We start from the raw sequence: 57671 nt of genomic DNA on the forward strand, positions 1-57671 counted from the left end.
ATCAGAAAATATTGTCACAACAGATTTCTTCAGGCATCGGTTTCTCTCATTTTCGCATGAGGATTACAAGGAAGAACCCTCAATGATCTTCTTCATGGTATGCGCAGACGCGATGAAATCTTCTCTTTCCTTATCTTTCAGAGGTACTTCAATCACTTTCTTCACGCCTTCCTTCCCCACAATACTCGGAATGCCGATGTATAAATCACTGAGACCATATTCTCCATCCAATAAAGACGATACCGTAAGAATCGCTTTCTCATCCCCCGTGATGGCCTCACATATTCTCCGCACTGCGAGGGCTACCGCGTAATTTGTATATCCCTTGGTGTTGATCATTTCATAGGCTGCATTTTTCACGGAAAGTGGTATATATTCCATGAAGGAGAGATCCCCTTTTCCTTTCTCCGTGATGCTTACATATTCCTTCAGATTGACTCCTGCGATGTTGGTCAGTGACCAGGCTGCGATTTCAGAGTCACCATGTTCTCCGATGATATAGCCATGGATACTTCTTGCATCCACATCAAGATACTCTGCCAGAAGGGTCCTGAATCTACTCGTGTCCAGTACAGTACCTGATCCGATCACGCGTTCTCTTGGGAATCCGGATAATTTATATGCGACATAAGACAGAATATCCACCGGATTGGATACCACAAGAAGAATGGAATCCGGACTGTACTTCACAATCTCGGGTATGATCTGCCTGTAAATACCGATGTTCTTATTGACTAGATCCAGCCTTGTTTCACCGGGCTTCTGGGCAGCGCCGGCGGTGATGATGACAATGTCAGACCCTTGCGTGTCTTCATAGTCTCCTGACATGACTTTCACCGGTTTTACAAAAGCGGCTCCATGGGAAAGATCCATTGCTTCTCCAATGGCCTTGTCTTTATTCACATCTACCAGTACCAGGTCTTCGCAAAGGCCACCCAGCATTAATGCATAGGTGGTCGTTGACCCTACAAAACCGGCTCCGATGATGGATATCTTAACATTCTTCAGTTTCATTTTCATTCCTCCATTTTCAAGAATTCGATTTATTATAACTGAACTTTATGAACTGGAATTGAAATATCAGCCACCTGGAATTCACAAATCTCCTTTGACCAATTCGTCAGGGTTTCGGGACAGCGCCACTCGGAATTTATTTTTATGCCCTCCCTATTCATGAAACTGTTTTCATGGAAGCACCTCAGTAAACGTTTTACATTCAACCTTCTTCATCCGGAAATCCTTGTCTGAAATGACCTTTAGAACCATTGCCTCTGCGTGCTAAACCGTTGATATATGAGGATTTATACAGTTTTATGAATAAAGATTTTTCCTTGCAAATCATGGAAATTCCACTGCATATGATATATAATGAATTGAAATTACATGGAGGTGCATAAATGAAAATAGAACTTATTGGTTTTCCCATGTTTTATGGTTGCGACAGACCTGGCGTGGAACATGGACCAGATAAACTGAGAGAGAATGGTTTAGTGGAAATACTGAAAAAGTATAATGAAGAAGTGAATGACAATGGAAATATAGATGTGATAAGCGTGGATACAGATCGCAAATATGCCAGCCACGAAACAATGAAATATCTTGAAGAGGTTGTGGATGGTAATCTGAAACTGGCTCAGGCAGTGGAGAAAGCGCTGAAGACAGGGAATCTTCCCTTCGTGGTTGGCGGAGACCATTCTCTAGGGCTTGGATCCATGGCTGGCGTAAAAGCTGCATCTGAAGAGGATTACGCAGTCATCTGGATCGATGCACATGCCGATCTTAATGTGGCCGAATCCTCTCCATCAGGAAACATTCATGGAATGCCACTGGGTGCTTCCACAGGACTTGGTGACGAGTCACTTACCTCTCTGTATGTGGATGACAGAAAAGTGAAACCTGAAAATATCTACATCATCGGTTTAAGAAGTGTGGATGAAGGTGAAGAGATCATCATCAGAGAAAATGGAATCAACATCTGGAGAATGACGGATATTCGAGAGAGAGGCATGGATGCTGTAATCCGTGAACTTCTGGAAATGATTGAAAAAAGCGGAATCCGGAAAATCCACCTTTCCTACGACATCGATTCCCTGGATGATCGTCTGGTTCCTGGAACCGGTACGCCTGTGGAAAACGGACTGGAATTCGACGAAAGCAAAGACCTGGTAAAAGCGATTATTTCCACCGGAAAAGTCGGAAGCATAGATTTTGTTGAGTTCAATCCCGTAATCGACAAGAATGATATTACCCTGAATTCTTCCCTCACCATGCTGGAGACCTTCTCCGAAGCACTGGGTACCGTTAAATAGCGCAAAAATGAAGAAGCTCTTCCTGGACCTGTCCGTTGTAAGACATGCAGTCCAAGAAGAGCTTCTATTTATTTCGTCCGTTCCTTCTTCGCTTCCTATACTTATACGATGCGCCGGATCCATTTATGAGAGCGATAACGTGGATAGCAGATGATCAGCTTCACGATTTCCTCCGCAAAACTGCACAGGAGCACATATTCCACCGGAAGCCTGAAATAGAGCGCCGCAATGGAAACCATAGGCACGCCTACAAACCACAGGCTTGCCGTCTCCGCAAACAGAGAGTATCTGGTGTCTCCGCCTCCTCTGAACAGTCCCACCACGAATAAGACATTCAGAAAGCGTATCGGCACCATGATGGTGATCAGGCTGAGCAGATTACTCGTGGTTTCCCTTGTGGATTCTTCCAGCTTATAAAGGGAAAGAATCGGATTTCTCGCAATGAGAATCAGCACGGATGTACCTAGTCCGATGAAGAAAGTGAGCCTTATGATTTTACGGGCATAGATTTTCAAAGTCTCTATGTCCCCTTTCCCGATGAGATTTCCCGTGATGATGGCAGCCGCGTTGCAGATCCCGAAGGAGAACACGTAGAAGAGCTGCGTGATGGTGTTCTGAATCTGGATCGCCGCGAAAGCTGAAACACCAAGTTTCGCATAGGAATAGTTGTACACCAGGATGCCAAGAGACCAGAAGGTCTCGTTAAGAAGTACTGGTGCAGCCACTATGAGATATTTTGATATGTTCGGCTTCCTGAAGGACAGAAGTTCTTTCAGACTGGCATTCAATATATTCTTCTTGACGAAAACGATATAGAAGAGGATACCGAATTCAATGATTCTGGCGATTAGTGTCGCCAGGGCTGCTCCTCGAACCTCAAGTCTTGGAAACCCGAAGGCCCCGTTGATCAGGCAGTAATTCAGAAAAGTATTAGTGCCAAGCCCTATGATGCTTGAAATCATAGGAACGAAAGCCTGCGTGGTGGATCTCAGCGCGAAAATCATGGTAAAGGACAGATTACTCAGAAGATAACTGAACCCCACAATCCGCAGGTAGTTCACTGATTCACTGAGCACTTTCGGATCCTGTGAATAAAGTGACATGATCTTCTCCGGAATCACCAGAGCGATAAACGTGAAAAACAGTGCGATGATACCACCGATGACCATGGTCATCCCAAGATACTTCTTCAGGTTCTTATAGTCCTCACTGCCATGGTACTGCGAGAAGAAGATGGCTCCACCACTGTTCAGACCGAAGGACATCAGCGTAAACAGAAAGAACAGCTGGTTGGCCTGACCTACCGCAGCGATGGATTCTTCTCCCAGATTTCCGATCATCAGATTGTCCACCATATTCAGAGAGGAGGACAGGAAATTCTGTACGATGATGGGCAATGCAATGGTAAACAGAACTTTATAGAATTTTTGATTGTCTAACGATATTTTTGTATTCATTTGCATAATTTTAGTACCTCACGATTAATAAGTATACAGGATTAATTATGATTCGAAAATATGTATTCTCATAAAATGTATTGAAAGCTGATGTTTTCTCATCTATAATCAAGTTAGGTTATGATTTATATAACACTTATAAAAAATAGGAGGGAATATTATGAAGAGTTACGTTTGTTTAGTATGCGGATATGTTTACGATCCAGCTGTTGGGGACGAAGACAATGGAATCGCTCCAGGAACGAGCTTCGAAGATCTACCTGAAGATTGGGTATGTCCACTTTGCGGAGTTGGCAAGGACCAGTTTGAGGTTGAGGAGTAAAATCCCTAATAAAGCACCAGGCATAATGCCTGGTGCTTTTTCATGTCTCTATATAAATGCTGATGTGACCTTTCTTCTATCGTAACAATCAGCAGAACCTTATTATCCGATGCGTCTGATATACGTTTCTTCTTTTCCTTCTTCCTGTGTGACATAGAAATCTCTGCCTAGTTCCTGGAGCAGAAGTTCTGTGAGCTCCGCATTTCGCTCCCTGTCCATGGCTTCCACACCATCGAGTTTATACTTCATGTTCATGGCTTCATACTTGTTTTCACCCATGGTGTGATAAGGAAGAAGCTCCACCTTATCCACATTCCTGAGGCCTCTGATCTTTTTCGCCAGATTCCTGATGTGCTCTTCACTGTCCGTGATTCCAGGAACCACCACATGTCTGATCCACATTCTGGTTCCCGCTTTCTGGACCGCTTCCAGGAATCTCTTTGATTTATCCTCTTTCTGACCTGTCACAAACAGATACTGTTTAGGATCCTCATGCTTGATATCAAAGAGCACCAGGTCTGTATAACTCAGAATCTCATCATATTCTCCGAATCCGTAACCGGCCGTATCCAGTGCTGTATGGATTCCGGATTCCTTGCACAGCTTCAGATTTTCCAGAAGAAATTCCGGCTGCAGAAGAGGTTCTCCTCCGGAGAACGTGACTCCACCGCCTGATTTTTCAAAATAGGGTCTGTATCTTCTGATCTTCTTCACAAGGTCCTCTGCTTCTACTTGGTCTCCATCACCCATAAGCCAGGTATCAGGATTGTGGCAGTAGAGACATCTCAGTTTGCATCCCTGCAGAAACACTACAGTTCTTATTCCAGGTCCATCTACCAGTCCCATGCTTTCTATTGAATGTACTCTACCTTTCAAAGCCCTCACTCCTTGTTTTGATCTTTATGTATAGTCAGGTTCCAGTTCTTACATAGCCTCGTGGAAGGTTCTGGATATGACTTCCATCTGCTGTTCTCTTGACAGTCTGTTGAAGTTCACCGCATATCCTGAAACTCTGATGGTCAGAGTAGGATATTTTTCTGGATGCTCCATAGCATCTTCCAGCTTGGATCTGTTGAATACATTCACATTCAGGTGATGCGCATCCTGTGAGAAGTATCCGTCTAGAACGGAAGCCAGGTTACTGATTCTTTCTTCACCGGTTTTTCCCAGTGCATCCGGCACGATGGAGAATGTATTGGATACGCCATCTTCACAGGTATCGCAGTATGGAATCTTCGCAACACTGTTCAGAGAAGCCAGTGCACCTTCCATATCTCTTCCATGCATAGGATTGGCTCCTGGTGCAAATGGTTCTCCCGCTTTACGTCCGTCTGGTGTGGATCCGGTCTTCTTACCGTATACCACATTGGATGTGATGGTCAATACAGAGAGTGTGTGCTTCGCATCTCTATAGGTCTCATGCTTCTTGAGCTCTTCTGAGAATTTCTCGACAAGTTTCACTGCAATATGGTCTACACGATCATCATCGTTTCCGTACTTAGGAAAATCTCCTTCGATTTCGAAATCAGAAGTGATTCCTCTATCGTCTCTTTTTGCTCTGACCTTCGCAAACTTGATTGCGGAAAGGGAATCTGAAGCTACTGACAGTCCTGCTACACCAAAGGCCATGAGTCTGCCGACCTGAGTGTCATGAAGAGCCATCTGTCCTGCTTCGTAGGCATACTTGTCATGCATGTAGTGGATGATGTTCATGGTGTTCACATAAAGCTCAGCCACATATTCCAGTACTTTCGTGTAATTTGTCAGTACGGTTTCATAGCTCAGTACTTCATCAGTAATAGGCTCAATTCCATCAATGACCTTCTTTCCGGTCTTTTCATCTACACCACCGTTGATGGCATAAAGAAGAGATTTGGCCAGATTGCATCTGGCTCCGAAGAACTGCATCTGCTTTCCTAGCGTCATAGCGGATACGCAGCACGCAATGGCATAGTCGTCTCCGTAGATCGGTCTCATGAGGTCATCATTCTCATACTGGATGGAGTCTGTCTGAATGGACATATCCGCACAGAACTTCTTGAAGTTCTCTGGCAGCTCCTGTGACCAAAGAACAGTCATATTCGGTTCTGGTGCTGTTCCAAGATTGATCAGTGTATGCATGAATCTGAAAGATGATTTGGTGACCAGCGCTTTCCCGTCCAGTCCCACACCTCCGATGGCTTCTGTTACCCATGTCGGGTCTCCAGCAAACAGATCATCATATTCAGGAGTTCTTAAGTGTCTTACAAGTCTCAGCTTTATGACAAACTGGTCAATCAGTTCCTGAGCATGCGCTTCATCAAGAATGCCTGCTTTAAGGTCTCTCTCTATATAACAGTCAATGAATGTACTGGTTCTACCTAGTGACATGGCAGCTCCGTTGTTTTCCTTGACCGCTGCAAGATATCCGAAGTAGACGAACTGCACGGCTTCATGTGCATTCCTGGCAGGCTTTGAAATATCGAATCCGTAGCTCGCAGCCATCTTCTTCATTTCGCCAAGCGCAATAATCTGTTCGTTGACTTCTTCTCTCTGTCTGATCAGATCATCCAGCATAGGACCTGTGAGATTCTCGAGATCCTTCTTCTTTTCTTCGATGAGTCTGTCTATACCATAGAGCGCAATTCTTCTGTAATCACCTATGATTCTTCCTCTTCCGTAGGCATCAGGTAATCCAGTGATGAGCCCTGTGCTTCTTGCCGCTCTCATTTCCTTGTTGTATGCGTGGAATACACCTTCATTATGCGTCTTTCTGTATTTAGGGAATTCCTTCAATATGGAATCCGATGCGGTGAAGTCATATGCCTCCAGTGACTGCTGAACCATTCTGAATCCGCCATAGGGATTGATGATTCTTTTGAGAGGAGCATCCGTCTGCAGCCCTACAATGGATTCATGATCCTTATCAATGTATCCTGGTTTGAAATTATTGATTCCCGCAATGTTCTCTTCATCTACACCAAGAACACCCTTTTTAATTTCTTCCACAATCAGATCGCTGGACTTTTTCCAGACCTTCAGCGTATTCTCTGTAGGACCAGCGAGGAAGGAATCATCCCCTTCATATAAAGTATAGTTTTTCTGAATAAAGTCTCTTACATCTATCTCGTTCTGCCAGTTTCCCTGAACAAATCCCTGCCATTCTGTATGCATTTGAATTCCTCCTAATATTTTTATAACAGTTTTGCTTATTTATCGCAATCTGTTTTATCTTACAAATGCATTATACAATAACTTTCCCCTTTTGTTAATACCTAATCAATAATATTTTTTATTGGTAATTTTTATATTCCAGAGATTCTGTTTGATTTTTGTACTGTTCTATGAAATCAGCTTGAATTTAACCATTAATTCAAGTTATTTAGTACAGATATACTACAAATCAAACTTTATAGATTGATTTGTACTGTTAATTATCACAGTTTTCTTTTATAATTATTTTATTATATTACAGTAAATTTTACGATTTTTTAAGAGAACGCAAAAAGATCAGATGTTATCCCGCTCTATGGAGCGAAGAACACCCGACCATTCAGAAAGCGTTTTCAATTAATAAAATTATAACAATGTTTGTTTTTTCTAGTACAGAATGGTATTTTTTGCTGTTCAATGTCCTAACTAAAGAAACAGTTCGCATTATCAGCACCTTCATTTCTGTTCAGAAAACTCATAAAAAAACCTCCCTGAACGGGAGGCTCCATGATCGTATCATTGCTGCTCTGTTTCGATTGACATAACCTGGTCCCTGGACATCCAGCATTCCTTGGCAACTCTTTTCTTCTTTGGTCCAGCGTCCTTCTCTTTCCTCAGCGCTGTCCGAAGAATATTTTCTCCCAGCGATACCAGTCTTCTCATTACTGGACTGTCAATCTCTTTTATGGTAAACCCTGCACGTCTAGCCAGCCTATGCAGCAGCGTCACCGCCAGGACCGCTTTATACTCCTCACCCTCATCTTTTTTCATGTGCTCACCAATGAGCCTCAGCTCTTCATTCAGCATGATGAAAAGATTGCCGTAGCTGGTGTCAAGTTTCGCCAGATTCGTGTTGATGATGTGGATCTCATAATATGAGTCCCCTTCCCTGATCACCGTACCATCTTTGATTCGTACAGGCTTTCCTTTGTATTTTTTTGGCACCATGTACAGGAACTCCAGTGTGCTTCCTGGCACTTTTTTCCACCCCTGAAGATTCACAATGTTTTTGTCATAGGTCGCTATGATTCTACTGAATATTTTCATATCTCCTCCTCAAGCTGATGCTATGGTATGATCATCATCCACAAGTTTCACGAAATGATAGCCTTTTTCCTTCAATACAGGAAGAGCTTTCCCCAGCGCATTGATGGTTCGCTGCGGTGCATTTTTCGCCCCTCTTCCATCATGCAGAAGAATAATGTCTCCAGGTTTCACTTTCTGTGTCAGTATGTTTTCAATGTGCGTTTCATCCACATACCTGCTCCAGTCCGATGCATGTATGGACCATAAGACCGGTTCGAAATCATACTGATGGATGAACTTGGATGAAGCGATATTTACAAGTCCCCAAGGTGGTCGGTAGAGATGCACTTTTATCCCCATACTCTGCAATACGTTGACGGAACTGAAAAAATCATCTTTCATCGCTTTGTATGTTCGAAAAGGTGCACCGATATGTTTATTGGCATGTAGTCCGATGCTATGGCCTTCATCCACAATCCTTCTTATGATCTCCGGATTTTCTTTCGCTTTCTCACCAAGAACAAAAAAGGTCGCCTTCACATTATTCTTTTTCAGCAGATCCAGAACCTGCGGTGTATATCTGGGATCGGGACCGTCATCAAACGTGAACGCGATCCGCATATCTCCCGCTTTGACATTTCTTCTTACGCTCTTCGCGAAAAACCGGAAATAGATATTCGGCAGGATGGAATATATTATAAACAGATAAAATAGAATCGTATCCATATCTTCCCCTTCTTATGATTAATAATTTTCATATCCATATTCTGATACCATTATAAGCCTAAACAGAAACTTATCCTGAATTATTCTGAAGAAAAGCTAAAAAAATTAAGCAGCCGAAGGCTGCTCAACTGCACTTACGTGCCGAAAGTTACTTGACCTAGTATTTGACCCCACACTCGCCTGCTGGAGCTTTCGCTACCCGGACTTAACCTCTCACTACTAACCCTCTCATTTCTGGCAGGACTTACCTCTAAGCTGCACCATGATTGTCAGCGCTTTGACTGACTTACGTGGATCCTTTCGCCTGCAACTGGCCTGGACTTTCAAGGTTACCCTTGAGCAACTACAAACATAACTTTCATTTATCAATTATAACGATGTTGTTTTGATTTATCAAGTTAAAGCTGAAAATTTCTTGCCTTCGAAACCATCTGATTCCTATGGAATTCTCGAAAAAGTGATGTACTTTCCTTCCATCCCCTCTTTCTTCATAAGTTCAAGACAGGCAGTCACAGTACTTCCTGTGGTATACACATCATCCACCACCAGCCCCTTCTTTCCCTTCAGGCTTCGGACATTCATCGAAATCAGAGAAATCTTCTTCGCATTTTCACAGCGTTCTTCTCGTTCAAGGACTTTCTGCTCTTTATCCGGCGGATGAAAAAGAGCAGCCACTGGAGTATGAAGCTTTTTCCCTATCCTTTTCGCCAGATAGGCACCATGGTCAAACCCAAGCCTTTTCACCGAAGACTTTGAGGATGGAGCATAGGTAATAAAGTCATAGATCTCCTTTTCAGAGGATATCTGCTCCACAAATCGGGATACCATTATATCCCCTGCAGAAAACAGCATCTTCTTCTTAAAGCTGGAAACCAGAATTTTTACAGCTTCCTGATGCCGATAAAGCGAAATCCCCATTTCGGAATCAGAGAGTTTTCCTTCCTCAAGAAAATGGAAGGAGGATCCGCAGGGTATGCAGAGCCCCTCACTGAACACCTTACAGACGGGACACTTCAGCTTCGGATAAAAGAAATCCGCTATCCTATTCAAATCCTTCATCCCATAAAACCTTATTGAAGTGTCTTGCCAGATCTCTGGTCTTTTCAATATCTCTTGTCACATTCTGACAGAGCATAAGCACTTCACCATTAAGTTCATCATAGTAGCCACTCCTCAAACACAGAAAGATAAGTTCTCTGTAGGAATATCGATTGGCATCCGCACCATGTATGATGATTTCAAAATTCGTTTCCATATCCACATAATCATCCAGATTATCCGTAATGAATATGTGAGATTTCGTATGATCTCTGCAGAGCTCTTTCATGGTCTTTGTTCCGATCTCATCCACATCATAGATGCAGCTTTCAAGACTCTCATCTATTTTCGTAAGAAAACGGGCTACTTTCTTTTTCACTTTCTTATTGGTTGTGATGAAGAGAACTTTCTTCTTTTCGAACACAAACCAGAGCAGGTACTCATAAACCGACGTGGGGACAAACTCCTCCAGATTCAATCTGGTCTCCAGAACCCTTGGCTCCGATACGAAACCGCTTTTCCCCTCCATAGGGATTTCAATGATATCCATTCCCATGAACACCGATTCGAATGAATAAGCAACGACTTTTCTGCATCGCGGGAAAATGAAACCGATGAGATGCTGCATCTCCGGCTTTTTATGTATCGGAAATGAATTCACATCATCGTAAATCACAAGATCGTACTCTTCTCTCACTCTGAGCGCCTGAAGATAATCGCAGATCACCAGTGATTCCTTCTCGTTGATTTCCATGTCCTGATGTACGGAAATGGACTCGAACCCCAGATACCTCATGGCTCGCACTATCAGAACCTTTTCCTTGTCTTCCCCTGTTATGTATAGAACCCTGCCATTTTCTTTAAGAACTTTTTCAACCAGATCCTTTACCGGTTCTATCCCCATATAAGGCACAGTCTTCATATTGATCGCTTTCTCCTGAGATGCTTCATACCAGTTCAAAAGCTGCATTCTTTTTTCCGTTTTCATAAATACCCCCGAATATTCTCCTGTTTATGTTTCTTCCGTGCTGACATTGTCCAGTACACTTAATATTCTATACTTCAAGGATGTATGTCTTTCATAGGTTTTGGTATTTCTGATCATATAGCCAAGTGCTTTCTTTGAGCCTACAAGCACCAGAAGTTCTCTCGCTCTTGTCACACCTGTATAAATGAGATTTCTGCTCATGAGCAGAGGCGGACCCATGAATACAGGTATGATGACCACCTTGAATTCACTCCCCTGGCTTTTGTGAATGGTTACGGCATATGCCAGTTCCAGCTCATCCAGATCCTGAGATTCAAACTCTACGATTTTATCCTCATCAAACAGAACCGAAACTGTGTTGTCTTCCGTATTGATCCCGGTGACATAGCCGATATCTCCATTGAAAATCCCCTGGCCTTCAGGCGGCTCTCCAAATGTTCTATTCACTTTTTTCCATTTGATCATATAATTGTTCTTCGTCTGCATGACTTTATCTCCGATCTGAAAATCGGTGAAATCATAACTCCTGTTGTTCGGATTCAGAGATTTCTGAAGCACCCGGTTCAGATTATGAACTCCCAGCTCTCCTTTTCTCATAGGTGTCAGAACCTGGAAATCCTTGACGCGATCCCACTTCCTGTTGAAATTAGGCAGTCTTTTTGTGATCAGTTCCACCAGGGTATCCAGGGATTCTTCCGGTCTTGTGCCGCTAATGAAGAAAAAATCACTGTCCTTGGCATTTAACTGCGGCATTTCCCCCGTGTTGATTCTGTGCGCATTGGTCGTAATGTAGGACTCTTTTCCCTGCCTGTAGATGAACTGAAGTTTAACCACCTTAAAAGCAGTGCTTTCAATAAGATCTTCCAGAACTCTTCCACTTCCAACTGATGGCAGCTGGTCCACATCTCCTACAAGAATCAGCCTCGTCTTGGGCTTAATGGCTTTCAGAAGATTATTCATGAGCATCACATCAATCATGGATGCTTCATCAATGATGACGACATCGCAGCTTAATGTATGATCTTCATCAAACAGCACCTCTTCGTCTTCAGTGGAAACACCAAGCTCGATCAGCCTGTGAATGGTTTTGGATTCACGCCCTGTCGCTTCAGACATTCTCTTAGCGGCTCTTCCTGTCGGCGCTGCCATGAGCACCTTTTTCCCAGCCCGATCAAAAATTTCAAGAATACATTTGATTATGGTGGTTTTACCTGTACCAGGGCCACCCGTTATGATTTCAATCCCATTATGTACAGCACCAGCAATAGCTTCAATCTGTTTTTCATGGAATGAAATGTGATTACTCTTCTCGAAATCCCGGATGTACTCCTCCACTGGCAGCTTCAGGTTATCCACTTCATCCAGCGCAAGGCTAAGGATTCTTTTTGTCACGGAAACTTCCGCATAAAGGTAAGGGAGGGCAAAAACACCTTCCACCTCATCCACCTTTTCCAGCACCAGTTTGTTCGTCATGACTGAATGCATGAGATTTTCTTCTATCAGTGCTTCAGGCACTTCCAGTACACTCTTCCCTCTTTCGATGAGTTCATGTCTGGGAATGAATGTACTACCTTGTGCGCAGTACTCATTCACAATATGACTGATCCCGCTTTGAATCCTAAAGGGTGAATCGATCTCGATGCCGAGATTTCTGGCAATGCCATCCGCCGTCTTGAAGCCGATGCTTGGCACCTCTTCTGATAAAACATAGGGATTCTGCCTGACTTTCGCAATGGCTTCATTCCCGAAAACGCGGTAGATCTTCAGTGCCTGCTTGGGTGTCACCCCATAGCTTTGTAGAAACACCATAATGTTTTTCACTTCTCTGCCTTTGATGTAGGAATCATAAATCAGTTTGATTTTCTTTTCTCCGATTCCATCCAGCTCCATAAGTCTTCTCGTGTCATTCTCAATAATATTGAAAATTTCGCTCCCGAATTTATCCACCAGTTTCTTTGCAGTTATGGGGCCAATTCCGGATATGGAACCCGATGCAAGATATTTTTCAATCCCTTTAAGAGAATTAGGCATGACCTCCTCATAAGTCTCACATTTGAACTGCTTTCCAAAGGTTGCATGGAGCACCCACTCCCCTTTCAGTATATAAGTCTGACCTACTGATATAAAGGGAAAGGTACCCAATGCGATGTGGATATCCTTGTCGTCTTCTATTCTGAAAATGCAGAACGCATTCTCTTCATTCTGAAATATGATGTCCCTTACAACACCTTCTAAACTCTCCATAACTACTCCCTTTACCGATTTCTATACTTTTCATAGTTATATCATAATCTAAAAGGTCTCCGGTTTCCACATTTCCTTACATGGATTATTATGGACTGATACTGGAAGATTATTCATCTGCTCGGAGAATTTTTCCAGGAAATTTCACCAGAACGCTTCTCCTGGTAATCTCAGGTTGTTATTTTCATGTATAATATAGTCATAAGACAAACTCAGAAAATGAATGAAATAAGAGGTGTAGACATGATATTCAAAGATTTTAAAGTGATTTTCACAGACAGGATAGAGCAGATGTCCGTCCAGATCAGCGATGGGAAAATCACAAGCTTCAACCCGGACTTTTCTGATGACGAGGTCATCGAAGGAGAAGGCAGATACCTTTCACCGGGATTCATCGATATCCATATTCACGGTGCCGGCAATCATGATACCATGGAAGGGACTTTCGAAGCTCTCGAAACCATATCGAAAACCATTGCTGAACATGGAACAACAACATTTCTGCCTACTACAATGACTGTAGATACAAAGGAAATAAGAAAGGCAGTGGAAGCCGCCAAGGTGGCACAGAATCAGGTAAGCGGCGCTTCCATCGGAGGCGTGCATCTGGAAGGACCTTTCATCAATGAAGGCGCCATTGGCGCCCAGAACCCGAAATACGTACAGAAACCGACTCTGGAAGCATTCAAGGAGATGGTGGGAAACAATCTGGATCTGATCAAAAACATCACCATGGCACCTGAGGTGGAAGGCGCACTGGAGCTGATTCCCTATCTTAGAGAAAATGGCGTCAACGTCTCCATGGGACATACGGTGGCAACCTATGAGCAGGCCATGGAAGGTATAAGAGCTGGTGTCAACCACTCCACACATCTGTTCAACGCCATGACTCCCTTCACCCATCGAAATCCTGGTGTTGTAGGTGCAATCTTCGATACTGACATCACAACGGAGACTATTTCCGATGGTATTCATGTAAGCTACCCTTCCCTGAGAACCGCCTATAAAATCAAAACTTCCGAAAAAGTCCTTCTCATCACCGACGCCATGATGGCATGCGGAATGCCCGATGGCACCTATTCCCTGGGAGGGCAGGCTGTCATTTCCAAGGAAGGTGCAGCAAGACTTACCTCCGGAGCACTGGCAGGTTCCATCCTCACCATGGACAAAGCAGTGAAGAATGTATTTGACCATACAGACCTTCCACTCCATGAAGTCATCAAAATGGCCTCCTACAACGGGGCAGTCTTCATAGGTGCAGAAAAGAATACCGGAAAGATCGCGCTGAATTACGATGCGGATCTTCTTATCCTGTCTGATGCCCTAGATGTGGAACACGTCTTCATAAAAGGAAAACAGTTCAGATAAAGCATATCCCGTTTCTTCATACCCATGAAGTGGCGGGATTTTTTCTTCCTTACACCCGCTGTGATGATGATTTCTGAATGTTTTAACAATTTATGAAGATTTGCCGAATTATTGTCTTTGCAATGATTTTGATACTACTATAAAGATATAGCACTATACAATATAAGTAAGAAATCCCTATTTTACATCAAGGAGGTGAACAGAAAACATCATCTACGGTGTTTTCTTTACCATGAAAGTCATAGAACGAATCAAGGGACAATTCGCAGGACTAGGAGACAGCTTTCTTAGATATCCCGTCACTGCACTGCTTTCCATTGCACTGATGGTCATTCTGATCATCCAGAACGAAAGAAACATAAACGGCATTTATGAGACCGAAATGCTTAGAAGACTGGCCATGACCGCCGCCATCGGTATGCTTGCCAGCATATCCCTGAAACATCTTCAGGAGAGATTCTGGCCGGACAAACCCGCTCTGATTCTGGTAGCCGCGCCCTCAGCACTGCTCATGGGGCTCTACTACTTCTTTTTCACAGAAGAAATGAACCAGATCAGCGGTATCCGTTTCATCGGCTTCCTGCTTACGCTCATCATAGCCCTTTTCTATACACTGAAACTAAAGGAGAACAGGAACTACGAACCTTACGTCATCCGAATCTTCAACGGATTCTTCATCACTGTCCTCTATTCCGGTGTGCTTTATTTCGGAATATCCGCCATCATATTCACCATTAACGCTTTATTTGATGCAGACATCGACGGGAAATGGTTCTTCTATTTCTTCCTGATGGTGACTTTCATCTTCGGCGCACTGATGTTTCTCTCCAAACTGCCCGAAAAGGAGGAATCCTTCGAAAGCTACCCTTATTCCAAAGCGCTTAAGATTCTCCTACTATATATCGTCATTCCGCTGATTACCATCTATACCGGAATTCTCTATGTGTATTTCATTAAGATTCTCGTGACACAGGAATGGCCTAGAGGTCTGGTATCGAACCTTGTATTATGGTACTCCGTGGTGTCAGCAGCTGTGATCTTCTTCATCACCCCGATTCTTGAAGAAAACAGACTGGCCGAAATTTTCAGAACCTGGTTCCCGAGAATTCTTCTTCCAATACTTGCTATGATGTTCGTATCCATCGGAAAAAGAATCGCACAGTATGGCGTGACTGAGAACCGATACTTCGTGGTACTGTTGGGCATCTGGGTACTGCTTATCATGGTCTACTTCATCGTGAAAAAGAAACTCACCAACATCTTCATTCCCGTAACCTTATCGATCTTCGCTCTGGTTTCCATACTGGGACCGCTGTCAGCATTCAGTGTATCCAGTTTCAGTCAGAATCAGAGATTCACCGCGCTTCTGGAAAAGAACGACATGCTGCAGTCCGGCAGCATACAGCCGGGAACCAATGTGTCTGAAGAAGACCGGAAGAACATCTCCAGCATCGTGAGCTATTTTGACTCAAGAGATCCCAGCAAGATCAAATATCTTGGTGATGATTATGAGTATAATGATTTCGAAAGCGTTTTCGGGTTCGAGAGACAGGATTACTACAGATATCCGGAAATGGAATACATCTACTTAAGTTCCGATATGGATCGGACCGGTATCGACATTAAAGGATATGATTATCTATTCACAGTGAATTACAATACCAGAACAGCAGAAACCGACGGAATCACCCTCGAGCTGGATAACGTGACAGATCTCATTGTCCGATTGAACGGGGAACCGATCATGACTGAAGACCTGTCAGAAGACATCGAAAGAATCGTCAGAGAAAACGAAGATCAGATGCAAAAAGCTCAGATCGCCTACGAAGACTCCATCATCCTAAAGGAAAATGACAGGGTTTCCGTCAAGCTCATCCTGAGAGAACTCTCTGCAAGAAAAACAGATAGTGATACGCTTGATTTCGACTACATCAACTTCAATATCCTGCTCCAGATGAAAAACTGATTCAGTCTGATGATTATTCATGAAGAAAGCCTCAGCCATCTCGATTTACTCGAGTGACTGAGGCTTTCTATTCTATTTCGTGGTATTATGCTGTCTTTCCGTCTGACTTTCAGCGTTAAGCCAGTTCAGGCAAAAGACTTCTGATTTCATCCACTTTATTGAGCTTCTCCCATGTCAGATCCAGGTCATCTCTTCCGAAGTGACCATAAGCTGCAATCTTTCTATAGATCGGCTTCTGGAGATCCAGATCCCGGATGATTGCACCTGGTCTAAGGTCGAATATCCTGCTAATGACTTCTATAATGCGCTCATGAGATACTTTTTCCGTTCCAAATGTGAATACCTCAATGGAAATCGGCTTTGCAACACCTATGGCATAACTCAGCTGTACTTCCAGCTTGTCGGCAACTCCTGCTGCCACAAGGTTCTTCGCCACCCATCTCGCTGCATAAGCTGCAGAACGGTCAACCTTTGTTGGATCTTTTCCTGAGAAAGCTCCGCCTCCATGTCTTCCATAACCGCCATAGGTATCCACAATGATCTTTCTTCCGGTAAGTCCGGAATCTCCTTGTGGTCCTCCTACAATAAACTGCCCAGTTGGATTCACGTAGATCTTGGTGTTCTCATCCATGAGTTCTTCAGGCACAACTGCCATGATCACATGTTCAATGATGTCTCTTCTGATTTCTTCCTGGGTCACTACAGAACTGTGCTGCGTAGAGAGAACAACCGCCTCAACCCTTACAGGTTTGTCATTCTCATCATACTCTATGGTCACCTGGGTTTTCCCATCCGGTCTGAGATAGGTGAGTGTCTCATTCTTTCTTACTTCCGCAAGCCTTCTGGCCAGTTTCTGAGCAAGATTGATGGGCATAGGCATATAATCTTCCGTTTCGTTGGTGGCGAAACCGAACATCATCCCCTGATCTCCTGCTCCAGTCTGAAGCATGGCATCATGGTCCCCCTCACGTGTCTCCAGAGATGCGTTGACTCCCTGAGCGATATCTGGTGACTGTTCGTCAATGGAAGTAAGCACAGCGCATGTTTCAGCATCAAAACCGTACTTGGCACGGACATATCCGATTTCAGTGACAGTTTTTCTCACTACCTTCGGAATATCCACGTAGCAGTCTGTTGTGATTTCCCCCATAACCATGACCATACCAGTGGTCACGGCAGTTTCGCAGGCGACTCTGGCTTTCGGATCCTGTTCAAGGATACTGTCCAGGATGGCATCTGAAATCTGATCGCATATTTTATCCGGATGCCCTTCTGTTACAGATTCTGAAGTAAATAGTCTTTTCATTTTTTTCCTCCCTTTTTTCAGACAAATAAAAAACCTCTTCACAATAAGAAGAGGTGTCGTAAGTTCTACATCTCTCTTATCTTGCAGCGTATTCGCTGCAGGAATTGGCACCACGTATTTCTACAGGTTGCCGGGTTTCATAGGGCCCTTTCCCTCCACCTCTCTTGATAAGAGTATTCAATTTTTTTCATAAAAAAAGACAGCAATTGAAACAATTGTGTCTTTTGTGGTGGAGGAGAGTGGATTCGAACCACTGAAGCAACTTGCAACAGATTTACAGTCTGCCCCCTTTGGCCACTTGGGTACTCCTCCCTATCAGTGTACAACTGCCTATTTATAGTACAACAGTCTTAGGGTTTTGTCAATAACATTTGCTCATATTTTTCAAGGATAATGGTGGAGGAGAGTGGATTCGAACCACTGAAGCAACTTGCAACAGATTTACAGTCTGCCCCCTTTGGCCACTTGGGTACTCCTCCGAAAATGTGGAGCTGGTGAACGGAATCGAACCATCAACCTGCTGATTACAAATCAGCTGCTCTACCATTGAGCCACACCAGCAAATGAACTGACAAAGACTAGTATATAGCCTAGACGATGATATTTCAAGGGTTTTTCTTAAAATAAATCCCGTTTTTTTATTTGATATTTTTTGTCATATTGAAGAGGGGAGATCTCTTTCCACACCCACTTCATAAAACTCTTGAGTCTCTTGACACTTCAAATCCGTCTGATGATTTCAGCTTTTTCACCGCATCTGTTTTCCAATTCTGTTGTCCTTAAAATTTCCATTCAGTTCCTGAAAAAAACACCCGCCATGAACTGAAATAATCTGTTCATGGCGGGTATAGAATCATTTCCCAATAGACTGACTGAAATACCTGTTACTTGGTGCCAAAGAGTCTGTCTCCTGCGTCTCCCAGTCCTGGAACGATATATCCGTGTTCGTTCAGCTTTTCATCAATTGCCGCGATGAAGATATCAACATCAGGATGCTTCTCCGATAAAGCTTTGATTCCTTCAGGAGCCGCCACAAGACCTACGAACTTAATGCTCTTCGCTCCTCTTTTCTTCAGCATATGAATCGCGTCAATGGCAGACCCGCCTGTTGCAAGCATCGGATCCACAACAATAACTTCTCTCTCTTCAATATCCTTTGGCAGTTTGCAGAAGTATTCCACTGGCTGAAGTGTACTCTCATCTCTGTAAAGTCCGATGTGTCCGACTTTTGCTGCAGGAACAAGCTTGAGCATTCCGTCAACCATTCCGATACCGGCTCTTAGAATTGGCACGATCGCCAGTTTTTTACCTGTGATGATTTTACAGTGGGCAACTGCCACCGGGGTCTCAATATCCACATCTTCCATTGGAAGATCTCTTGTCACCTCATAAGCCATAAGTGTAGAGATTTCTTCCACCACTTCTCTGAATTCCTTGGACCCTGTATTCTTGTCTCTGATGATGGCCAGCTTGTGTAATACCAGCGGATGATTGATTTCAATTATTCTGCTCATTAATTTTCCTCCTCAAGTTCTGCATTTTCCTCTTCTAATCTGGTTATTTTATCAATACGTGTCTGATGTCTTCCGCCCTCGAATTCAGCACCTAAAAAGGTGTCTACAATATCCAATGCAAGGGCTTGACCGATTACTCTTTCACCCATAGTCAGGATGTTCGCATTATTATGCTCTCTGGATGCGTGAGCACTGAAGGTATCATGACACAGTGCTGCTCTGATTCCTTTCACCTTATTTGCAGCTATACCGATTCCGATTCCAGTTCCACATATGAGGATACCAAAATCAGACTCCTTGTCAACTACGCTGGCAGAAACTTTTTTTGAAATATCCGGATAATCACAGGATTCTCTGGTATAGGTACCAAAGTCTCTGACTTCATACCCTTTCTTCTCCAGATGTTCCTTCACCGCTTCCTTTAATCCTACGCCGCCATGGTCTGCACCAATTGCTATTTTCATTTTTACCTCCTGAATTTATCAAATTGTGTTATTTTATGAATTAATTTCCTGATTTCGCTGAAAGTCTTGAGATAGATTTCCTCATTCATGCCGTAAGGGTCCATAACGTCGCCTGATTCACCGGCGAGCTCTTTCAGGGTATAAACCCTCTCACCGCCGTAACGCCTCTTCACTTCCCTCTTCTGTGCCTCTGTCATGGTGATGATGTATTCCGCATCCGCCATATCAAGGTCCATAAGCTCTTCTGCTTCGCGATCCACGTCATACCCATATTCTCTCTGGAGTATTTCCCTGGCTTCTCTGGAGATCGTGCTTCCTCTTTGAACAAACAGGCCACGGGAAGCGGCTTCCGCTTTGTGATAAGTCTCATTGAAAATCACTTCTGCCATGGGACTTCTGCAAGTATTTCCTGTACAAACAAATAACACTTTCATGCTTACACCTCGATTATATTGAATCCGGATGCTTTCTTTAACCGATTCATAATCGCCACACCGACGCCTTTTTCGGAAAAGCCCTCCGCCAGAATCACATCAACATTCAGATCATCAAAAGTCCTCAATCCCTCAAAAAGATTTCTTGCGATTTCAGAGGAATTCTTCTCGCTTCCCAGAGATATGAATCTGATGTTCTCTTTATTATACATCTTCTCGCGTTCTTTGGGAGCCAAAACACCTACAACTTTCCCCTGATTCTGGTAGTTTTCCGCCAGCGCAAGGATCCGCTTTTCCACTTTTCCCTCATTTCCTGTGATGATGGTCAAGGGTGCTTTGGGTGCGTAATGCCTGTACTTCATCCCAGGCGCTTTCGGAATCTCTTTTTCATCCGCTCTTGTCATGGCTTCATCATAGACGATCTCATGGTCAACCGTTAGAAGATCATCATACGTGATATACCCGGGACGCAGTAGACGAGGAGGATGAACACTGTAATCCACAATGGTGGATTCAAGCCCCACAATGGAACTTCCATCGCCTATGATCATGTCCACTCTCCCATCAAGGTCTTCCACGCAACGCCTGAAATTCGTAGGGCTGGGTTTTCCTGAAATATTCGCGGACGGTGCCGCGATGGGACAGCCAGAAGCCCTTATGAGGAGCATAGCCGTTTCGTTGGAAGGCATCCTGATTCCTACCGTATCAAGACCGGCACTGGTTTCCATAGGGATGAGATCCGTCTTTTTCAGAATGAGCGTCAGGGGTCCCGGCCAGAACTTATCCATCAGCTCCTGAGCCTTCCCTGGAATCTCCTGCGCAAAGGCGGAAAGATCCGCGTCCGCAACATGTATGATCAGAGGATTATCCTGCGGTCTGCCTTTAGCCTCAAATATCTTTTTTACCGCGTCCTGATTCAATGCATCTGCACCAAGCCCATAGACTGTCTCTGTTGGAAATGCGACAACACCTCCTCTTTTTATGATTTCAGCGCCTTGTTCTATCCATTCCATATCTATTCTGTTTTCGAAATTCACTTTAATTGTTTCCATTTTCACTCCAAAAATGGGGACAGTAAAACTGCCCCCCCTCATTAATTGCTTCTATTCCCCAGCGCTTTCAGTTTTTCCGCCTGGTCAAATCTGATCAGGGAATCAAACATTTCATCCATGTCTCCATTCAGGAAGGACTCCAGTTTGTAAAGTGTCAGGTTGATTCTGTGGTCTGTCACTCTACCCTGCGGATAATTATAGGTTCTGATTCTCTCAGAACGGTCTCCCGTACCTACCTGTGATTTTCTTTCGTCTGCGATCCCCTTGTTTCTTTCTCTTTCCGCTATTTCATATAGTCTGGACCTTAAAATCTTCAGCGCTTTTTCCTTATTCTTCAACTGGGATTTCTCATCCTGTACCGCGACCACAAGTCCTGACGGAATGTGTGTCACACGAACAGCGGAGTCTGTTGTATTTACAGACTGTCCACCATTACCGGAGGAACGGTATACATCGACTCTGATTTCATTCATATCGATCTCTACATCCACTTCATCCACTTCGGGAAGCACCGCCACCGTAGCTGTCGAAGTATGGATTCTTCCTGAGCTTTCCGTATCCGGAACTCTCTGGACTCTATGTACCCCTGATTCATACTTCATCAGAGAATACACGCCATGGCCTTTGACCATGAACACAACTTCCTTGAATCCTCCGATGTCGGTTTCGTTGAGACTCATGATTTCCACTTTCCATCTCTTGCTTTCCGCATACTTCACATACATTCTATAGAGGTTGTAGGCAAACAGAGCCGCTTCGTCTCCACCTGCACCGCCTCGTATTTCGACAAATACGTTCTTGTCGTCGTTGGGGTCCTTTGGAAGCAGCATGATCTGAAGTTCAGACTCGATGCTTTCCAACTGAGCCTTGATGTTTCTTACATCCTCGTTGATCATTTCTCTCATTTCCTGGTCATCTTCAGACTGGAGCATTTCCATATTGGCATCCAGTTCTTCCTGAAGACCTTTGAATTCACGATATCTCATTACGATGGCTTCCAGGTCGGAATGCTCCTTCACGAGCTTCTGCCAGTTCTCCTGGTCTGCAATGACGCTCGGATCACTGATCCGCATGGTAAGCTCTTCATACTTACCTTCCACAAAACTTAATCTATCTAACATTACTTTCTCTCCTTTTATTCATCTGATTTGAAAAATAACGTCAGTAAGCTAAGTCTCCGGAAGAAGTTCCCCTGAAACTACGCGATGATGACCTGAAAGATCTTTCAGTGTTATTATATTTTTAAATCCGTTTTCTTTTAACATTTTTTCCACCTCTTGACTCTGGTCATATCCGATTTCAAAAATCAGCATCCCATTTTCCGTCAGATGTTTTTCTGCGTTCTTCGTGATTTCCTCATAGAAATCAAGACCTCGCGCCCCTCCGTAAAGTGCGGAATGAGGCTCGTATTCCTTAACGGAGACAGACAGCTCTTCCATGTCTTCCCCGCTTATATAGGGCGGATTGCTCACTATGAGGTCGTACTTCTCATCAATCTTTTCGAAAAGATCAGACTGGATGAATTTTACGCGTTGCTGGACACCCAGGTGCTCCGCATTTTCCATGGAGACCGAAATGGCCCCTTTATTTATATCAGAAAGTGTGACATTTGTAAATTCCAAAATCCCGGCTATGGATAATCCGATGGCACCAGAGCCACTGCATAAATCCAGCACCTTCCTGTATTTCTTCTCTCTGATCATTTCTATGGCTTTCTCCACGGCAATTTCCGTATCCGGTCTGGGAATCAGTGTATGCTCATTCACCTTGAAACGAAAACCCATGAATTCCTTGTAGCCCACGATGTAAGCGATGGGCATTCCCTTTTCTCTCTGCGAAAGTTTAGCGAGATATTCCCTTTCTTCTTCCTCACTTAAAAGCGTTTCACGGTGCGTAAGAAGAAACACTTCATCCTTTTCCGTCACTTCCTTCAGTAGAATTCTCCCATCCAGAGAAGGTGTATCCGATATCTCCTTCAGCTTCTCTGCCGCCAGTTTCACGGCATCTCCAATTGTAAGCATCTTAGACCAGCCCTTCTGCTTCCTTTAAAGCCCTGATGGATACTTCCAGCATGTCATCCAGAGGCTCTTTTGTAGTCAGCCTCTGCAGCATCATACCTGGATAAGCGACAATCCTCTGAACGGGACCTTTTGTTTTGCCCAGCCATCTGAGAATCTCATAGGTGATTCCCGAAATCAGCGGGAGAAGAAGGATTCTCGTTACAATTCTCATGAGAGGATTGGTCCATCCTGTGAAGCTGAATACAATGATACTCACAGCCATGACCAGAAACATGAAGTTCGTTCCGCATCTTTCATGGAATCTTGTACAGCTTCTGGCATTTTCCACCGTCAGCTCCAGCTCATTTTCGTAGCAGATGATGGCCTTATGTTCTGCACCATGATACTGAAAGACTCTGTAGATGTCCTTCATCTTGCTGATTCCGTATAGATAGCCGAGAAAGATGCTCAGACGGATCACCGCTTCTATGGCATTCAGTCCCAGATGAGGCAGATCATAGCTTCTCAGAAGACCAGTGATCAGTGTCGGTACGACGAAAAACAGCAGTATGCTGAGACTCAGACTGAAAATCATGGTGATGGTTTCTATGATCTTTTCGCCTTTCTCACCGAACCTGTCCTTCAGAAACTTATCGAACTTGGACGGTTCTTCATCTTCCCCGAATATGGATGCAGACCAGTTAAGACTCTTGATTCCGATTTTCATGGAGTCAATGAGGGCTACCGCCCCTCTTATCAGTGGCCAGCGCAGTATTTTATATTTCTGAGATAACGGAACGGAATGGTCATGATTGACCACAATATCCCCTTCCGGATTTCTCACAGCAGTGGCAATGCCCTTCAGACCTCTCATCATGACGCCCTCAATAACGGCTTGTCCTCCTACAGTTGTATTTCTCATTTATTCACCAAATCCTTATTTCATCTTATTCTTTTCGTTTGCTTTCTTTCTGTACTTGAAGTAGCAGTCTGCACATAAGGACTGATATTCCACATCTCCTACCATGTCGATGGCCACCTGCTCTCCTTCAAAAACGAATTCTCCGTTGATTTTCCTTCCATTAAGGAGCGCTTTCTTTCCACAGGTACAGATGGTTTTAAGTTCCTCGATGCTATGTGCCAGAAGAAGCAGTCTCTCACTGCCTTCGAAGCCATTCATGAGAAAGTCTGTCCTCAACCCATAGCATATCACAGGTACCTTAAGAATAACTGCAACTTTCAGAAGCTCATCGATGTGCTTTGCTCTTAGAAACTGTGCTTCATCCACAAGAATGCAGTTGATCTTCCCTTCACTCTGAATCCATTTTTCAGTCACTTCGTAGAGATTGTCTTCATCTCTAACCGCGAAATCAGCTGTTCTGACCACACCTAGTCTGGAAACAAGCTGGTTCCCGCCTTTTGCATCCACCTGAGGCTTGAAGATTTTGACTTTCATTCCTCTTTCCTCATAATTATATGCAACCTGCATGAGGTTTGTGGACTTTCCTGAATTCATTGCGCCATACCTGAAATAAAGTTTACTCATTTTAAAATTCTCCTAACTTCTTAATACCCAATATATTATAACACCTCCGACACTCAGAATCTATATTATTGTTGACTCCTGAAATTCTTAGTGTTAGAATTGAATAGTTAAAAAATGATGAAATTGAGGTGAATTAAATGAAAGAAGGCATACATCCAAATTACAACTCAGAAGCTGTTGTTAAGTGTGCATGTGGAAACACATTCGTTACTGGTTCAGTAAAGGACGAACTGAAAGTTGAAATATGCTCAAAGTGCCATCCATTCTTCACAGGTAAGCAGAAGATTGTTGATGTTGGCGGAAGAGTTGATCGTTTCAATAAGAAGTTCGGCATCACTCCTACAAACGAAGAAGAATAGGATCTTCATTTAATTAAGGATCAGCTCTGGTCCTTTTTTATTTTGCACAAATCAGAGAGGAAGCCATGCAGTATTGCATCGCTTCCTCTCTTTTTCATTGCACTCAGATAAGCCCTAGTTCTTCAGCAAGTTCATTGAGGTACGTCCATCTTTCCATGGCTTCTTCCAGCTCTTTTTCAATGGCATTTTTCTTAGCCACCAGTTCATTCAGCTTTTCGAAATCCGTGGCATGTTTTTCTATTTCTTCGTCTGTTTCTTCCATTTTCTGTTCCAGATCCGCTATACGCTGATCTATCCCTTCAAACTCTCTTTGTTCTTTATAAGTGAACTTCTTCGGTTTCTTCTGGTCACGCGGTTTTATCTGCTCTACTTTCACTTTCTTCGCTTCCTCCACTTTTTCTTCATGGAGCTTCTTCTCTTCGTAATCAGAATAATTTCCGAAAAGAATTTCTATCTTCGCATTCCCTTCAAAACTGAAGATTTTTTCCGCTACACGATCCAGAAAATACCGGTCATGTGAGACAGTGATCACAGCACCTGGAAAACCTTCCAGATAATCTTCAAGGACGGAAAGCGTGGCGATATCCAGATCATTCGTAGGCTCATCCAGAAGGATCACATTGGGTTTCTCCATAAGGATTCTCAGAAGCATGAGTCTTCTTTTCTCCCCGCCTGACAGGCGGCTGATCTGTGTCCACTGTTCTTCGGGAGGAAAGAGGAATGTTTCCAGCATCTGCGATGCTGTGACCTTCCCGTCCACGGTATCAATGATTTCCGCCGCTTCCTTAATATACTCTATGACTCTCATATCCTCATTCATGATGGTGTATTCCTGAGAAAGATAAGCAATCTTCACAGTTTCTCCGATGTCGATACTCCCGCTGTCCGGCTCTACAAGTCCGGCTACCATCTTCAGAAAAGTGGATTTCCCGATTCCATTTTCTCCGATGATTCCGATACGGTCATCTTTCAGAACATTATAGCTGAAATCCTTGAGAAGCACATGATTCCCGTAGGACTTTGAAATGGAATCGATTTCTATGATTTTCTTCCCTAATCTACTGGAAACGGTTCTGATTTCCACATCGGATCCTTCCACATAGGAATCCTGATTCTTCAGTTCTTCAAACCGGTCTATTCTCGCCTTCTGCTTTGTGGTCCTCGCTTTTGCCCCTTTTCGGATCCAGGCCAGTTCGCTTTCCAGAAGCTTTTTCCTCTTCCGGTCAGCCACTTCCTGAAGCTCCTGCCTCATAGCTTTCATCTCCAGAAACCTGGAGTAGTTCACAGGGTAACTGTAGACAGAACCACGATCGATTTCAAGAATACGGTTGGTTACTCTTTCGAGAAAGTATCTGTCATGGGTCACCATAAGAAGGGCCCCTCTTCTGTCTTTCAGATATCCTTCCAGCCAGGCGACGGTATCGTTGTCGATATGGTTGGTCGGTTCATCTAAGATGAGAAGATCACAAGGTGTAATAAGGGACGTAGCCATGGCCACCCTCTTCTTCTGTCCTCCGGAAAGTTCACCGATCTTTTTCTCGAAATCCGTGATGCCCAGTTTCGTGAGGATGGTCTTGGCTTCGGACTCCATGGACCAGGTATCCAGCGCATCCATTTTCCCTGTGAGGGTGATCAGGAGCTTCTGAGCCCCTTTGTCATGCGGATCCTGCACCGTCTTTCGCAGCGCCTCTTCGTAGGCTCTAATGGTCCTCAGCTCTTCAATATCCCCACTGAATACCTGATCAAGGACTGTAAGCTTTTCATTGAAATCAGGATCCTGAGACAGGTACATGATCCTCGCCTTTCCAACCCTCTGCACAGAGCCCGTATCAGGCGGAATCACCCCCGCAATGACTTTCAGCAGGGTGGATTTACCTGTACCATTGATGCCTATGATGCCGATCTTGTCTGTATCTCCGAGAGTCAGAGTCACTTCTTCAAAAAGTTTCTTCTCTCCAAAATTCTTTGATATATTTTCAACTGTTATGATGTTCAAAATAATTTCTCCTTCATGGTTACTCTACCCCTAATCATACATCAAAATAAAGTTCTTTGGTAGAACCCCCCTCAAGACGAAAGAAGCAGAGAAAAAAGTTCCCTTGAGAAGAAGTTAATACCTCAACACAAGAGAACCTGTATCAGATTATATGCTTACTGAGCCATGAAGAGTTCGATATCCTCGTCCACTTCTCCGATGGGGCTGATTCCGAATTTTTCCACAAGGACGTTTGCCACATTCGGGGACAGGAACGCTGGCAGTGTTGGTCCGAGATGAATGTTCTTCACTCCCAGATACAGCAGTGCAAGCAGAACGATGACGGCTTTCTGCTCATACCAAGCGATGTTGTAAGCAATCGGAAGATCATTCAGATCATCCAGACCGAAGATTTCCTTCAGCTTCAGTGCGATGACAACAAGAGAGTAGGAGTCATTACACTGTCCTGCATCCAGCACTCTAGGAATGCCACCGATATCTCCAAGCTGAAGCTTGTTGTATCTGTACTTCGCGCAGCCCGCAGTCAGAATCACAGAATCCTGTGGAAGCTTTTCAGCAAATTCGGTATAGTAGTTTCTGCTGTTCATTCTGCCATCGCAGCCAGCCATAACCACAAACTTTCTGATGGCTCCGCTCTTCACTGCATCCACAACCTTGTCAGCCAGGGCTGTAACCTGTGCGTGGGCGAATCCGCCGATGATCTTACCGGTTTCGATTTCCGTTGGCGCATCCAGTGTCTTCGCCATTTCAATGATTGCGGAGAAGTCCTTTACACCCTTTTCATCTGCTTCAATATGTGTACACCCTGGATAGCCTGATGCACCAGTCGTGAAGATTCTGTTTCTTAGTGTTTCATTTCTTGGTGGAACAATGCAGTTTGTGGTGAAGAGTACTGGTCCATTGAAGGATTCAAATTCTTCAACCTGCTTCCACCATGCATTTCCATAGTTTCCTACAAAGTTATCATACTTCTTGAACTCAGGATAGTAATGGGCTGGAAGCATTTCGCTGTGTGTATAGACATCCACGCCTGTTCCCTTGGTCTGTTCCAGAAGCTGCAGAAGATCTGTCAGGTCATGTCCTGATATCAGAATAGCTGGTTTGTTTCTAACACCGATGTTGACCTCTGTCATTTCAGGGTTACCGAACTTTGATGTGTTGGCATCGTCAAGAAGCGCCATGGCACTCACACCAAGCTCACCGGTCTTTAATGTCAGAGCCACCAGGTCATCTGCACTTAAGGAATTATCCAGCGTTGCAGCCAGTGCTTCATAAGTGAATCCGTAGATGTTCTGATTCTCTTTTCCGATGTTCAATGCATGATGGGAATAGGCAGCCATACCTTTCAGACCATAGATGATCAGCTCTCTCAGGGAACGTACATCCTCATCCTTTGTGGAAAGTACCCCTACAAGCTTCGCCTTCTTCAGCATGGAGTCTCTGTCTGTTACAGTAAACTGTGCAGCGTCAGAATACTTATCCAGGTTTGCCAGCTCCTTCAGCTCTTCTCTGTATCCGATCATCTTCTTGATCTGATTCTCGATGGCATCCTCATCAAAATTCGCATTGGTGATGGTCATGAACAGGGAATTGATGACCTCGTGATTGATTTTACGCATGGATGGTACATTTAGATTTCCTTTGACGACAATCTGGGAAATCCCCTTCAGTGTATAGATGAGAAGATCCTGAAGATTTGCAACTTCCGGACTTTTTCCGCAGACACCGATGATTTCGCAACCGGTACCCTTGGATGCTTCCTGACATTGAAAACAGAACATGTTTGACATAAAACTGATCCTCCTTAAAATTTCAACTGTTTCATTATTGGAATACTCCAGCAGTTTGCTGAAATAATTTTAAACATTTCCTTAGTCATAACCTCTCAATATAATCCGCTGAATAATATCTGCAATTTTCTGATTCTCATAAACAGTAGTAATAAATATGAGATTTCATAATCTGAGACAATAACCATCTTTTTAATTCTGAGTTGTTTACTAGGATTACGAAATTGATTATAATAGAACAGGAAAGTAAAAACTGTAACATCTGTTACACTTTTGATAATATTTAGGTTTTTGCCGATCATTTTTTTAAGAGCTCTGAATTCAGCTGATAGAAGATGAAAACCGGCTTGCGGTCCAACCAATAAAGTAGAATAAGAGGTAAATTAATGGAAATCAACATGACGAACTTAATGAAAAACTCCATGTTTAACAATATGAGCGAAGAAGAAATCAGAACCATCCTTGATCTTAGCAGCTGCACCCAGGAGACCTACGAAAAGGATTCCCTGGTCATTGAAGAAAACGAAGACTGTGACACCATCGGATTTGTACTGGAAGGAATCCTTACCATTCAGCAGTATGGATTAAGCGGTGATGCACTTACCATAAACGTCTTCAGGCATGGAGACTGCTTTGGAGCACCCCTGCTGTTCACATCAAAGGCAAAATACCCTTTCACCCTGGTCACTTCCACAAAGAGCACCGTACTCTTTATTCCTTTTGCCCAGATGAGAACCATGCTTGAAAAAAGCCAGACCTTCAACACCAATTACCTGACCTTTCTGTCCAATCACATTTTCATACTGAAGAACAAAATCAAGATCCTTGCCCATAACGACGTGCGCTCCAGACTCATGATCTATCTCTCTCGAGAGATTGAAACCGCAGGAAGCACCACCTTCAGAATGCGGCACAAGAAAATACAGATCAGTGAAATCATAAAAGTCGCCAGACCCTCTGTATCCCGTGAGTTGTCCAATATGGAGCGGGATGGACTTATCCGAATTGAAGGGAATGAGATTGAAATTCTAGCCCCGGAAGAATTTGTGCTTTGAATTACGATCTGCTTTCTGTATGCAATGAAGTAGATGCTCTTTCATACAATATGTGGTTATATCGACACTTATTCAGTACATTATGTTGATTTCATCCTTGTACGTGAATAAAATCCTGAAATACAAGAAAGACTTTGCGCCTGCTCCTTCCAGAGAATGCACAAAGTCTTTCTTCTTTAATACCCTTATTTAAACAGCTTGCTGTTTTTCAGCACTTCAATGAATTCGTCATTGTTTTCAGACTGACTCATCATCTTGATCAGATCTTCCGTAACACGATCTGCACTTCCACCAGAATTCATCTGTCTTCTGATATTCATCGTCATCTCGTATTCATCCTCACTCAGTAGCGCTTTCTCTTTTCTGGTTCCGGATTTATAGATGTCTATCGCCGGGAATATTCTTCTTTCCTGAAGTCTACGATCCAGGTGGATTTCCATATTGCCCGTACCCTTGAACTCTTCAAAGATCATGTCATCCATTCTCGAACCCGTATCCACTAGTGCTGTTGCAAGGATCGTCAGGCTTCCACCCTCTTCGATGTTTCTTGCCGCTCCGAAAAACTTCTTCGGCATAATCAGCGCCGCTGGATCCAGACCGCCCGACAGGGTTCTGCCGGAAGGATTCACCGTCAGGTTGTAGGCTCTGGCCAGTCTTGTGATGGAATCCATCAGTATGAGCACATCCTGTTTCTGCTCCACCATTCTTTTGGCACGTTCCAGAACCATTCTCGCAACCTTTGTATGATGGTCCGGTTCCTCATCAAAGGTTGAATAGATCACTTCTCCATCAATGCTTCTCTGCATGTCCGTCACTTCTTCAGGACGCTCATCAATGAGGAGCACAATGATTTTGATATCAGGACTGTTCTTCGCGATATTCTGCGCAATCTTTTTCAGTATGGTTGTCTTACCAGCCTTTGGAGGCGCTACAATCAGACCTCTCTGCCCTTTTCCCATGGGTGCCATGAGATCGATGATTCTCGTGGACAGATCGTTTTCGGAAGGCACCTCCATCCTGATTCTTTCATCAGGATAGATCGGTGTAAGTCGATCAAAGTAGGGTCTTCCAATGGATTTCTCCGGATTCTCCCCATTGATTTTTTCAATGTAGTTGAGACCGGCAAATTTCTCGCCTTCTCTTGGATATCTGGCATACCCGATGACTTCATCCCCGGTTCTCAGATCAAATCTTCTGATCTGCGGTGGCGAAACATATATATCATCAGGACTCGTCAGATAATTTTCTCCTCTTAGAAAACCGAAGTTGTTCATGTCCAGAATTTCGAATACTCCTTTACAGTCGAACTCATTGGAGTACTTGATTCTCCTTCCATCATTGCGTCCGGATGTGACCGCTTCCCTCTCTTTAGGAGTTTCATCCTTCTTTGATGAAGTATCCTCACCACTTTCCGCATCAGGCTTTTCCTGATGCTTGCTGGATACTTCCTCCTCTTGCGGTTTCTTGTATTCCTTCTCTCCATCGGCAGCCCTTACCAGCTGCTCTTTTCCGCTTTCTGTTTTCTGTTCTTGATCTTCTGTCATATCCTTCGTTTTCAGGACCTCATCCAAAATGGAAATCAGCTCCGCCTTACGATACTTCATGTAACTCTTCACCTGATGTTCTTTCGCAAGGGTTCTAAGCTCGTCAAGTTTGAGCTTTGACAGCTCCTTAATTTGTTCATTGGCCATATGTACAGCTCCTTTTCCGGGTTTTCTTATTCATTATTGTTCACTAATACACCATTCCTTATACTTCATGACAGCAATGGGTGTTATATTGATCATCTGTTGGATTTTCTGGGATTAAAAAGAATGAATCTCTATAGATTATAGTAGAATGCAGCGCAGAAATTTCATATCATAAATTGAAATCATCTTATATCAAAAAATGAGAATTGTAAAGCTCAGGGGAATCTGAACCGCCTCTCTGTATATGCAAAGAAAGCAGTATCCGATAAAAGATACTGCCGTTTATAAAAAAGATAAGATATTCTATTTTGCCATGGACGCCTTTATGAAATCCTTGAATAGCGGATGAGGATCCGTTGGTCTGCTCTTCAGTTCTGGATGGAACTGTGTAGCGACAAACCATCTATGCTCCGGTATTTCAATGATTTCAGCCAGATTCTTGTCCGGGTTTCTGCCTGTGAACTGCATACCGTTCTCTTCAAAGCTCTTGATGTAATCATTATTGAACTCATATCGATGGCGATGTCTTTCGAAAATGGTTTTCCTGCCATAGGCTTTCTCAGCATGGGAACCCTGTACAAGTTCCGCTTCATAAAGGCCCAGCCTCATGGTGCCGCCCAGTTCGTCTATTCCTCTTTGTTCCTTCATGAGGTCTATGACAGGATGAGCGGTATCCTGATCAAACTCACTGCTGTTTGCATCTTCATGCCCAAGGACATTTCTTGCAAATTCAATCACTGCCGTCTGCATACCCAGACAGATTCCAAGAAAGGGAACATTCCTGGTTCTGGCATATTCAATGGCGAGGATTTTCCCTTCGATTCCTCTGGTTCCGAAGCCACCTGGCACCAGAATACCATCCGCTTTCTCAAGTCTATCCACAACATTTTCTCTTGTCAGATCCATGGCATTGATCCAGCTGACTTCAACTTCTGCTCCATTATAAAGACCGCCATGGGAAAGCGCTTCCACCACTGACAGATAGGCATCATGAAGTTCCACATATTTTCCAACAAGAGCAATGGTCACTTTCTTGTCCAGATGCTTCATCCGATATACCATATCCTCCCACTGAGTGTTGTCAGCTTTACCACATTGAAGATGGAGCTTTTCACAGGCCAGTGCATCAAGCCCCTCTTTCTCAAGAAGAAGAGGAATATCGTAGAGGATATCCGCATCAAGGTTCTGTATGACGGCTCTGGATTCCACATTGCAGAACAGCCCGATTTTGTTCTTCAGCTCCGAAGACAGCGGCTTTTCTGAACGACATACGATGATATCAGGCTGAATTCCTATGCTTCTCAGTTCTTTCACACTATGCTGTGTGGGCTTCGTCTTCAGCTCTCCGGCTTTTCCGAGGAATGGTACCAGGGTCACATGAATAAACAGCACATTCTCCTCACCTACATCATATTTGATCTGTCTGATTGCTTCAAGAAATGGCAGAGACTCAATGTCTCCCACCGTTCCACCGATTTCCGTGATGATCACGTCCACATCCTGATTGTGTGATGCGCTGAAGATCTTTCCTTTGATTTCATTGGTGATGTGTGGAATGACCTGGACGGTACCACCTAAATATTCCCCTTTTCTCTCCTTGCTGATCACATTCCAGTAGATTCTGCCTGTGGTGACATTACTGTCCTGAGATAAATTTTCATCGATGAATCTTTCATAATGTCCGAGATCCAGATCCGTTTCCGCACCATCATCGGTTACGAACACTTCACCATGCTGATACGGACTCATGGTTCCCGGATCCACATTGAGATAAGGGTCGAATTTCTGAAGCGTCACTTTCAGCCCTCTGTTTTTAAGCAGCCTTCCAAGTGACGCTGCTGTGATTCCTTTTCCTAAGGACGAGACTACTCCACCAGTGACAAAAATGTACTTTGTGTTTTTCATAAAAATTCCTCCCAGAACTATTGACAAGTATTTTGTGTTTGGTATAATAGGAATTACCCCATTAAATAAAATGGGATTAGTGTTTGGTAAATTAAATACAAAAATAATGATAGCATAGTTTGATTCATACTGCTACCATTATTTTTGTATTTAGTTGCCTTTTTTTAATTTCTTATGATTTTAATGGTCATCTCATTTCTGTCGCCTTTGTCACCGGCAATCTCCAAGCGATACCTGATATATATATCAATCTGATTCTCCCCGCGCCCTACATTGAGTTCATCCGTTTCCAGAGACATGGACATGGCTCCCTCATTCGTTCTGTAGACAAAGTTGTCTCTGTATTTTTCCTTGAAAATCATTTTGGATCTGATATTTCCGGTTCTGATGATTTCTATATGATTCTCATTTATGATGAGAACAGTCTTAACCCCTTCCATACCCGTCAGCACGCTTTCATCATAGGCTACATGGGTCTGGTTTTCTCTTTCCATGAGGCTTCCGAGATAAACAACCTCTATGGGCTCCTCATTATGCCTGTTATTTCTTACTTCAATCTTCACTTTTTCCATTTTGCACCTCTGTATCCAAGTCTTCATCAATAATTTAAGATTCCCTGCCAGAAAACTTAACAACTCTTTAATATTTATATTATAAACTAAAATAGATTTCTATTCAGTAAAATCTATTAGTGGAGCCGATTTGACTATTTATGGTTTCCTATTGAGAAATACTGAAATTCAGGCAATAATAGTATTAATAAGAATTATGAGGTGCAACGCATGAAAGCATTAATTCTGTCAGTATCGACAGGTGGCGGGCATGGAAAGGCAGCTGAAGCAATCAAAGAATCTATCCTCTTGAACGAACCCGATTCTGAGGTTAAGATCATTGATACCATAAAATACATCAGCCCGTTTCTGGATAAGCTCGTGGTAGGAACCTACCTGAGAAGCATTCGCCATTATCCGTCTTTTTTTAAATATCTCTATAAACACTCAGATGAAGATGGTCGCTTCATAAAATCTTCGACCATAGGAAATGATTATATCACCAAGCAGCTTTATCCTACGATCATGGAATTCGAACCGGACATCATTTTCGCTACACACGCTTTTACCGCTCAGGTATTGTCGATCCTCCGGAAGAAATTCGGATGGCAGAAACCATCCCTTGTAGTGATGACTGATTACGCTTCCCACGCATTCTGGGTCCACAGAAACGTAGACGCTTATGTGGTATCCAATGATGATATGGTTCGGGAACTGGTATTAAGAGGCCGGAACGCTGAAATGATTTTCCCATATGGAATTCCTGTATCTCAGGATTTCCTGAAAAGCCGACCAAGAAACGAAATCTGTCAGGAACTGGATATCAGTTCAGATAAAAAAACGCTTACCATCGTCGGTGGCAGTCTCGGCATCGGAAACATCGAAGAGATCATCGAAGAAATCCTGAACATCCCATCAGATTTTCAGGCTCTTGTATTAACTGGCAGCAACAATAAACTCTATGACAAGGTCATGGAGCTCAGCGAAGACTGTGACAGATGCATCCTTCCCCTTCATTACTGTGATAACATGAATGATATCCTGAGTATAACAGATCTGCTCATCACAAAGCCTGGAGGTCTCACCATCACAGAAAGCTTCATCACAGGCACTCCCATGGCGATCTACACCGCAATCCCAGGCCATGAAGTGCAGAATGCGGATTATCTTTTCAGACATCGCCTGGCTGTGGATCTTGGCACCGGGGAAAACTGCGGCAGAATCATTGAGAATATACTCCTGAATGAGGTAGAGCTGGAAAATCTGAAACATCGTTCCAGATCCAACGGAAAACCGGATGCGGCTCAGAACATCTATAAACTGGCTCGAAGGCTCATAAGCGAAAAAAGCGACAGTCACCTGGGAGAACTCATGGAACTGTAGCATTCAAAAAAGCAAAAAAACATAGCTTACATACATGAAAAACAAGGGAGTGGCGCAGATGCACCACTCCCTTGTTTTTCATGTTTCAAGAAGCCGAAATCAAATCGTTCTTGTAAGAATGACTTCATTGTTATTTCTGTTCAATACTTTTGCAGCATTTTCAGCATCACTCACATCACTGAAGATCCCGTAGATTGTAGGACCACTTCCACTCATGAGCGTCACGGCAGATCCGTTCCGATTCAGCATCTGCTTGATGCTTTTAAGAATGGGATATCTGCGAAGGACCACATTTTCCAGCAGATTTCTGGAATAATAGTTCACACCGTTTAAATCGCCATCCTCCATCGCTTTCATGAGCTTTTTTGTGTCCACATGCTTATTGATCCGATCAAGTTCAAATGAACCGTATGCGTCTTTTGTCGATACACCAAAGGAAGGTTTCACCAGTAAGACCGAATAGCCACTGAAGGGCTTCAACGGTGTTACAATTTCTCCGATCCCTTCACAAAGACAGGTCCCGCCGACAATGCAGTAAGGTACGTCTGCTCCAAGCTTCAGACCCACCTCCATAAGCTCTTCCGTAGACATCTGAAGATTGAAGAGGACATTCATCCCTTTCAGCACCGCTGCAGCATCAGCACTGCCTCCAGCGAGCCCTGCGGCTACCGGAATCCTTTTTGTGATATCGATGCTGACACCTCTTTCAATTCCCTTCGTGTCCATGAGAAGCTTCGCAGCTTTATAGGCGATATTTCGCTCATCAACCGGTACATACCCCTTGTTGCATGTAAGAACAATCCCTTCTTCAGTTTCTTCTATGATGACATCATCATGAAGGTCCACATTCTGCATGACCATCTCCAGGAGATGATACCCATCTTCCCTTTTTCCCACAATATCCAAAGAAAGATTGATTTTGGCAAATGCCTTAACTAACACCTGAACACCTACTTTATTTTTATTCATTCTTCATTATGACAAATATCATCAGATATTTCCACAAAAAAATAAAGTACCGGAATACCGGTACCATGTACATACTAATTCTTGTATGAAAGTGTCACTGTTTTCGTCAGCACATCGGAGTAGCTGAAACTGACGCACCCCTTCGCTTCGTTATCAAGTCTTACAACGAAAATACTTGGATATACATTTTCAATGGTTCCTGTACTTTCGTACATTTTCCGTCTACCCACATTAGCTTTGAGTTTCACATCTCTACCTACGTTTTTTTCGATTTCGTTCTTAATATCTGTAATACTGTTGTAATATTCCATCAAAACACCTTCTTCCAAATATCATTATACAGGGTTTCGACATCGATGTCAAATTGTTAACTTTTAATATTATCACCAGAATAAGCCCTTGTCAATAGTTAACAAAAAATTAATTTTATTTTTCTCTTCCATAAAAAAAGCATGAAACATCCGTCTATTAAAGCGGGTGTTCCATGCAGTATTAATGAAGTGAATCACTGTTTTCTGATGAATATCTCTTCTTCTTTCAGCCGACTGATCTTATTCACCGCTTTGATCTTACTCATATGCCCTATGATGTAATTTGCAGTGATTCCGATAAAGATTCCCGTACCAATACCGATGAAGGTGAGTACCGGTAAATACATCATAACAGTCCAGTTTCTAACGATGTAGGATGCCACCAGAAGCTGGCCGATATTATGACTGACTGCTCCAGCTCCACTTACTCCAATGATACTCACTTTATCTTTCAGCAGATTCTTGATGAATGTCATGGACAGCAGACTGAGTAGCCCTCCGCTTAAACTGAAGAGGAAGGAAGATAGCGTGCCACCGAACATGGTGGCCAATGCGACTCTCATCACCACTACCACCACTGTGGACTTAAAGCCTAATATATAAAGGGAGATGATGGTGAAGATATTCGCCAGCCCAAGCTTCGCGCCAGGAATTCCTATGGGTACAGGAATCATCCCTTCTATCACATGGAGCACCAGAGCCTGCGCGACAATCAGAGAGATGAAGATCATTTTTGTCGTCTTATTCATGGTGGTCACTTGCCCATCCTGTGATAATGTCTTCATCATCTGCATCCGGTTTCTCTCCTTTGACTTCTATCACGATTCTGTTGGGCAGGCAGACGATGGTCTCCCCAGGTCTGCTGATGTATTCCGGAGAATAGCAGATCTTGTCCGGGCAGTCCGCTTCGTACATCCCGACTTTCTCATCTATGATTTCTACAATATTCACACCTAAATCAGTTTCTATCATTATTTCTTCTCTCCCTGTATGTCCAGTCAGTTGTCTGGTTTCATACAGTTCGCCCTGTACTTTGATTTCCACATAGTACCCACCCGAATTCGCTCGAGCCTGCAGCGTGAAAATCAAGGCAGGTATAAAAGAAGCTATAACAAAGAGACTGATGATGATAACGTCCCATTTTTTCACTTTCATTTATCCGTACTCCCTCTTCTGATAAATAATCACTGTTCCCAAATAGTAATTATAGCAGATTACCCTTAAGAATTGAATGCTTTCACCTGAAGTTTGATAAATTCATAACTAATTTCCTCCACTGATATTAAATTGCATAAAACCAAAAAGTGGGTTATTATGAATGCAGAATAAAATTCAACTTGAGGAGGAATGCGATATGAGAAAACCAATCCGACTTATCATTGCTTCCATGATCCTATTCAGCATCCTTACCGGCTGCCAGAACACCGCAGAGAAGCCATTGCAGGATGGCACCTATTCCGTTACCTTCAACAGACCCGATTCCACCAGCTGGAAAGCTTTCATGACACTGGAGATTCTTGAAGGAGAAATCACTTCAGTCAACTATGACTATGAAGGAACCGGAGAAAATCTGGGGAAACTGAAATCGGAAGATGTCGCCTACAACGAAGCGATGTTTGCCACAAAAGGCACCAACCCCGTCCTTTATCTGAAGGAACTTGAGAACGCGCTTCTGCTTCACCAGGATCCAGACAAGGTGGATACGGTCTCAGGAGCCACCACTTCTTCCAGAGACTTCAGAACATTTTCCTCTGCAGTGCTGGAAGCTGCCAGAGAAGGCAATGAAGAGCCGATAATATTGGAACAGCCCGAATAGAAAAAGTATGCACATGATGTTGTGCATACTTTTCATTTTATGGCGTATTTTCTTCCTCGGATTCTTCATCCACGCTCTCTTCTTCATTCGACGGAGTCTCTTCACCCGGTTCCACATAATTCATGGTCGGCTCCGGTGAATCATAGTCAAACTGCCGCTGATAATCAGGAAACTCCGCTTCAAGCTGGTCCTCAAAATACTCTTCCAGAACCGCAAGAGAAATCGGAGCCACAAAAGAACCTCTGGTCACATCATAAACGATGGCCGCTACGACAATTTCAGGATTCTCGATGGGCGCTACTGCGGTATACACACCAAAGGCAGCACGACCGAATTCTTCCTGATTGGTCTTCCATGTTGCCGTACCCGTCTTTCCTCCGCTTTCAATGGGGAAACCCCTGAAGACGCTATAGGCACCACCACCTGGTTTGGTGGAATCATTGAGTCCTTTCAGCAGTGCATCTACAGTGGATTTCGTGATTCCTGTCTCTTCCAGAACGACCGGTTCGTTCTCCTGGATGATGTTTCCTTCTGCGTCAAGAATTCTGCTCACAAGATTGGTCTTATATCGGGTTCCTCCATTGGCGATGGCTGCCAGTGCATTGGTCACCTGCAGCAGTGTCACCTGATTGTCCCCCTGTCCCAGAGAGGAGTTCAGCACGTTTCTCGGGCTGATGATTTCCGTAGACATATCAAAGACGATCAGGTTCGCCAGCTCTTCTGCATACCGCTTCGCCGTTTCCAGTCCAGCCGCCTCTTCTTCGGGCAGCAGCAGGATGTATTCCTGAATCACTGTGGTCAAGGTTTCAATGACTTCATTGAAATCCTTTCTGATATAACTGTTGGCTTCCTCCAGACTGATGTCCAGACTTTCCCGGATTTTCACCTTGATGTTCTCTTTCGCTTTTTCGATTGTTTCTATTTCCGAATTGTCGATGCCGATATCCAGCGGTGTGAATGTTGGACCGTAGTCACTTGTCCTGGATCGTCCCGCTTTAAGAAATTCCACCACATCGAACATGAAGAGCTTTTTGGTCAGTTCCACTTTGCTGTAATGATTATATACGTTACCATAGATGCTCTCTCTTATTTCAATTCCTGTGGTGCTGTGTAGAGGCTCCTTGGGGTCATGCCCCAGTCCGAGTTTCCACGCCCACTCCGCCAGGGCATTGAGCCCCTTCGCCTGATAGAGTCGATAACCCACATCAGAGAAATACACATTGGAGGATTTGGCTATGGCTTTGGCCAGATCCGTATTCCCATAAGAGCCGCCCCCTTCATTGGTGATGGGTGTGCCCGTCTTGTCATTGGAAAAGGAACCCGTATCTCTGATGATGGTGTTTGCGGTGATGACCCCTTCCTCGAGCGCCGCCAGTCCTGTCACAATCTTGAAGGTGGATCCGGACGGAACCAGCCCTTGTGTGGCGTAATTGAACAGTGGTTTCGCATAAAGATCGTAAGTGTCTACAAGTTTTCCTTCATCGTTGGTTCTGAACAGATCATCCACTGTGGCAGGTCTTGTGACATTGGACCCTTCTTCCACGGGAACCCTGATATTCTTCTCACTGATCAGCTCTTCCGCGAAGGCCTTATAATCCGGTGTGAAAATTTCCTTGTATATTTCACTGGTAAGCCTGCCCGGTACAGCGAAAATATTCGGATCATAACTGGGATAGCTGGCCATGGCAAGAACATTCCCCGTATTGATATCGAGCGCAATGACCGCTCCTCTCGTAGCATTGGAAGAATCCTGGTAGTATCCTGCGATGGCATGTTTCGTGTCTTCTTCCGAGTATTTGATGATGATGTCCTTCAGCGCCTGTTCTGCTGTATGCTGCAGATCAAGGTCCAGCGTCAGCTGAACAGTACTTCCCGGATAGGTCTCCAGTTCAAAGAGCTCGCTCACGGTTCTTCCGTTTTTATCCACTTCTACCGTACTTACGCCCTTACTGCCTTTCAGTCTGCTTTCATAGGCAGATTCGATTCCTGAAATACCAATGTAATCTTTTGAAATATCATACCCTCTTTCCAGATAATAATCTCTATGCTCTGCGGGTATCGGATTCAGATATCCAAGCAGGTGGGATGCCATAGTCTGATAGGGATAGAATCTGATGGGATTTGTTTCCACATCGATACCCGGAAGAAAGCTGAGCTGCTGCAGAAAAGTGAAAGCACTTTCTTCCTTCATATTACTGACCAGGGTTACAGCCTTGGAGCCCGAATAACTCTCCATGCGGATACTGTCTCTGATCAGAAGATAGGATCTTATGGTGTCCCAGTCGAAGACTTTCAGAAGCTCCTCATGGATCTCTCTTCCGTCTTTTACTGCAAACTCCTTCTTTTCCTCCGGTGTCGGTTCAAGGGCTTCATATAAATTATAGAACTTGATCAGATAGTAATAGGTCTCTTCCGGTGTAAAAGCCAGAATCAGTTCATCCAGCTCATTTGTTTCACTCTCATTGAGATCAGCGATCTTATTCTTCCCTGTTTTCTCTCTCATAATCGAATTAAAGAGATAATCATTGATTCCTCTATCCTTTTTCCATCTGAGTTCTGTTTTCATGATGAAATCGGGATCTTCGGAACTGAATTCGAATCGGAAAGGATCTGTCTTGAGATTGAACGTATCGTTGATTTCCTGCCCGGACTTTTCAAGAAGCGCCACCACTTTATCGATGGTGGTATAGATTTCCTTTCTGGATTCCGTTGTATCCACATAAATCAGGTTATAGCTCTGAAGTGATGTGGCCAGCACATTCCCCTTCGCATCTATGATTTCTCCCCTTGGCGCAGCATTATCTATATTCTTTATGAATTCCACATTTGCACGCGCAAAGTACTCATCTCCGTGAATCACCTGCAGATTGAACATTTCATTCACCAGCAGTGAAAAAACCAGAATCATTATGAGCAGAAGCCCTGTATATCGATTAAATTTTTTCTTCTTATTATTTCGCAAGTTCATTTCATCACCCTTAATATTATTCTTTTCTATTATACAGCATATCCCCTTATGGAATATGAGGAAAATGGTCTAATTTTCACCTATATACCATACAAGATAGTTCTTAAGAAGATATTAATCTCTTCTGACAATCGCTCAAATGCGACCTCGAATCCCACCTTCTTCACAAGATATAGTATAATGGTTTTAGCATCTGCTTTACAGATGGAAGATCCTTAGCTTCACCAAGTTTTAAGGTTTTTCCTTTACTAATTTAAGATGTAGTAGTTATGATAAGAGGAAGAATACATATTATTTCCAGGTATCATCATAGTATGGATTAATACAGAGAAATATATTTTGGAGGAAAAGGAATGGATAAACAGACGATACTCATCGTAGACGATGAAAAGGAGATCCGAGATCTCATTGAAATCTATCTTTCTAATGAAGGATACGAAACCATAAAAGCAACCAACGGTGTCGAAGCCTTGGAGGTGGTGGAGAAAACACATGTGGATCTGATCATTCTGGACATCATGATGCCCAAGAAAGATGGAATCCAGGCATGCATGGAACTGAGAAAGACCAAAAACATGCCCGTCATCATGCTCTCTGCCAAAAGCCAGGACATGGACAAGATCATGGGATTGACATCCGGTGCGGATGATTATCTCACGAAGCCTTTCAATCCTCTGGAACTGATAGCAAGAGTGAAATCTCAGCTGCGCAGATATTATACCCTGAATTCAGAGAGGCCCCGAAACGACAATGTCCTGACATTGGATGATATCACCATCAACATCAACACCAGAGAAGTGAAAAAGGGAAATGATCTGATCAAGCTGACAAAAACAGAATTCGACATGCTAGAGTACATGACCAGAAATACAGGAATCGTTCTTTCAGTGGAGAAGATCTACGAAAATGTCTGGAAGGAAGAATTCCTTGAATCAGAAAACACAGTCATGGTCCACATCAGAAAGCTTCGAGAGAAAATTGAAGATGACCCAAGAAATCCTAGATACATCAAAACTGTTTGGGGAGTAGGATATAAAGTTGAAAAATAGGCTCAGCAAATCAAAGAAACCTGTAACAAAGAAACCAGACAGCAGAATCGACCATTTTTTTGCTTCTCTGGATAACCTGATACGCGCAAAAATCAGCAGTAACATTCAGCTGGAGCTGATTTTCGCTGTTGCTTTTTGTCTGGTTTTAGCATTTCTCGCCTATAACATCACTTTCAATATGACCAGAAAGGTCACTTACCAGCAGTCCATCTCCTATGAACAGGGGATTGATGACATTTCCTCCTCTGCAGAAGATATCGCCGAACGCATGCTGAATGATCTGAGATATAAGGAAGAAGAGGAAATAACGGATGAAATGAGACAGAATGCACGTTACCCCTCTGAAAACAACGCCGACGCCAAACAGTTCAACATGCATAACGCCATGGAGAATCTCATAGAGGATTTCTCAAGAACCAGCACGCTGAAAGTTCTGGTGACAGATCTGTCCGGGAACATGATCTATAAGACCGAAAATGTCATGGAAAATTCCGTAGATATCTTCAATGTCATCAAGTCCGCTTATGACATCGATTTTTATCGTCGTGATAATATAGACAGCCAGTCTGCCGGGGAGCTTGTTTTCGTCTATCCGATGAACTTCCTGAATAATGACATTTACCTGATCATCAAAGACACCCCTATAGCCGATATTCAGACTACTCCCACCTATAGCTATAACAGTTCTTTGGCTCTCTTCATCGCATTCCTGTTTTTCATTTCAGGATTTCTCATTCTGACAAAGAACAAGATGGATTACATCCAGGAGCTATCCAACACCGTCAGGATCATTTCCACAGGCAACCTGAAATACACAGCGCCTGTGAAGGGAAACGATGAGCTCACCCATCTGGCGAAAAGCATCAATATCATGGCCAGGGACATTGATCAGAAAATCGAGGAAGAAAGGAATCTGGAGAAGACAAAACAGGAACTCATAACAAATGTATCTCATGACCTGAGAACCCCGCTGACTTCCATCATCGGGTATCTGGGCCTGGCAAAGTCACCCCGGATCTCACACGAACAGAAGGATGATTATATCGAGATCGCCTATTCCAAGTCGGAACGGCTGAAACAGCTGATCAATGAACTTTTCGAGTATACGAAGCTTCAAAGCCCTGACAATAAACCAAACTTCACCGCAGTGAATCTTGTGGATCTTCTGGATCAGCTCATTGAGGAAATGATTCCCATGGCGGAAGAAAATGGTCTGACCATCAGTAAAGTCATCGCAACAAAAGACATTGTATTGTATGCAGATGTACCACAGATTGTAAGGCTTTTCGAAAACCTTATCTCAAACGCGATAAAATACACCCATACCGATGAGCCGATTCTCTTGACGGTCAAAGGGATTGACGCAGACAACTTTGCAACCATCTCACTGGAAAATGCCATTGATGGAATCAGCGATGAAGAGATCAATAAAATGTTTGAACGATTTTATCGGCTGGAAAAATCACGTTCAAGCGAGACTGGCGGAAGCGGCTTGGGACTTGCGATTTCCGAGAGCATCGTTCATATGCACGGTGGTCAGATTTACGCGGAGAAATTGAGTGAAAGCAGAATTTCCATCACCGTGAAATTGCCGATTCTCTCCAATTCATAAGAGAATTTACGCATTTTCTTTATGTTTCTCGTAAATCATAATATAATACTAGTATTGATTCACTTAGGTATCCAGTTGACTTAGAACAAGTGAGCATAAATACACTCATCGGAGGCATTTTTACATGAATATTGTTAAAGGAATTTTCAACAAGAAGTTTATATTTTTCTACAGCTTCCTGTTGCTGTTAATTGTATTCTTATACTTTAACAACCGGTATGACAAGATGGAAATCACTTATGCCATCATTTACATTATTTTCGGAATGATGATATCTCTTTTCTATATTCTGAAGGACTACATCTATTCACCAGACCGGCTGAATTACAAACAGGTCATAATGGAAGACGCTCTTTTCAATCATAAAGGTGAAATCATCGAAGAATTCGAAGCTTATCCTTTATATCGCGAATTCGTCACTTTTCATCTGAACAGAACATCAGAAGATCCTTACAGTGATACGGTCACTTCCATTCAGGCTGTAAAATACCTGAACAATAAAATGGTTGATTCACTGTTTATTCCCATAGCACCTGCTGATCCCCTTCTTAAGAAATACACAATCCCTCTCAATCAGGCCGTGGGACGTTTCTTAAGATATGCAGGCGATCTACCGATCATCATTTACAATCAGCCTTTCACCCATACCTATCTGAACATCAAGCTGGATAAAGAAGTGCATATTTCATTCATCGATGCAATGAAAATGAGCAAGGATCTTTACGGCATCACCAATAAGCCCCTTGGACATATACAGAAGTATCTGAGACTGTATAATCTCGGTAGCGATCAGGTGGCCGGTGCGAAGGTCATCGGAGCGATTTACCTGGATTATATCTACACCGTATCAAAATACAGAACGAAACAGGCGAGAATCATGGCCAGAAAAGGACAGAAAATGACGGCTCAGCCTTTACCGGAAAAAGCACCAGAAACCATCCGACTGACTTCTTCCGATAAAGACGCCAAGCTGAACGGCTCTGCCCGTTCTCAAACTACATCGACACCCGAATCCATCGAAAAAAACGCAAAAGAAGACACACCTTTCCACTTCGATGAAAAGATAACAGAACAAGAAAGGCAACTCACCTCCCATAATGATGTCAAAGAAGAGAAAGATACGAAAAACAGACTGAACCTTATCGGCAAAACAATAAGTCAGAAAGCCGCAGACAGCATCACACACCTGAAGAAGATATTCAGCGGTAAGGAAGATACCCTAAGCGACAAGAAGCCCGATCCTAGAGACTGATCAAGGTGGTGAAACCATGAAACGTTACTTTATTATTTTCACAGGACGCGTACAAGGAGTCGGATTCAGATATCACACCTATGAACTGGCACAATCATTAGGTCTTACCGGAAAGGTGAGAAATCTCATGAACGGAGATGTGGAAGTTGAAGTTCAAGGCACCGACGAAACCTTCAATAAATTTCTTGGAGGAATACTCAAAGGAAACGGGTTCATAAAAGTCACAGATTACGCCATGAAAGAAATCCCGGTTGTACCTTCAGAAAAATCCTACAAGATCACTGGATAGACTGAAACTCAAAAGCACTCACATGCGAGTGCTTTTTTCTTGTCCTGATATGACTGGCAGAGACAGATCCACTGCTATATAATATAATCATAGCGATTATGAAGTGGAAGAAAGAGGTGTTCAGATGGATAACCCAGTTAAAGCCGGTAATGAACCTGTCCTGATTGAGCTGAAAAGCGGAAAAAGCATATGGTGGTGTGCCTGTGGAAGAAGTGAAGCACAGCCATTCTGTGATGGCAGCCACAAAGGGACAACTGAAATCATGCCCCTGCTCTTTACCCCTGAAAAAGATGAATCCGCCTATCTCTGCACATGCAAGAGGACAAAGACTCCTCCCTATTGTGATGGTTCTCACCTTGAAACGTAAAACTGACGAAAAGAGAGGAACCTCTCAGGAGGTTCTTTTCTATTGCAGCGCAGCACGTTTCGCCCGTATGAACGCTCACTGATAGTTACAGAAATAACAATTTTTGATTTTAGGGGTATTCAACTTTCGTATTACACGTTATAATAGTTCGGTAAGGCTTAATGAATATTGAAATTTCAAGTTGTTGAAATAGCGCCAGAACCTATGATCTCATAGGTTGACGAGGACGAAGTTATCGAAAATTCGGCGGATGCTTCGCGGTATACACTACCGATAAATGTCAGGAGAAATACAGGAAGCGATTCCTGGGACAATCCTGCAGGGTGTATTAAGCCTTCCTAAAAATAATTTAGAGAGGGTGTTTTTTTATGTGTGGAATTGTAGGTTATCTTGGTAACAGAGACGTTGTGGAGGTGCTCATCAGCGGTCTTTCAAGACTGGAGTACAGAGGTTACGACTCAGCAGGAATTTCGATCATGGAAGACGGAAAAGTCTCCATCGTCAAAGCTCAAGGGAGATTGAAGAATCTGGAGGAAAAACTAAGCGGCAGCAGCCTGAAAGGTCAGATGGGTATCGGACATACGCGCTGGGCTACGCATGGTGCTCCTTCCGATGAGAATTCACATCCCCATAACAGCAACAATAATAGAATTTCTGTGGTCCATAACGGTATTATCGAGAACTACATGGAACTGAAAGACAAGCTGGTGAAGCTTGGTTATGAATTTCTGTCTGATACGGATACCGAAGTGATTCCGAACCTCATCGACTTTCACTACAATGGAGATCTCCTTGACGCTGTCAGAGAGACAACAAAGGAACTGAAAGGAAGCTATGCATTAGGCGTAGTATCCATCGATGAACCAGACAGAATCGTCGCAACAAGAAAAGACAGTCCCCTGGTTGTCGGATTGGGTGATGGTGAATATTTCATCGCATCCGATGTACCAGCGGTACTGAACTATACAAAAGAATTCGTTTATCTCAACGATGGTGAATTCGCTGTGCTAATGAAGGATGAACTCGCCTTCTACACGAAAACTGGAGAAAAAGTGGAAAGAGAAAGCACAGAAATCACATGGAGTGCGGAGTCAGCTGAAAAAGGCGGTTATGCCCACTTCACCATCAAGGAAATCTACGAGCAGCCTAAAGCCCTGAAAGATACAATGACTTCAAGAATCATCCCAGGTGAGAAAATCAGACTGGACGATATTCATATCAGCAGAGATATGCTCACTAATTATTCCAGAATCTATATTGTCGCCTGTGGAACCGCATATCATGCAGGACTCATCGGTAAGGTTGCCATTGAAAACCTGGCCAGAATCCCTGTGGAAGTGGACGTGGCATCGGAATTCAGATACAGAAATCCTATCATAGATAATAAAACACTTCTGATCACCATCAGTCAGTCCGGAGAAACCGCCGATACACTGGCTGTTCTGAGAGAGTCTCAGACCAAGGGTGCCAGAGTCATCGCCATTACGAATGTAGTGGGAAGCTCCATCGCGCGTGAAGCGGATGATGTCTTCTATACCTGGGCTGGACCAGAAATCGGAGTGGCTTCCACCAAAGCATACCTGACCATGCTCGTGGCAGTATACAGCATCGCCATCCAGTTTGCGGAACTTCAAGGCACTCAGGAAACTTCCTACCTTGAAGAAATCAAGAAGGAAATGCTTACACTCCCAGAAAAAGTTGCCCGTATTTTGGAAGATACAACTAAAATCGAGCATTTTGCAGACAGAATTCATGAGGAAAAAGACGTATTCTATCTCGGAAGAGGACTGGATTATCAGATTGCAGTGGAAGCCTCCCTCAAGCTGAAAGAACTCTCCTACATCCACTCAGAAGCGTATCCTGGCGGGGAGCTGAAGCATGGTTCCATCGCACTCATCGAGGAAGGAATTTCCGTCATCACGTCACTGACACAGAGAGATCTCTTCGAAAAAATGCAGAGCAACATCAAGGAAGTGGTCTCCAGAGGTGCCAAGGTCATGGCAATCACCTATGAAGACAACCAGGAAGTGGAGAAGTACTCCGATGAAGTAATCTACATTCCAAACACCATGGACATCATCGCACCGATCCTTGCAGTAGTGCCAACGCAGCTTCTTGCATACTACGTTTCCCTTTATAAGGGTCTGGATGTGGATAAGCCAAGAAATCTGGCCAAGTCTGTTACTGTAGAATAGAGAAAGAAACATAATAGAGAAAGGCTCTCAGTTTAAAACTGAGAGCCTTTCTCTATTATCTGCATTCTGCTTCACACGTATATTTCATATTACCTGGCACAGCCCGGTTTATCTGATCCTGATATATTTCCATTTATTCGTTCTGAATCTGCCGTAAACGAACAGATATCTGATGAACTGGTCTGCCAGAACCGCCATCCACGCCCCCATGAGTCCATATCCCATGATATTCACAAAGATATGGGCAAGGATGACTCTGAAGCCGAACACCCCTATGAAAGTCGCCACAAGCGGCCACAAAGTATCTCCCGCTCCACGAAGAGCACCTGCCAGAATAAGCTGAGAGGACTGGAAAGGCTGGACAAGCGCAATGATTTTCAATGCTCTGGAAGAATTCTCGATGATTACGGGATCATTGGTATAAAGCCCCACAATCTGAGGTCCAAAGAAAAACAGAATCACTGCCATGAAAGTGGAAATCATGGATCCGATTTTTCTGGTTTCCTTGGCATATTTCTCCGCACCACTGAGATTCTGTGCACCCAGGGAGCGTCCCACCATGGAAGAGGCAGCAATGCCGAAAGCCTGTCCTGGCTGAAAGGATAGACCAAGAATGCTGAGAGCGATCTGATGTGAGGCATAGACTACAGTTCCCAGCCCAGCCACAATTCTCACAAAAAGGAGCACACCGATTCTAAGCGCCAGAGATTCCAGCGACGCCGGGATTCCGACCCGTATCAGATTCTGGATGACCGTCTTGTTGTACTTGAACTTCTTTCTGAAATCCACCTTCAGAGGACTGTCTCTCCGCACAATGTATCGGATCATGAGAATGCTTGCCACTATATGGGAAAATGCTGTGGAAACAGCCGCTCCTGTAACGCCAAGTGCCGGAAAGAACAGAAGTCCATAGATCAGCACCGCATTTCCCACCACATTCATTGAATTCACTCTGATATTGATCCTCATAGGAGCCTTTGTCTCTCCTATTCCTCTTAGCGCAGCTGTAATCGACATATTGAAGCTCTGGAAAAGATACCCGACCATAATGATTTTAAAGTAGATCCTACCCGCATCGATGGTGTCTGACTGGGCACCCATGAACTTCATGATCTCATCCGTGAAGATCAGTCCGAATGTGGATAGTGGAATGGCCAGCATGAACAGATTCAAGAGGATCACATGTTTCAGCACCGAATCCACTCTATGGTGCTGCTTTGCACCCACATATCTGGCAATCATGGCTGTACCGCCCACGTTAAGCGCCTGCGCCAGCGACAGACCAATGAACATAGGCTGATTTGTGATCCCCACAGCAGCAACAGAAGCCGCTGCCAGTGCCTTATCTGCAATCCACCCCAGCATCATCATATCCACCATACCGAACAGCGAGCTCATGAGCAGCTCAGTCAGTATGGGCCATGCCAGGTGCAGCACATCATATCTTATGGGGTTCTTCACAAAGGAGAAGAAATCCTTCTTCTCCTTATCCCTGCTTTCTTCTTCCAGCTTTTCCTTCTCTTCCATCATCTGTATACTTCCTTACTTTTTCTTCCTGATTGTGATTTCATTAAAACCTAAATCATATTATAGCATAATCAGAAAAACAATCTGGCTTACCCAATACACATGATTCCAGGAAGCGTCAGATTTGCCGATTCAGAGTTGTTCTGAAAGAATCAGTAATCAGATTAAAGCTGAATCTCAGCTAAAAGCGAAAGACCGATGATTTCTCATCGGTCAACTGCTCTAATAATCATATTCCCTGTAATTTTCACTGATTCGAATCTGAAGCTTCGCATCATCCAGAAGTTTCTTGTAGGATACCAGAAACTCATTCAGTTCGTTATCCGTAAGATCCACCTGTTTCTCAGATGTGATGACAACAATGGTCTTGTTCAGAAATATTGACAGTTCATTCCTGTCATTTCTGATTTCATAGTGGAACCCTGAATATTCTTTCAGCTTCCCCTTGTATTTATCCATGAAACCAAGCTGCTTACGGTACTTCTGATAGTCTTCATTGTTCGTCAGATTGTACTGGGACTGGATGTCCTCCATGGATACGCCATATCGTTCCATGAGTCTGGTCTGGATTTCCATGAACTTCTCATAGGAAATGCTGTTCTTCTCCATGTATTCCATGATCGCCTTATTGATGGATGCAATGGTCTGCTTTCCTGTTCCCATTTCACCGTAAAGATTAAAGATATAGGCTTCAAAATCATCTATGTCTTTATCCCTTACTTTATTTTTCAGTTCATTGAAATCTATGACATCACTCAACGTCTATTCCTCCTCGAGGCTCTTCAGATAATCCAGAAGGTCGGATTTCTGAACACGGTTCACACCACTATGCTCGATATCAAAACCTGGATCAATCTTTTCGCCATATTCTCTCTCCATGACCTCAATCACTCTTGGCTTACAGAATTCTCCCTGACACCATCCCATACCGGCTCGTGTTCTTCTTTTCACACCATCTACAGTTTTCACTTTAATACCTCGATGAAGCGCATCCACGATTTCGTCTTCTCTCACCTGTTCACATCGGCAGACGATTCGATCTTCGCTTCCCAGAGGAAGCTCTATGAATTTCTTGACGTCCTTCAATGGTTTGAGCGGTTTTTTCGTGACAATGGGTTTTCTGTAAGGATCGAAGTCCTTGTTCTCTTCCCATTCTAAGCCCGATTCCTTAAGAATACCTGTAACCATTTCCGCAATGGCTGGTGAGGATGTGAGTCCAGGAGACTGGATTCCAGCTACATTGACAAATCCTTTTACTTCCGTCTCTTCAATAATGAAATCATCCGTTGAGCTTCTGGCACGTATGCCTGTGAAGCTTCTGATGAACTGCTTCGGATTGATTTTATCATACAGCTCCTTCGTCTGTTCAAATATATTCGCTACACGTTCGATGTGCGTTGAAGTATCTTCACGGTCCGCATCGTCGTTTGCATCTGGTCCTATGAGCAGATTGCCGTAGTAAGTGGATGCCACCAGAACGCCTTTTCCAAGCTTGGTAGGCAGCTGGAAAATCACTGTGTTGATAGGATCTCCGGTACCTCTTGTAAACAGGATATACTCGCCGGATCTAGGTAGAATCTTGAAGGTATCTACCCCCACCATGCGTGAAATACTGTCCGCATATACACCTGCTGCATTGACCACATATCTACCTTCATATGCGCCTTTATCTGTGGTGACCTTGAAGACATCTCCCGTTTTCTCAATGTCTGTGACTTTATTTTCCAGTTCAAGCGTCACTCCGTTCTTGATGGCATTTTCCGCCATGGCGATGGCCATCTCATAGGGAGAACAGATTCCTGCACCTTTACAGTACAGCGCCCATTTCACATCATCGGTCAGCTCAGGTTCTATCTTTCTGATTTCCTCAGGTCCTATGATGGACAAATCATCCAGTCCATTCTTTATCCCATTGGCCATGAGTTTTTCCAGAGGCTCCTTGTCATCTTCTTTGGTGATTACAAGAGAGCCTGTTTCCTCAAAACCGAAATTGAGCTGACGGTCCAGTTCTTTGAACTGAATTCTGCCTTTATAGCATAATCGCCCTTTCAGTGCTTCATGTTTCTCTGCATACCCCCCATGGACGATGGCACTGTTGGCTTTCGTTGCCCCCATGGAAACATCGATTCCTTTCTCCAGAATAAGCACTTTCGCTTTTGACTTTGACAGTTCTCTCGCAATGCTTGTTCCGACAATTCCTGCTCCGATGATAATTACATCATACATAACCTTACCTCCTCATTGTTTGACATCTGTTTCTCCTGTTATGTAAACATTTACTTTTGTACTATTATAACAAATTAACCTGGTTCTGGATATTTTTTATACAAAAAATGTGGGTGTCAACCCACATTTCATTGCCTACATATTTCTTGTAGCTACTATATCTGCACCTGTTCCAAGTACATTCTTTATTAAAACTGTTCCCACTTTGATTGGCGCTACGACTTCAATTTTCTCAAGTTCTCTCATCACGTCAAAGTTCAGTCCCTTCGGAATATCTGTAGAAGTCTTTACAGGCAGTCTTTTATGAATGCCACCTGTGATCTTTACAGTGGAGGTGATGACTCTGGTTGGATTTGTCAGTTCCTTTTTCGCATAAGGAATACCCCTGTTACATCCGTTACCCATTACGATGATTTCACCATCTGGCTTCTCATCCACCTGCAGTCTGCATCCCTTAGGACATACAATACAAATCATTTCTTTCATCTTAAATCACCTCTTCCAGAGCTATGGTAAGGAGTCCATTCGCCTTCTCGAGATCCGCTCTCTTCAGCTTGATTTTCTCCATTTCTCCTGGAGCCACAACGGGTCTTCTCAGCTTCTTGACCAGCTCTCCCTCATTGTTTCTTACTGTTATGTTGACATCCTTGAATACATTGGAAACTCTGAACATGATTTCCTGAGAATCCTGAATGTTTTCCAGTCTGATCTGCTGTGGAACGGTATAGTTCACGCGATCTCCGTTTTTGATTTCTGTGACATCCTGCCCTTCTTTCAGCTCATCCTTTATGAATTTGGCTGCACTTCTACCGGCTTTCTGTCCTTCTTCACTTACAAAGTCAACCAGATCATGTACATGAACCACGTTGCCGCAGGCGAAAATACCCTTGACATTGGTTTCCATGGCTTCATTCACGATGGGTCCGGATGTTCTTCTGTCTAATGCGATACCCGCATTCTTTGTGATCTCATTTTCAGGAATCAGACCTACGGATAAGAGCAGCGTGTCACATTCCAGTGTCTGCTCAGTTCCAGGAATCGGATTTCTGTTTTCATCCACTTTCTGAATCACTACCGCTTCCAGTCTGTGCTTTCCTTTGATCTCTGTAATGGTATGCGCAAGAAGCAGCGGAATGTCATAGTCGTCGAGACACTGAACGATGTTTCTGTTCAGACCGTTGGAGTAAGGCATCAGCTCTACGCAAGCCTTTACTTCAGCCCCTTCCAGCGTCATTCTTCTGGCCATGATGAGACCAATGTCTCCCGATCCCAGAATGACGACTTTCTTGCCTACCATATACCCTTCCATATTGACGTATCTCTGGGCAGTACCTGCTGTGAAGACACCTGAAGGTCTTTCTCCAGGAATCTGGATCGCTCCTCTTGTTCTTTCTCTGCAGCCCATGGCCAGGATAATCGCTCTCGTTTCAAGGCTCAGGTATCCTTCTTCTGTATTGATGGCCTCCACATGCTTCACATCTCCTCCATTGGAAATGGACAGCACCATGGTATCCAGTTTATGATCCACATTTGTGGAATTGAGCATATCTATATATCTGCCTGCATATTCAGGTCCTGTTAGCTCTTCTTTAAATGAGTGAACACCAAATCCGTTATGAATGCACTGATTCAGAATTCCGCCAAGCTCCTTATCTCTTTCAAGAATAAGAATCTTCTCTACCCCTCTGTTATAAGCCTCATATGCTGCTGAAAGCCCAGCTGGACCTCCGCCTATTACGATCAAATCATACATCATCTTATTCTTCACCCCTATTCTTTGTTTCCCCGACCAGTATGTAGGATCCCTTAGTATCCTGCATGACATCTTCCAGTGGAAGATCCAGTTCTCTTGAAATGATTTCAAGTACTCTTGGTCCGCAGAATCCACCCTGGCATCTACCCATTCCAGGTCGCACTCTTCTCTTGATACCATCAACAGTCAGTGCGCCTACCGGTCTATGGATCGCTTCCACAATTTCTCCCTCTGTGATGTTTTCACATCTGCAGATGATTCTTCCGAATTTAGGGTCTTCCTTGATCTTTGCCGCTTTTTCTTCAGGTGAAAGACTCATGAAATGCGTCTGTCTTCTTGAAGGATTGAAGTTTTCCTTCTTTTTCAGTTCCAGTCCGATGTTCTTCAGAATTTCAGCCGCGTCTTCAGCGATGGCTGGTGCGGAAGTAAGTCCTGGAGACTTGATTCCTGCCAGATTGATAAGTCCTTTCACAGACTTGGATTCTTCGATGATGAAGTCATTTCTGTCAGACTGTGCTCTTAAGCCTGCAAAGTTTCTGATGCTTTCTCTGTAATTGATTCCTTTGATGGACTTATCAGCAGTTTCTCTGATGTAATCCATTCTTTCCTTTGTCGTTCCAGTTTCATCTCTTTCGACACCATCTTCTGCATCCGGTCCGATTAGAAGATTCCCGTGAACCGTTGGTGAAACAAGAATTCCTTTTCCAAGTGCCGTTGGACACTGGAAAATCACATGATGCGCAAGTTCTCCCTGACTCTTGTCAAGAACAAAATACTGTCCTCTTCTTGGTCTGATTTTGAACTCCTGATCTCCCACCATGTTCATGATCGCATCACTGTAGATACCTGCAGCATTGACGATATACTTGGTCTGGATCGGATCCAGTTCAGCATTGGCTGTGTAGATGGTAAAGACATCTTCCTCTTTCTTGATATCCACCACTTCTGTATCCAGAAGCAGTTCTACGCCATTGACCACCGCATTTTCCGTTAGAGCAATGGTGAATTCCCAAGGTCCTACAATACCTGCGCTTGGTGAATAGAGAGCGCCCACAGCTGTATCCCCGATATTAGGCTCCATCTTCAGCAGTTCTTCTCTACTTAAAATCTTCTGATCTGGTACACCATTGGCATTTCCTCTGTGAAAAAGCATTTCCACATGTTCCATCTCTTCTTCAGAGAAAGCCACAACCAGAGAACCGATTTTCTTGTATGGCACATCCAGTTCCTTCGTGTAGACTTCTGTAAGATGACATCCCCTTACATTCAGTCTTGCCATGTCTGTTCCTTCTTCTGGATCATACCCCGCATGGACGATGGCACTGTTTGCTTTGGTCGCACCTTCAGATACATCATTTTCCTTTTCAATCAAACACACCTTGAGATCATACCTTGATAATTCTCTTGCCACTGATGCTCCAACAATACCAGCACCAATGATCGCTACATCATACATTTAATTTCCCTCCTAACACAAAAAAGAGTAACACAACGAAACCTGCCTGTTGCAGGTGACTTTTGCTTACTCTCATACTCTTAGCATACTATTTTCTTTTCTCCCTTAATTTTAACACTTTATGACAGACTTGTAAACCTTGCCATCAAAGTTTCCAGATACCCGTATCCGTGGAAGATATGGCCGTGGCTCCGGCAGATAAGGCGGAAATGACATCTTCCTTGTCTGATATAAGCCCTCCAGCGATGAGTGGGACGTTGGAGATGTTTGATAACATGGTTATGATCTTATACATTCCCCCCGGAAGAACCTCGTATGTATCCGCATGACCTGCTTCAATATACTTGATCACATTCTTCAGAGAAAGTGAATCTATAAGAAAGAACCTCTGAACGGTGATGAGACCCAGGTCTTTGGCTGCACTGATGATATTGGCCTTGGTGCTGATGATTCCGTCTGCCTGAGTGTTGTACTTGATGAATTTCGCTGCGATTTCCTTGCTGCCCAATCCTTCAATCAGGTCCACATGAACGATGGCGATCTTTCCTCTGGCTTTCACCTTTTTCACGATCTGGGCGATATCTGTGATATTACCAAAAAGCACGAATACAACTCTGCTTTCCGTATTCAGCGCCAGATCCAGTCCATTGTAGTCTTTCACAGCAGTCACAACCGGATAGTTTTCCAAAGCATCGTAAAACTCTTCTTTCATTCATTACCTCCTTATCATTGTCACATTCAATTATACATAAAGATGATAAGTTGTAAACCAATACAAGGTTATTTTATGTTTTTTACCACAAGAAAACGGAAATGTTAAATTAATATCTGAATTTGGACCCGTTCTAATTACGACATTCATAATTATTCATCTTTTTTACGTTCTGAGGACATCCATCAGATGGTGTACAGCTCCACCCTTCTGCCTGATTTCTCCATAAGTTCCTTCAGCTTTTTAATCTGTTCCACCTTATAGTTGAAATTATAGGAAAATCCCGGTTCCTGGTGTGCAGGATTCACCGCCGTCCCCATGAACAGCCTGACTTCAGTGGACTCATCCAGAATGAGCCTGCATAGCCTGGCGGCGCCATCGGAGTCAGAGAGCCTTTTCAGAAGTTCCATGCTCTTCTTCTCATCATCAAAGACTTCAAGAATTCTGATCACTTCCCCAAGGGTCAATACCCCTTCTGTCACCAGGTCCGCTCCTTCCATCGTAGCGGAAGGCGGCAGATTCTTACTTATTCCCTTTAGATCGATGTCCAGAGGCTTCCCCAGCTCTCTCGATATGATGCCCGCTGTAGTGCCTCCGGCAATCACCTTCAGTCCTTCCGCTTCCACATAGGATTTCACATAAAGCGCATCATCTTCCGGATGATTCGGCGGTCCGGCAAACAGATTGAGCACTTTCTTCTCTTTGACGGCCAGACAGAGGATGCTGGCATCATCACCCGGTTTCAGATCGTAGAGGACCTCGGTGTAGCCCAGCACCTCATGGGCAAGGGTCCCCGCAGCGCTCTTCCCAAGGGCGAGCTCTTCAATATAGTCTCTGATATTCTCCCACTGCCACCCGAAGTTCAGCAGTTTCCCAACACCGGCATGAACCACGCCATCGCTGATGACCGTAAGGTAATCCCCTGGTCTCATCCTAAGCTCCGATAAGTGGATCTCTTTGCCATGGATGACCTGCCTGGTTTTCTGCGGCATGCTGAGTTTTCCGTTTCTGAAATGAAAATAGGATGGATTGTCAAACTCCACAACTCTGACCTTTCCGGTGTTTTCAGCCATGACGATGGTGAACGTGGAATAGGCCATTTTCCGGACAGAACAGACCGGCAGTGTTTTCGTTATGGTTTCTATGGTATCTTCCAGGGAAGCATTCTCCTTCAGCATGGTGACCGCAATCTTCGCTGTCAGAGTAGCCAGAATATTGGCCTTGACTCCGCTGCCCAGTCCATCGGAAAGAACCAGAATCATCCCTGATTCATTTTCAGCGGTTTCAATGTGGTCTCCGCAGAGCTCTTCTCCATACTTGTTCAGTGACAGATGCTTCACATCCAGATAATAGCTCATCAGCTTCCTTCCTCCTGAACAATCTCCTTCAGTCTGTTTAAAGCGATTTTCGTCTCCGCAGTGGTTTCGCCAAGAAGACTTGCGATTTCATGTGCGACTCTCATCTGCTTTTCGATGACCTTGTTCGTG

51 protein-coding genes, 3 tRNA genes and 1 riboswitch (1 of these 55 running past the window's edge) are annotated in these 57671 nt (G+C 43.7%); of the genes, 14 read left to right on the top strand and 40 right to left on the bottom strand.

Translation table 11 applies throughout. From position 1 onward, the window contains the following. Nucleotides 1-63 precede the first annotated feature (63 nt). Nucleotides 64-1014, bottom strand: coding sequence for an L-lactate dehydrogenase (locus ACHAL6_RS09390; RefSeq protein WP_395270322.1), 951 nt, complete (start codon nt 1012-1014; stop codon nt 64-66). A 383-nt stretch (nt 1015-1397) separates the two neighbouring features. Here ACHAL6_RS09390 and rocF point away from each other — a divergent pair, with 383 nt between their 5' ends. Beyond that, on the top strand, nt 1398-2309 hold the full coding sequence (gene rocF / locus ACHAL6_RS09395; RefSeq protein WP_395270324.1) for an arginase: 912 nt from the start codon (nt 1398-1400) through the stop codon (nt 2307-2309). A gap of 101 nt (nt 2310-2410) precedes the next feature. Here the strand turns inward: rocF and ACHAL6_RS09400 are convergent, their stop codons facing one another. After that, nucleotides 2411-3772, bottom strand: a complete 1362-nt coding sequence (locus tag ACHAL6_RS09400) for an MATE family efflux transporter (protein WP_395270326.1) — start codon at nt 3770-3772, stop codon at nt 2411-2413. A 154-nt stretch (nt 3773-3926) separates the two neighbouring features. On the opposite strand from ACHAL6_RS09400, the gene rd reads away from it, so the two are divergent. After that, entirely contained in the window at nt 3927-4088 is a 162-nt protein-coding gene (gene rd / locus ACHAL6_RS09405) for a rubredoxin (RefSeq protein WP_207598402.1), read from the top strand. Nucleotides 4089-4190: 102 nt separating this feature from the next. Here rd and pflA read toward each other — a convergent pair whose 3' ends face one another. The 7 genes from pflA to ACHAL6_RS09440 all read right to left on the bottom strand — a co-directional run bounded on the left by pflA (nt 4191) and on the right by ACHAL6_RS09440 (nt 13302). Then, nucleotides 4191-4964: a pyruvate formate-lyase-activating protein gene (pflA, locus tag ACHAL6_RS09410; RefSeq protein WP_395270328.1), complete on the bottom strand. Its 774-nt coding sequence runs from the start codon at nt 4962-4964 to the stop codon at nt 4191-4193. Between the two features lie 48 nt (nt 4965-5012). Next, the gene (pflB, locus tag ACHAL6_RS09415; RefSeq protein WP_395270330.1) at nt 5013-7241 is read right to left on the bottom strand and encodes a formate C-acetyltransferase; all 2229 of its coding nucleotides are present in this window, start codon (nt 7239-7241) and stop codon (nt 5013-5015) included. 555 nt (nt 7242-7796) lie between these two features. Next, nucleotides 7797-8327 (bottom strand): YkoP family protein, encoded by a 531-nt coding sequence (locus ACHAL6_RS09420; RefSeq protein ID WP_395270332.1) that lies wholly within the window; start codon nt 8325-8327, stop codon nt 7797-7799. Nucleotides 8328-8336: 9 nt separating this feature from the next. After that, nucleotides 8337-9032, bottom strand: coding sequence for a polysaccharide deacetylase family protein (locus ACHAL6_RS09425; RefSeq protein ID WP_395270333.1), 696 nt, complete (start codon nt 9030-9032; stop codon nt 8337-8339). Between the two features lie 438 nt (nt 9033-9470). Beyond that, nucleotides 9471-10082 carry a ComF family protein gene (locus tag ACHAL6_RS09430; protein WP_395270335.1) on the bottom strand — a complete coding sequence of 204 codons (612 nt, stop codon included), beginning with the start codon at nt 10080-10082 and terminating at the stop codon, nt 9471-9473. Continuing rightward, complete coding sequence (locus ACHAL6_RS09435) at nt 10075-11058, bottom strand: hypothetical protein (RefSeq protein ID WP_395270337.1); 984 nt, start codon at nt 11056-11058, stop codon at nt 10075-10077. Before ACHAL6_RS09435 ends, ACHAL6_RS09430 begins: the two co-directional genes overlap by 8 nt. Before the next feature lie 24 nt (nt 11059-11082). Beyond that, nucleotides 11083-13302, bottom strand: coding sequence for an ATP-dependent RecD-like DNA helicase (locus ACHAL6_RS09440; RefSeq protein ID WP_395270338.1), 2220 nt, complete (start codon nt 13300-13302; stop codon nt 11083-11085). Nucleotides 13303-13545: 243 nt separating this feature from the next. Between ACHAL6_RS09440 and nagA the strand changes: the two genes are divergently transcribed. Continuing rightward, nucleotides 13546-14670 carry an N-acetylglucosamine-6-phosphate deacetylase gene (nagA, locus tag ACHAL6_RS09445; protein WP_395270340.1) on the top strand — a complete coding sequence of 375 codons (1125 nt, stop codon included), beginning with the start codon at nt 13546-13548 and terminating at the stop codon, nt 14668-14670. Between the two features lie 232 nt (nt 14671-14902). Then, on the top strand, nt 14903-16636 hold the full coding sequence (locus tag ACHAL6_RS09450) for a DUF4153 domain-containing protein (RefSeq protein ID WP_395270342.1): 1734 nt from the start codon (nt 14903-14905) through the stop codon (nt 16634-16636). A 115-nt stretch (nt 16637-16751) separates the two neighbouring features. Here the strand turns inward: ACHAL6_RS09450 and metK are convergent, their stop codons facing one another. From metK to ACHAL6_RS09510, 12 genes are all read right to left on the bottom strand, one after another. Continuing rightward, nucleotides 16752-17942, bottom strand: a complete 1191-nt coding sequence (gene metK / locus ACHAL6_RS09455; RefSeq protein WP_395270344.1) for a methionine adenosyltransferase — start codon at nt 17940-17942, stop codon at nt 16752-16754. Between the two features lie 73 nt (nt 17943-18015). After that, nucleotides 18016-18116: riboswitch (SAM riboswitch) on the bottom strand. Between the two features lie 53 nt (nt 18117-18169). Continuing rightward, a tRNA-Tyr gene (locus ACHAL6_RS09460) sits at nt 18170-18254 on the bottom strand. 82 nt (nt 18255-18336) lie between these two features. Continuing rightward, nucleotides 18337-18421, bottom strand: a tRNA-Tyr gene (locus tag ACHAL6_RS09465). Between the two features lie 7 nt (nt 18422-18428). Continuing rightward, nucleotides 18429-18503: transfer RNA gene (locus ACHAL6_RS09470), tRNA-Thr, on the bottom strand. 323 nt (nt 18504-18826) lie between these two features. After that, nucleotides 18827-19456: a uracil phosphoribosyltransferase gene (upp, locus tag ACHAL6_RS09475; RefSeq protein ID WP_395270345.1), complete on the bottom strand. Its 630-nt coding sequence runs from the start codon at nt 19454-19456 to the stop codon at nt 18827-18829. Further along, the gene (rpiB, locus tag ACHAL6_RS09480) at nt 19456-19920 is read right to left on the bottom strand and encodes a ribose 5-phosphate isomerase B (RefSeq protein WP_395270347.1); all 465 of its coding nucleotides are present in this window, start codon (nt 19918-19920) and stop codon (nt 19456-19458) included. The genes upp and rpiB overlap by 1 nt, the downstream gene beginning before the upstream one ends. A 2-nt stretch (nt 19921-19922) precedes the next feature. Next, nucleotides 19923-20354: a hypothetical protein gene (locus ACHAL6_RS09485; protein ID WP_395270349.1), complete on the bottom strand. Its 432-nt coding sequence runs from the start codon at nt 20352-20354 to the stop codon at nt 19923-19925. 2 nt (nt 20355-20356) lie between these two features. Continuing rightward, on the bottom strand, nt 20357-21406 hold the full coding sequence (locus ACHAL6_RS09490) for an L-threonylcarbamoyladenylate synthase (protein ID WP_395270350.1): 1050 nt from the start codon (nt 21404-21406) through the stop codon (nt 20357-20359). Between the two features lie 41 nt (nt 21407-21447). Then, nucleotides 21448-22527: a peptide chain release factor 1 gene (prfA, locus tag ACHAL6_RS09495; protein WP_395270351.1), complete on the bottom strand. Its 1080-nt coding sequence runs from the start codon at nt 22525-22527 to the stop codon at nt 21448-21450. A 48-nt stretch (nt 22528-22575) separates the two neighbouring features. Further along, the gene (gene prmC / locus ACHAL6_RS09500) at nt 22576-23427 is read right to left on the bottom strand and encodes a peptide chain release factor N(5)-glutamine methyltransferase (protein ID WP_395270353.1); all 852 of its coding nucleotides are present in this window, start codon (nt 23425-23427) and stop codon (nt 22576-22578) included. A 1-nt stretch (nt 23428) separates the two neighbouring features. After that, nucleotides 23429-24328: a DUF1385 domain-containing protein gene (locus tag ACHAL6_RS09505; RefSeq protein WP_395270355.1), complete on the bottom strand. Its 900-nt coding sequence runs from the start codon at nt 24326-24328 to the stop codon at nt 23429-23431. 15 nt (nt 24329-24343) lie between these two features. Continuing rightward, nucleotides 24344-24952, bottom strand: a complete 609-nt coding sequence (locus ACHAL6_RS09510) for a thymidine kinase (RefSeq protein ID WP_395270357.1) — start codon at nt 24950-24952, stop codon at nt 24344-24346. 137 nt (nt 24953-25089) lie between these two features. On the opposite strand from ACHAL6_RS09510, the gene rpmE reads away from it, so the two are divergent. Further along, the gene (gene rpmE / locus ACHAL6_RS09515; RefSeq protein ID WP_395270359.1) at nt 25090-25311 is read left to right on the top strand and encodes a 50S ribosomal protein L31; all 222 of its coding nucleotides are present in this window, start codon (nt 25090-25092) and stop codon (nt 25309-25311) included. Between the two features lie 103 nt (nt 25312-25414). On the opposite strand, the gene ACHAL6_RS09520 is transcribed toward rpmE, so the two are convergent. Together ACHAL6_RS09520 and hcp are read right to left on the bottom strand one after the other, a co-directional pair. After that, nucleotides 25415-27307, bottom strand: coding sequence for an ABC-F family ATP-binding cassette domain-containing protein (locus tag ACHAL6_RS09520; RefSeq protein ID WP_395270360.1), 1893 nt, complete (start codon nt 27305-27307; stop codon nt 25415-25417). A 155-nt stretch (nt 27308-27462) separates the two neighbouring features. Beyond that, nucleotides 27463-29097: a hydroxylamine reductase gene (hcp, locus tag ACHAL6_RS09525; RefSeq protein WP_395270361.1), complete on the bottom strand. Its 1635-nt coding sequence runs from the start codon at nt 29095-29097 to the stop codon at nt 27463-27465. Between the two features lie 386 nt (nt 29098-29483). Between hcp and ACHAL6_RS09530 the strand changes: the two genes are divergently transcribed. Next, the gene (locus ACHAL6_RS09530) at nt 29484-30152 is read left to right on the top strand and encodes a Crp/Fnr family transcriptional regulator (RefSeq protein WP_395270362.1); all 669 of its coding nucleotides are present in this window, start codon (nt 29484-29486) and stop codon (nt 30150-30152) included. A 185-nt stretch (nt 30153-30337) separates the two neighbouring features. Here ACHAL6_RS09530 and rho read toward each other — a convergent pair whose 3' ends face one another. The 3 genes from rho to ACHAL6_RS09545 all read right to left on the bottom strand — a co-directional run bounded on the left by rho (nt 30338) and on the right by ACHAL6_RS09545 (nt 34320). Continuing rightward, the gene (rho, locus tag ACHAL6_RS09535) at nt 30338-31843 is read right to left on the bottom strand and encodes a transcription termination factor Rho (RefSeq protein WP_395270364.1); all 1506 of its coding nucleotides are present in this window, start codon (nt 31841-31843) and stop codon (nt 30338-30340) included. Nucleotides 31844-32146: 303 nt separating this feature from the next. Continuing rightward, nucleotides 32147-33748 carry a CTP synthase gene (locus ACHAL6_RS09540; protein ID WP_395270366.1) on the bottom strand — a complete coding sequence of 534 codons (1602 nt, stop codon included), beginning with the start codon at nt 33746-33748 and terminating at the stop codon, nt 32147-32149. Nucleotides 33749-33912: 164 nt separating this feature from the next. Then, nucleotides 33913-34320, bottom strand: a complete 408-nt coding sequence (locus ACHAL6_RS09545; RefSeq protein ID WP_395270367.1) for a DUF1934 domain-containing protein — start codon at nt 34318-34320, stop codon at nt 33913-33915. Between the two features lie 210 nt (nt 34321-34530). Between ACHAL6_RS09545 and ACHAL6_RS09550 the strand changes: the two genes are divergently transcribed. Further along, entirely contained in the window at nt 34531-35682 is a 1152-nt protein-coding gene (locus ACHAL6_RS09550; RefSeq protein ID WP_395270368.1) for a glycosyltransferase, read from the top strand. Nucleotides 35683-35781: 99 nt separating this feature from the next. On the opposite strand, the gene ispE is transcribed toward ACHAL6_RS09550, so the two are convergent. The 4 genes from ispE to ACHAL6_RS09570 all read right to left on the bottom strand — a co-directional run bounded on the left by ispE (nt 35782) and on the right by ACHAL6_RS09570 (nt 38117). Beyond that, on the bottom strand, nt 35782-36624 hold the full coding sequence (ispE, locus tag ACHAL6_RS09555; protein WP_395270428.1) for a 4-(cytidine 5'-diphospho)-2-C-methyl-D-erythritol kinase: 843 nt from the start codon (nt 36622-36624) through the stop codon (nt 35782-35784). A 101-nt stretch (nt 36625-36725) separates the two neighbouring features. Beyond that, nucleotides 36726-36962, bottom strand: a complete 237-nt coding sequence (locus ACHAL6_RS09560; protein WP_395270370.1) for a Veg family protein — start codon at nt 36960-36962, stop codon at nt 36726-36728. 194 nt (nt 36963-37156) lie between these two features. Beyond that, entirely contained in the window at nt 37157-37711 is a 555-nt protein-coding gene (locus ACHAL6_RS09565; protein WP_395270430.1) for a Gx transporter family protein, read from the bottom strand. Then, nucleotides 37704-38117, bottom strand: coding sequence for a NusG domain II-containing protein (locus ACHAL6_RS09570; protein ID WP_395270372.1), 414 nt, complete (start codon nt 38115-38117; stop codon nt 37704-37706). Before ACHAL6_RS09570 ends, ACHAL6_RS09565 begins: the two co-directional genes overlap by 8 nt. A gap of 199 nt (nt 38118-38316) precedes the next feature. On the opposite strand from ACHAL6_RS09570, the gene ACHAL6_RS09575 reads away from it, so the two are divergent. Continuing rightward, nucleotides 38317-38778, top strand: coding sequence for an FMN-binding protein (locus ACHAL6_RS09575; protein WP_395270373.1), 462 nt, complete (start codon nt 38317-38319; stop codon nt 38776-38778). A gap of 37 nt (nt 38779-38815) precedes the next feature. Here the strand turns inward: ACHAL6_RS09575 and ACHAL6_RS09580 are convergent, their stop codons facing one another. Further along, nucleotides 38816-41746, bottom strand: a complete 2931-nt coding sequence (locus ACHAL6_RS09580) for a penicillin-binding transpeptidase domain-containing protein (protein WP_395270375.1) — start codon at nt 41744-41746, stop codon at nt 38816-38818. A gap of 353 nt (nt 41747-42099) precedes the next feature. Here ACHAL6_RS09580 and ACHAL6_RS09585 point away from each other — a divergent pair, with 353 nt between their 5' ends. The 6 genes from ACHAL6_RS09585 to glmS all read left to right on the top strand — a co-directional run bounded on the left by ACHAL6_RS09585 (nt 42100) and on the right by glmS (nt 48510). Further along, nucleotides 42100-42795: a response regulator transcription factor gene (locus ACHAL6_RS09585; RefSeq protein WP_395270377.1), complete on the top strand. Its 696-nt coding sequence runs from the start codon at nt 42100-42102 to the stop codon at nt 42793-42795. After that, on the top strand, nt 42785-44407 hold the full coding sequence (locus tag ACHAL6_RS09590) for a sensor histidine kinase (RefSeq protein ID WP_395270378.1): 1623 nt from the start codon (nt 42785-42787) through the stop codon (nt 44405-44407). The genes ACHAL6_RS09585 and ACHAL6_RS09590 overlap by 11 nt, the downstream gene beginning before the upstream one ends. 124 nt (nt 44408-44531) lie before the next feature. Next, on the top strand, nt 44532-45659 hold the full coding sequence (locus ACHAL6_RS09595) for a hypothetical protein (protein ID WP_395270380.1): 1128 nt from the start codon (nt 44532-44534) through the stop codon (nt 45657-45659). A 16-nt stretch (nt 45660-45675) separates the two neighbouring features. Beyond that, the gene (locus ACHAL6_RS09600) at nt 45676-45948 is read left to right on the top strand and encodes an acylphosphatase (protein WP_395270381.1); all 273 of its coding nucleotides are present in this window, start codon (nt 45676-45678) and stop codon (nt 45946-45948) included. A 124-nt stretch (nt 45949-46072) separates the two neighbouring features. Further along, the gene (locus ACHAL6_RS09605) at nt 46073-46315 is read left to right on the top strand and encodes a CDGSH iron-sulfur domain-containing protein (RefSeq protein WP_395270383.1); all 243 of its coding nucleotides are present in this window, start codon (nt 46073-46075) and stop codon (nt 46313-46315) included. A 368-nt stretch (nt 46316-46683) separates the two neighbouring features. After that, a complete protein-coding gene (glmS, locus tag ACHAL6_RS09610) occupies nt 46684-48510 on the top strand; it encodes a glutamine--fructose-6-phosphate transaminase (isomerizing) (protein ID WP_395270385.1) in 1827 nt (608 codons plus the stop codon). 108 nt (nt 48511-48618) lie between these two features. Here glmS and ACHAL6_RS09615 read toward each other — a convergent pair whose 3' ends face one another. From ACHAL6_RS09615 to ACHAL6_RS09655, 9 genes are all read right to left on the bottom strand, one after another. Beyond that, nucleotides 48619-50040 carry an MATE family efflux transporter gene (locus tag ACHAL6_RS09615; RefSeq protein WP_395270387.1) on the bottom strand — a complete coding sequence of 474 codons (1422 nt, stop codon included), beginning with the start codon at nt 50038-50040 and terminating at the stop codon, nt 48619-48621. Nucleotides 50041-50259: 219 nt separating this feature from the next. Next, complete coding sequence (locus tag ACHAL6_RS09620) at nt 50260-50796, bottom strand: DUF3867 family protein (protein ID WP_395270388.1); 537 nt, start codon at nt 50794-50796, stop codon at nt 50260-50262. Between the two features lie 3 nt (nt 50797-50799). Continuing rightward, nucleotides 50800-52263 (bottom strand): NAD(P)/FAD-dependent oxidoreductase, encoded by a 1464-nt coding sequence (locus ACHAL6_RS09625; RefSeq protein ID WP_395270389.1) that lies wholly within the window; start codon nt 52261-52263, stop codon nt 50800-50802. Between the two features lie 135 nt (nt 52264-52398). Then, nucleotides 52399-52749 (bottom strand): DUF1667 domain-containing protein, encoded by a 351-nt coding sequence (locus tag ACHAL6_RS09630; protein ID WP_395270391.1) that lies wholly within the window; start codon nt 52747-52749, stop codon nt 52399-52401. 1 nt (nt 52750) lies between these two features. Continuing rightward, nucleotides 52751-54019, bottom strand: a complete 1269-nt coding sequence (locus ACHAL6_RS09635; RefSeq protein ID WP_395270393.1) for an NAD(P)/FAD-dependent oxidoreductase — start codon at nt 54017-54019, stop codon at nt 52751-52753. Nucleotide 54020: 1 nt separating this feature from the next. Continuing rightward, nucleotides 54021-55472, bottom strand: a complete 1452-nt coding sequence (locus ACHAL6_RS09640) for an NAD(P)/FAD-dependent oxidoreductase (protein WP_395270394.1) — start codon at nt 55470-55472, stop codon at nt 54021-54023. 145 nt (nt 55473-55617) lie between these two features. Next, nucleotides 55618-56184, bottom strand: a complete 567-nt coding sequence (locus ACHAL6_RS09645) for a glycerol-3-phosphate responsive antiterminator (protein ID WP_207598447.1) — start codon at nt 56182-56184, stop codon at nt 55618-55620. A gap of 185 nt (nt 56185-56369) precedes the next feature. Further along, nucleotides 56370-57542: a SpoIIE family protein phosphatase gene (locus ACHAL6_RS09650; RefSeq protein WP_395270396.1), complete on the bottom strand. Its 1173-nt coding sequence runs from the start codon at nt 57540-57542 to the stop codon at nt 56370-56372. Continuing rightward, on the bottom strand, nt 57542-57671 hold the 3' portion of the coding sequence (locus tag ACHAL6_RS09655) for a [Fe-Fe] hydrogenase large subunit C-terminal domain-containing protein (protein ID WP_395270397.1). Its footprint extends 1574 nt past the window's final position; 130 of the gene's 1704 nt are visible here — the last part of the coding sequence; its start codon lies off the right edge, out of view — the gene reads right to left on this strand; its stop codon occupies nt 57542-57544. The genes ACHAL6_RS09650 and ACHAL6_RS09655 overlap by 1 nt, the downstream gene beginning before the upstream one ends.

The sequence above is a fragment of the Proteiniclasticum sp. C24MP genome (genome assembly GCF_043951855.1).
Taxonomy (GTDB): Bacteria; Bacillota; Clostridia; order Clostridiales; family Clostridiaceae; genus Proteiniclasticum.

Coding starts and splice junctions, on each gene's coding strand:
- ACHAL6_RS09425 (WP_395270333.1), bottom strand. CDS start 9,032: ATGGATACGATTCTATTTTATCTGTTTATAATATATTCCATCCTGCCG.
- ACHAL6_RS09580 (WP_395270375.1), bottom strand. CDS start 41,746: ATGAACTTGCGAAATAATAAGAAGAAAAAATTTAATCGATATACAGGG.
- prfA (WP_395270351.1), bottom strand. CDS start 22,527: ATGTTAGATAGATTAAGTTTTGTGGAAGGTAAGTATGAAGAGCTTACC.
- glmS (WP_395270385.1), top strand. CDS start 46,684: ATGTGTGGAATTGTAGGTTATCTTGGTAACAGAGACGTTGTGGAGGTG.
- ACHAL6_RS09530 (WP_395270362.1), top strand. CDS start 29,484: ATGGAAATCAACATGACGAACTTAATGAAAAACTCCATGTTTAACAAT.
- pflB (WP_395270330.1), bottom strand. CDS start 7,241: ATGCATACAGAATGGCAGGGATTTGTTCAGGGAAACTGGCAGAACGAG.
- ACHAL6_RS09645 (WP_207598447.1), bottom strand. CDS start 56,184: ATGAAAGAAGAGTTTTACGATGCTTTGGAAAACTATCCGGTTGTGACT.
- metK (WP_395270344.1), bottom strand. CDS start 17,942: ATGAAAAGACTATTTACTTCAGAATCTGTAACAGAAGGGCATCCGGAT.
- ACHAL6_RS09570 (WP_395270372.1), bottom strand. CDS start 38,117: ATGAAAGTGAAAAAATGGGACGTTATCATCATCAGTCTCTTTGTTATA.
- ACHAL6_RS09640 (WP_395270394.1), bottom strand. CDS start 55,472: ATGTATGATGTAGCGATCATTGGTGCTGGTATTGTTGGAGCATCAGTG.
- ACHAL6_RS09605 (WP_395270383.1), top strand. CDS start 46,073: ATGGATAACCCAGTTAAAGCCGGTAATGAACCTGTCCTGATTGAGCTG.
- hcp (WP_395270361.1), bottom strand. CDS start 29,097: ATGTCAAACATGTTCTGTTTTCAATGTCAGGAAGCATCCAAGGGTACC.
- ACHAL6_RS09575 (WP_395270373.1), top strand. CDS start 38,317: ATGAGAAAACCAATCCGACTTATCATTGCTTCCATGATCCTATTCAGC.
- ACHAL6_RS09400 (WP_395270326.1), bottom strand. CDS start 3,772: ATGCAAATGAATACAAAAATATCGTTAGACAATCAAAAATTCTATAAA.
- ACHAL6_RS09485 (WP_395270349.1), bottom strand. CDS start 20,354: ATGAAAGTGTTATTTGTTTGTACAGGAAATACTTGCAGAAGTCCCATG.
- ACHAL6_RS09585 (WP_395270377.1), top strand. CDS start 42,100: ATGGATAAACAGACGATACTCATCGTAGACGATGAAAAGGAGATCCGA.
- prmC (WP_395270353.1), bottom strand. CDS start 23,427: ATGCTTACAATTGGAGATGCCGTGAAACTGGCGGCAGAGAAGCTGAAG.
- ACHAL6_RS09510 (WP_395270357.1), bottom strand. CDS start 24,952: ATGAGTAAACTTTATTTCAGGTATGGCGCAATGAATTCAGGAAAGTCC.
- rpiB (WP_395270347.1), bottom strand. CDS start 19,920: ATGAAAATAGCAATTGGTGCAGACCATGGCGGCGTAGGATTAAAGGAA.
- ACHAL6_RS09560 (WP_395270370.1), bottom strand. CDS start 36,962: ATGGAATATTACAACAGTATTACAGATATTAAGAACGAAATCGAAAAA.
- ACHAL6_RS09615 (WP_395270387.1), bottom strand. CDS start 50,040: ATGATGGAAGAGAAGGAAAAGCTGGAAGAAGAAAGCAGGGATAAGGAG.
- rd (WP_207598402.1), top strand. CDS start 3,927: ATGAAGAGTTACGTTTGTTTAGTATGCGGATATGTTTACGATCCAGCT.
- ACHAL6_RS09595 (WP_395270380.1), top strand. CDS start 44,532: ATGAATATTGTTAAAGGAATTTTCAACAAGAAGTTTATATTTTTCTAC.
- ACHAL6_RS09490 (WP_395270350.1), bottom strand. CDS start 21,406: ATGGAAACAATTAAAGTGAATTTCGAAAACAGAATAGATATGGAATGG.
- ACHAL6_RS09600 (WP_395270381.1), top strand. CDS start 45,676: ATGAAACGTTACTTTATTATTTTCACAGGACGCGTACAAGGAGTCGGA.
- ACHAL6_RS09650 (WP_395270396.1), bottom strand. CDS start 57,542: ATGAGCTATTATCTGGATGTGAAGCATCTGTCACTGAACAAGTATGGA.
- ACHAL6_RS09505 (WP_395270355.1), bottom strand. CDS start 24,328: ATGAGAAATACAACTGTAGGAGGACAAGCCGTTATTGAGGGCGTCATG.
- ACHAL6_RS09440 (WP_395270338.1), bottom strand. CDS start 13,302: ATGGAGAGTTTAGAAGGTGTTGTAAGGGACATCATATTTCAGAATGAA.
- rpmE (WP_395270359.1), top strand. CDS start 25,090: ATGAAAGAAGGCATACATCCAAATTACAACTCAGAAGCTGTTGTTAAG.
- ACHAL6_RS09390 (WP_395270322.1), bottom strand. CDS start 1,014: ATGAAACTGAAGAATGTTAAGATATCCATCATCGGAGCCGGTTTTGTA.
- ACHAL6_RS09635 (WP_395270393.1), bottom strand. CDS start 54,019: ATGATGTATGATTTGATCGTAATAGGCGGAGGTCCAGCTGGGCTTTCA.
- ACHAL6_RS09420 (WP_395270332.1), bottom strand. CDS start 8,327: ATGAAAATATTCAGTAGAATCATAGCGACCTATGACAAAAACATTGTG.
- ACHAL6_RS09450 (WP_395270342.1), top strand. CDS start 14,903: ATGAAAGTCATAGAACGAATCAAGGGACAATTCGCAGGACTAGGAGAC.
- ACHAL6_RS09435 (WP_395270337.1), bottom strand. CDS start 11,058: ATGAAAACGGAAAAAAGAATGCAGCTTTTGAACTGGTATGAAGCATCT.
- rho (WP_395270364.1), bottom strand. CDS start 31,843: ATGGCCAATGAACAAATTAAGGAGCTGTCAAAGCTCAAACTTGACGAG.
- ACHAL6_RS09565 (WP_395270430.1), bottom strand. CDS start 37,711: ATGAATAAGACGACAAAAATGATCTTCATCTCTCTGATTGTCGCGCAG.
- nagA (WP_395270340.1), top strand. CDS start 13,546: ATGATATTCAAAGATTTTAAAGTGATTTTCACAGACAGGATAGAGCAG.
- upp (WP_395270345.1), bottom strand. CDS start 19,456: ATGAGCAGAATAATTGAAATCAATCATCCGCTGGTATTACACAAGCTG.
- ACHAL6_RS09540 (WP_395270366.1), bottom strand. CDS start 33,748: ATGAAAAACACAAAGTACATTTTTGTCACTGGTGGAGTAGTCTCGTCC.
- rocF (WP_395270324.1), top strand. CDS start 1,398: ATGAAAATAGAACTTATTGGTTTTCCCATGTTTTATGGTTGCGACAGA.
- ACHAL6_RS09550 (WP_395270368.1), top strand. CDS start 34,531: ATGAAAGCATTAATTCTGTCAGTATCGACAGGTGGCGGGCATGGAAAG.
- ACHAL6_RS09625 (WP_395270389.1), bottom strand. CDS start 52,263: ATGTATGATGTAATTATCATCGGAGCAGGAATTGTCGGAACAAGCATT.
- ACHAL6_RS09545 (WP_395270367.1), bottom strand. CDS start 34,320: ATGGAAAAAGTGAAGATTGAAGTAAGAAATAACAGGCATAATGAGGAG.
- ACHAL6_RS09630 (WP_395270391.1), bottom strand. CDS start 52,749: ATGAAAGAAATGATTTGTATTGTATGTCCTAAGGGATGCAGACTGCAG.